The sequence below is a fragment of the Bradyrhizobium sp. Ai1a-2 genome, assembly GCF_000426245.1.
Classification (GTDB): domain Bacteria; phylum Pseudomonadota; class Alphaproteobacteria; order Rhizobiales; family Xanthobacteraceae; genus Bradyrhizobium.
In genome coordinates this window covers 56,470-101,637 of the sequence record NZ_AUEZ01000026.1, presented here as the reverse complement: position 1 = coordinate 101,637, position 45,168 = coordinate 56,470, and the positions used below count along the sequence as shown (strand labels likewise).

The 45,168-nt window shown below is 63.6% G+C and carries 39 protein-coding genes (1 of these 39 only partly in view); 24 read left to right on the top strand and 15 right to left on the bottom strand.

Annotated elements, in window-relative coordinates:
- Window positions 1–454: 454 nt before the first annotated feature.
- Window positions 455–1,156, bottom strand: a complete 702-nt coding sequence (locus K288_RS0118245) for an RNA pseudouridine synthase (RefSeq protein ID WP_027580859.1) — start codon at window positions 1,154–1,156, stop codon at window positions 455–457.
- Between the two features lie 48 nt (window positions 1,157–1,204).
- Here K288_RS0118245 and ftsY point away from each other — a divergent pair, with 48 nt between their 5' ends.
- Both ftsY and K288_RS0118235 read left to right on the top strand, forming a co-directional pair.
- Window positions 1,205–2,143 (top strand): signal recognition particle-docking protein FtsY, encoded by a 939-nt coding sequence (gene ftsY, locus K288_RS0118240; protein WP_027580858.1) that lies wholly within the window; start codon window positions 1,205–1,207, stop codon window positions 2,141–2,143.
- Window positions 2,143–2,745: a septation protein A gene (locus tag K288_RS0118235; protein ID WP_027580857.1), complete on the top strand. Its 603-nt coding sequence runs from the start codon at window positions 2,143–2,145 to the stop codon at window positions 2,743–2,745. Before ftsY ends, K288_RS0118235 begins: the two co-directional genes overlap by 1 nt.
- Before the next feature lie 60 nt (window positions 2,746–2,805).
- Here K288_RS0118235 and K288_RS0118230 read toward each other — a convergent pair whose 3' ends face one another.
- The 5 genes from K288_RS0118230 to ccmA all read right to left on the bottom strand — a co-directional run bounded on the left by K288_RS0118230 (window position 2,806) and on the right by ccmA (window position 5,775).
- The gene (locus tag K288_RS0118230; protein WP_027580856.1) at window positions 2,806–3,396 is read right to left on the bottom strand and encodes a DsbE family thiol:disulfide interchange protein; all 591 of its coding nucleotides are present in this window, start codon (window positions 3,394–3,396) and stop codon (window positions 2,806–2,808) included.
- Between the two features lie 125 nt (window positions 3,397–3,521).
- Window positions 3,522–3,704: a heme exporter protein CcmD gene (gene ccmD / locus K288_RS0118220; RefSeq protein WP_027580855.1), complete on the bottom strand. Its 183-nt coding sequence runs from the start codon at window positions 3,702–3,704 to the stop codon at window positions 3,522–3,524.
- Complete coding sequence (locus K288_RS0118215; protein ID WP_027580854.1) at window positions 3,701–4,435, bottom strand: heme ABC transporter permease; 735 nt, start codon at window positions 4,433–4,435, stop codon at window positions 3,701–3,703. The genes ccmD and K288_RS0118215 overlap by 4 nt, the downstream gene beginning before the upstream one ends.
- A 72-nt stretch (window positions 4,436–4,507) precedes the next feature.
- Window positions 4,508–5,176 carry a heme exporter protein CcmB gene (ccmB, locus tag K288_RS0118210; protein WP_027580853.1) on the bottom strand — a complete coding sequence of 223 codons (669 nt, stop codon included), beginning with the start codon at window positions 5,174–5,176 and terminating at the stop codon, window positions 4,508–4,510.
- Window positions 5,173–5,775 (bottom strand): heme ABC exporter ATP-binding protein CcmA, encoded by a 603-nt coding sequence (ccmA, locus tag K288_RS0118205; protein WP_027580852.1) that lies wholly within the window; start codon window positions 5,773–5,775, stop codon window positions 5,173–5,175. The genes ccmB and ccmA overlap by 4 nt, the downstream gene beginning before the upstream one ends.
- Before the next feature lie 228 nt (window positions 5,776–6,003).
- On the opposite strand from ccmA, the gene acnA reads away from it, so the two are divergent.
- From acnA to K288_RS0118190, 3 genes are all read left to right on the top strand, one after another.
- Window positions 6,004–8,724 carry an aconitate hydratase AcnA gene (acnA, locus tag K288_RS0118200; RefSeq protein ID WP_027580851.1) on the top strand — a complete coding sequence of 907 codons (2,721 nt, stop codon included), beginning with the start codon at window positions 6,004–6,006 and terminating at the stop codon, window positions 8,722–8,724.
- A gap of 160 nt (window positions 8,725–8,884) precedes the next feature.
- On the top strand, window positions 8,885–9,643 hold the full coding sequence (locus K288_RS0118195; protein WP_027580850.1) for a DUF1223 domain-containing protein: 759 nt from the start codon (window positions 8,885–8,887) through the stop codon (window positions 9,641–9,643).
- Between the two features lie 485 nt (window positions 9,644–10,128).
- Entirely contained in the window at window positions 10,129–10,500 is a 372-nt protein-coding gene (locus K288_RS0118190) for a DUF2794 domain-containing protein (protein ID WP_027580849.1), read from the top strand.
- A gap of 95 nt (window positions 10,501–10,595) precedes the next feature.
- Here the strand turns inward: K288_RS0118190 and K288_RS0118185 are convergent, their stop codons facing one another.
- From K288_RS0118185 to K288_RS0118170, 4 genes are all read right to left on the bottom strand, one after another.
- On the bottom strand, window positions 10,596–11,135 hold the full coding sequence (locus K288_RS0118185; protein ID WP_027580848.1) for a GNAT family N-acetyltransferase: 540 nt from the start codon (window positions 11,133–11,135) through the stop codon (window positions 10,596–10,598).
- Between the two features lie 200 nt (window positions 11,136–11,335).
- A complete protein-coding gene (locus tag K288_RS0118180) occupies window positions 11,336–12,127 on the bottom strand; it encodes a Bax inhibitor-1/YccA family protein (protein ID WP_027580847.1) in 792 nt (263 codons plus the stop codon).
- Window positions 12,128–12,364: 237 nt separating this feature from the next.
- Window positions 12,365–14,935, bottom strand: coding sequence for an ABC transporter permease (locus tag K288_RS0118175; protein ID WP_027580846.1), 2,571 nt, complete (start codon window positions 14,933–14,935; stop codon window positions 12,365–12,367).
- Window positions 14,932–15,648: an ABC transporter ATP-binding protein gene (locus tag K288_RS0118170; RefSeq protein WP_027580845.1), complete on the bottom strand. Its 717-nt coding sequence runs from the start codon at window positions 15,646–15,648 to the stop codon at window positions 14,932–14,934. Before K288_RS0118170 ends, K288_RS0118175 begins: the two co-directional genes overlap by 4 nt.
- 55 nt (window positions 15,649–15,703) lie before the next feature.
- On the opposite strand from K288_RS0118170, the gene K288_RS0118165 reads away from it, so the two are divergent.
- The 12 genes from K288_RS0118165 to K288_RS0118110 all read left to right on the top strand — a co-directional run bounded on the left by K288_RS0118165 (window position 15,704) and on the right by K288_RS0118110 (window position 29,756).
- Complete coding sequence (locus K288_RS0118165) at window positions 15,704–16,351, top strand: arylesterase (protein ID WP_027580844.1); 648 nt, start codon at window positions 15,704–15,706, stop codon at window positions 16,349–16,351.
- Window positions 16,352–16,526: 175 nt separating this feature from the next.
- A complete protein-coding gene (thpR, locus tag K288_RS0118160) occupies window positions 16,527–17,063 on the top strand; it encodes an RNA 2',3'-cyclic phosphodiesterase (protein WP_027580843.1) in 537 nt (178 codons plus the stop codon).
- A gap of 147 nt (window positions 17,064–17,210) precedes the next feature.
- Complete coding sequence (gene zapE, locus K288_RS0118155; RefSeq protein ID WP_027580842.1) at window positions 17,211–18,398, top strand: cell division protein ZapE; 1,188 nt, start codon at window positions 17,211–17,213, stop codon at window positions 18,396–18,398.
- A gap of 210 nt (window positions 18,399–18,608) precedes the next feature.
- Window positions 18,609–19,577, top strand: coding sequence for a malate dehydrogenase (gene mdh, locus K288_RS0118150; protein WP_027580841.1), 969 nt, complete (start codon window positions 18,609–18,611; stop codon window positions 19,575–19,577).
- A gap of 129 nt (window positions 19,578–19,706) precedes the next feature.
- A complete protein-coding gene (gene sucC / locus K288_RS0118145; protein WP_027580840.1) occupies window positions 19,707–20,903 on the top strand; it encodes an ADP-forming succinate--CoA ligase subunit beta in 1,197 nt (398 codons plus the stop codon).
- Between the two features lie 2 nt (window positions 20,904–20,905).
- Window positions 20,906–21,385 (top strand): DUF1579 family protein, encoded by a 480-nt coding sequence (locus tag K288_RS0118140; RefSeq protein ID WP_027580839.1) that lies wholly within the window; start codon window positions 20,906–20,908, stop codon window positions 21,383–21,385.
- Between the two features lie 92 nt (window positions 21,386–21,477).
- Window positions 21,478–22,362, top strand: a complete 885-nt coding sequence (gene sucD, locus K288_RS0118135; protein ID WP_027580838.1) for a succinate--CoA ligase subunit alpha — start codon at window positions 21,478–21,480, stop codon at window positions 22,360–22,362.
- A gap of 135 nt (window positions 22,363–22,497) precedes the next feature.
- Window positions 22,498–25,455: a 2-oxoglutarate dehydrogenase E1 component gene (locus K288_RS0118130; RefSeq protein WP_027580837.1), complete on the top strand. Its 2,958-nt coding sequence runs from the start codon at window positions 22,498–22,500 to the stop codon at window positions 25,453–25,455.
- Between the two features lie 176 nt (window positions 25,456–25,631).
- Window positions 25,632–26,897, top strand: coding sequence for a 2-oxoglutarate dehydrogenase complex dihydrolipoyllysine-residue succinyltransferase (gene odhB / locus K288_RS0118125; RefSeq protein WP_027580836.1), 1,266 nt, complete (start codon window positions 25,632–25,634; stop codon window positions 26,895–26,897).
- 71 nt (window positions 26,898–26,968) lie between these two features.
- Complete coding sequence (locus K288_RS0118120) at window positions 26,969–27,715, top strand: SDR family oxidoreductase (protein WP_027580835.1); 747 nt, start codon at window positions 26,969–26,971, stop codon at window positions 27,713–27,715.
- A 35-nt stretch (window positions 27,716–27,750) separates the two neighbouring features.
- Window positions 27,751–29,151, top strand: a complete 1,401-nt coding sequence (gene lpdA / locus K288_RS0118115; RefSeq protein WP_027580834.1) for a dihydrolipoyl dehydrogenase — start codon at window positions 27,751–27,753, stop codon at window positions 29,149–29,151.
- A 74-nt stretch (window positions 29,152–29,225) separates the two neighbouring features.
- Window positions 29,226–29,756 carry a hypothetical protein gene (locus K288_RS0118110; protein WP_027580833.1) on the top strand — a complete coding sequence of 177 codons (531 nt, stop codon included), beginning with the start codon at window positions 29,226–29,228 and terminating at the stop codon, window positions 29,754–29,756.
- Window positions 29,757–29,817: 61 nt separating this feature from the next.
- Here the strand turns inward: K288_RS0118110 and K288_RS0118105 are convergent, their stop codons facing one another.
- Window positions 29,818–30,408, bottom strand: a complete 591-nt coding sequence (locus tag K288_RS0118105; RefSeq protein WP_027580832.1) for a DUF4337 domain-containing protein — start codon at window positions 30,406–30,408, stop codon at window positions 29,818–29,820.
- Between the two features lie 145 nt (window positions 30,409–30,553).
- Entirely contained in the window at window positions 30,554–31,525 is a 972-nt protein-coding gene (locus K288_RS0118100) for a tyrosine recombinase XerC (protein WP_027580831.1), read from the bottom strand.
- 143 nt (window positions 31,526–31,668) lie between these two features.
- Between K288_RS0118100 and K288_RS0118095 the strand changes: the two genes are divergently transcribed.
- Entirely contained in the window at window positions 31,669–33,876 is a 2,208-nt protein-coding gene (locus tag K288_RS0118095; RefSeq protein ID WP_027580830.1) for a primosomal protein N', read from the top strand.
- Window positions 33,877–34,042: 166 nt separating this feature from the next.
- Here K288_RS0118095 and K288_RS0118090 read toward each other — a convergent pair whose 3' ends face one another.
- Window positions 34,043–34,552, bottom strand: a complete 510-nt coding sequence (locus tag K288_RS0118090; protein WP_027580829.1) for a septal ring lytic transglycosylase RlpA family protein — start codon at window positions 34,550–34,552, stop codon at window positions 34,043–34,045.
- 620 nt (window positions 34,553–35,172) lie between these two features.
- On the opposite strand from K288_RS0118090, the gene K288_RS0118080 reads away from it, so the two are divergent.
- From K288_RS0118080 to K288_RS0118060, 5 genes are all read left to right on the top strand, one after another.
- Complete coding sequence (locus K288_RS0118080; protein ID WP_027580827.1) at window positions 35,173–35,733, top strand: F0F1 ATP synthase subunit delta; 561 nt, start codon at window positions 35,173–35,175, stop codon at window positions 35,731–35,733.
- Window positions 35,733–37,262: a F0F1 ATP synthase subunit alpha gene (atpA, locus tag K288_RS0118075; protein ID WP_027580826.1), complete on the top strand. Its 1,530-nt coding sequence runs from the start codon at window positions 35,733–35,735 to the stop codon at window positions 37,260–37,262. The genes K288_RS0118080 and atpA overlap by 1 nt, the downstream gene beginning before the upstream one ends.
- 149 nt (window positions 37,263–37,411) lie before the next feature.
- Window positions 37,412–38,287, top strand: coding sequence for a F0F1 ATP synthase subunit gamma (locus K288_RS0118070; RefSeq protein WP_027580825.1), 876 nt, complete (start codon window positions 37,412–37,414; stop codon window positions 38,285–38,287).
- A 54-nt stretch (window positions 38,288–38,341) separates the two neighbouring features.
- Window positions 38,342–39,784 (top strand): F0F1 ATP synthase subunit beta, encoded by a 1,443-nt coding sequence (gene atpD / locus K288_RS0118065; RefSeq protein ID WP_027580824.1) that lies wholly within the window; start codon window positions 38,342–38,344, stop codon window positions 39,782–39,784.
- 119 nt (window positions 39,785–39,903) lie between these two features.
- The gene (locus K288_RS0118060; RefSeq protein ID WP_027580823.1) at window positions 39,904–40,311 is read left to right on the top strand and encodes a F0F1 ATP synthase subunit epsilon; all 408 of its coding nucleotides are present in this window, start codon (window positions 39,904–39,906) and stop codon (window positions 40,309–40,311) included.
- A gap of 324 nt (window positions 40,312–40,635) precedes the next feature.
- Here K288_RS0118060 and groL read toward each other — a convergent pair whose 3' ends face one another.
- Window positions 40,636–42,252 (bottom strand): chaperonin GroEL, encoded by a 1,617-nt coding sequence (gene groL / locus K288_RS0118055; protein ID WP_027580822.1) that lies wholly within the window; start codon window positions 42,250–42,252, stop codon window positions 40,636–40,638.
- A 373-nt stretch (window positions 42,253–42,625) separates the two neighbouring features.
- On the opposite strand from groL, the gene glgX reads away from it, so the two are divergent.
- Window positions 42,626–44,860, top strand: coding sequence for a glycogen debranching protein GlgX (glgX, locus tag K288_RS0118050; RefSeq protein WP_027580821.1), 2,235 nt, complete (start codon window positions 42,626–42,628; stop codon window positions 44,858–44,860).
- A 28-nt stretch (window positions 44,861–44,888) separates the two neighbouring features.
- On the opposite strand, the gene K288_RS0118045 is transcribed toward glgX, so the two are convergent.
- Window positions 44,889–45,168, bottom strand: partial view of an RNA pyrophosphohydrolase gene (locus K288_RS0118045; protein ID WP_027580820.1) — the 3' portion only. It continues 224 nt past the right edge of the window; the window shows 280 of its 504 coding nt (coding positions 225–504); its start codon lies beyond the right edge, outside the window — the gene reads right to left on this strand; it ends in the stop codon at window positions 44,889–44,891.

Genomic DNA, 45,168 nt, shown 5'->3' with positions numbered 1-45,168 from the left:
CTGCAAAGCCTGCCGTATCGTTATTGAAGCTCGCAAACCGATGCCCGGGTTCGATGCAGACATCGAGCCGGGCTTTCGAAACGTCCACTCCACAAATCGTCTTCTTCACGGTAACCTGCCTTGTCCATGCGATTGGAACTCAAGCGACTGTTCGGTCGTACGTGACATGGCAAAGATCCCAGAGCTCATCCACGGTTGTGGCCGGAGGGGTAACGGGCGACTTCGCCACGCGCCTTGGCCGGTGGCCACCGGCCAAGGCGCTAAGTCGCTTCCATCGCACAAATCGTGCCCGTGCAGATACAAGGGGTTGTCTCCGCGAGCACCGGTGTTCGTGGACAGAACCCCTCACCCTGGTGAGTTCGCTGCTGGCTGCGGAGCTGCCCTCTCCCACAAGGGGCGAGGGCGCATCAACTGGCGTCCGCTCTTTCTTCTCCCATGCGAGGAAGAAGGCAGCCTACGCCCCATTCCAGCCGCACGCCCTCAGCCGTTCATGCATGTGCTCGGGCGCCGGCGCGGTGACGCGCACCGGCTCCTTGTTCTTCGAAATCGGAATCACCAGTTCGCGCGAGTGCAGATGCAGGCGCGGTTCGCCGAAGCGCGGGCCGTTGCCGTAGATGTTGTCGCCGACGATCGGCCAGCCCATGGCGGAAGCGTGCACGCGCAATTGATGGGTGCGGCCGGTGACCGGTTCCATCGCAAGCCAGGCGAGACCGGCGCCGCGGCCGAGCACTTTCCAGTTTGTCACGGCCTTTTGACCTTCCGGGTCCGGCTTCTGCCACCAGCCGCGCTCCGCGTTCTTGCGGCCGAGCGAAAGCTCGATCGTGCCTTGCTCTTCGGCAGGCCCGCCTTCGACCACGGCCCAATATGTCTTTGAAATCTTGCCGTGCTTGAACAACAGGCCGAGCGAGGCGGTTGCTTTGCGATGTCGCCCAAGGACGAGGCAGCCCGACGTGTCCCGGTCCAGCCGATGGGCGAGTACCGGCGGTCGCGGTAGGCCGAAACGCAGCGCGTCGAACGAAGCTTCCAGGTTGGGGCCGCCTTTTGGGCCGCGATGCACCGGAATTCCGGCCGGTTTATCGATCACCAGCATCAGGCCGTCGCGATGGAGCACGCGGGCCTCGATTTCCGCCGGCGTCAATTGTGGAACATCGTTCACGCGTCGAGACTTTCGTTTGCGGGGCGAAACGGCTAACACACCCCTGCCATGAACGATACCACTGCACCCAAACTGAGCTGGTGGAAGCGGCTCTCCAACGGGCTGAAGCGGACCTCGAGTTCGATCGGCGCTGCCGTTGCGGGCCTCGTCACCAAGCGCAAGCTCGACCGCGCCATGCTCGATGATATCGAGGATGTGCTGCTGCGCGCCGATCTCGGTACCGACGTCGCCGTGCGCATCGCGGACGCCGTCGGCGCCGGACGTTACGACAAGGAGATCTCGGCCGACGAGGTCAAGGCCGTGGTCGCGACCGAGGTCGAGAAAGTGCTGGCGCCGGTGGCCAGGCCGCTCGAGATCGATGCGGCGAAGAAGCCATTCGTCGTCCTCGTCGTCGGGGTCAACGGCTCCGGCAAGACCACGACCATCGGCAAGCTCGCGGCCAAGTTTTCGGCCGAAGGCCGCAAGGTGATGCTGGCCGCCGGCGACACCTTCCGTGCCGCCGCGATCGAGCAGCTCAAGATCTGGGGCGAACGGACCAAATCGCCTGTCGTCGCGGGCGCACAGGGCTCGGATTCCGCAAGCCTCGCCTTCAATGCGCTGAGCACGGCCAAGGAGCAAAAGCTCGACGTGCTGCTGATCGATACCGCTGGCCGGCTGCAGAACAAGGCCGAATTGATGAACGAGCTCGAAAAGGTCGTGCGCGTGATCCGGAAGGTCGATGCCACGGCGCCGCATGCGGTGCTCCTGGTGCTTGACGCTACGGTGGGACAAAATGCGCTGTCGCAGGTCGAGGCTTTTCACCGTACTGCTGGCGTCACCGGCCTCGTGATGACGAAGCTCGACGGCACCGCGCGGGGCGGCATCCTGGTGGCGCTGTCGGAGAAGCATAAATTGCCGGTACATTTTGTCGGCGTCGGCGAAGGCGTGGACGATCTTGCCCCCTTCACCGCGCGCGATTTCGCCAGGGCAATCGCAGGGATCGAGTAATGGACAAGAAAGTACCGCATCCCCTGTTCAAGCTCGCGACCGAGCTTGGTCCGCTGCTCATCTTCTTCTTCGCCAATGCCAAGTCGAACCTGTTCATCGCCACCGGCGTATTCATGGTGGCGGTGGTGGCTGCGATGATCGCGTCCTACGTGGTGACGCGGCATGTGCCGCTGATGGCGATCGTCACGGCGGTGGTTGTTGTCGTGTTCGGGGCGCTGACGCTGATCCTGCACGATGAGACCTTCATCAAGATGAAGCCGACCATTGTCTACACGCTGTTCGCCGCTACCCTCGGCGGCGGCCTGCTGTTCGGCCGCTCCTTCATCGCGATCATGTTCGACCAGATGTTCAACCTCACCCCGCACGGCTGGCGCATCCTCACCTTCCGCTGGGCCTTGTGGTTCTTGGCGATGGCGGTCGTGAACGAGATCATCTGGCGCACCCAGAGCACCGATTTCTGGGTCACCTTCAAGGTATTCGGCATGGTGCCGCTGACGATGCTGTTTGCCGTGACCCAGATGCCGCTGATCAAGCGCTATCAGCTCGAGCCGGTCTCGCTGGAGCGCAGCGAGGCGGAGGCTGGGGATGTGAGCAAGGGGTAGTCTCTCTCCGCTCGTCATTCCGGGTTCACGCTGCGCGTGCCCCGGAATGACGGAGGGGCGCTACGTTCCCTTCAGCGCCTTCTCGATCTCGACCTTGAGCACGCTGTCGAAATTCTGCGGTGTCACCGGTCCGACCAGCTTGTAGACGATGGTGCCCTCGCGGCCGACGATGAAGGTCTCGGGCACGCCATAGACGCCCCATTCGATCGACGCGCGGCCGTTGGCGTCGACGCCGACGATGCCGAAGGGATTGCCGTAGCGGCCGAGGAAGCGGCGGGCGTTGTCAGGCGCATCCTTGAAGTTGATGCCGACGAGCTGCAGCCGGTTGTCCTTGGCCAGTTCGGTCAGGAGCGGCGCTTCGTCATGGCACGGCACGCACCAGGACGCCCAGACATTGACGAGGCTGACCTTGCCCTTGAAGGCGGCAGGATCGAGTCCGGGCACCTGCACGCCATCCCTGACCAGCCCCTCGAGCGCCGGCAACGCGGTCTGCGGCGCCGGCCGGCCGATCAGCGCCGATGGAATCTTCGAGGGATCGCCGCCATAGAGCCGCAGCAGAAACAGCGCCGCGAGGGCGGCAAAGACCACCAGCGGCAGCGCCACCAGCCAGCGCCGGCTCCGCGGCGCGGTTTCGGCAATCGGTTCGCTCATGAGATCATGATCCGATTGGATGGAATCGGATGCATGATCTCACCTCTTTGTTCGAGCATGATCTCCGCGCAAACGCTCGTGTTTGTCGCGAGGAAAAACCGGTTTCCACTTTTCCGGATCATGCTCTAGATCTCCGCCGCGCTGCGCCCGGAACGCCTGACGATGCCGCTGGCCTCGAGTTCGCGCAGCCGCGCCGTCTGCTGGCGATAGTCGAGAAAGATCCAGACGATCAGCAGCGCCACAACGGCCGTCACCAGCCCGTAGGACGTCACGATGAAGGAGGCGTAGGGGCCGAGCGCTGCCATCACGCCGCCCGCTGCTGGTTGGCCTGCATCATCTGCAGGCTGCGCACCCGGCGGCGCAGGATCTCGTTCCGCATCGCCGCCAGATGCAGCGTGATGAACAGAAGCGAGAATGCGATCGCCATTATCAGGAGCGGAATCAGGAAGGCGTTGTCCAGCGTCGGTCCGCCCATCCGGATCACGGATGCCGGCTGGTGCAGCGTGTTCCACCAGTCGACCGAGAATTTGATGATCGGGATATTGATCGCGCCGACCAGCGTCAGCACTGCGGCCGCACGCGCCGCGCGCGAGGGATCCTCCACCGCGCGCCACAGCGCAATCAGGCCGAGATACATCAAGAACAGGATCAGTACCGAGGTGAGCCGCGCGTCCCATTCCCAATAGGTGCCCCACATCGGCCGGCCCCATAGCGAGCCGGTGACCAGGGCAAGGAAGGTGAAGGCGGCGCCGATCGGGGCCGCGGCCTTGGCCGCGACGTCGGCGAGCGGATGCCGCCATACCAGAGTGCCCAGCGAGGCAATGCTCATGATGCCCCAGACGAACATCGACAGCCACGCGTTCGGCACGTGGATGAACATGATCTTGACTGTCGCACCCTGCTGGTAGTCGTCCGGCGCCATCGCGGACTGGTAGAGCCCGATCAGGAGCAGGATCACGGTTGCGCCGGCAAGCCACGGCAGCACCCGTGCGGTCAGCGCGAGGAATTTCGTGGGGTTGGCGAGGTCGATCAGGCTCATGGCTTTCTCTGATAGTCGCGGCCGGCGTCGCAGGCAATTGGCCCAAAACCTCTCGTGAAGAGTTGATTGAGCTCAATCCAGCCCGTGCCGCAGGCTGGCGGCTGCGGCAAAAGGCCCGACCACGAAACTCACCAGCGACAGCGCGCACAGGATCGAAAACGGGGTTCCGAACGACATCGGGCCCGTAATCGCGGCCTGCGAGGCCGCGACGCCGAAAATCAGCACCGGAATCGACAGCGGCAGCACCAGCACGGCCAGCAGCAGTCCGCCGCGGTGCAGCGTGACGGCAAGCGCGGCCCCGATCATGCCGGTGAAGGTGAGCGCCGGTGTTCCCGCCAGGAGCGTCAGCGCCACCGCCACGGTCGCGGTGCCGTCGAGATTGAGCAAAAGCCCGAGCGCGGGCGTCGCCACGATCAGCGGCAGCCCGGCGGCAAGCCAGTGCGCCAGCGCCTTTGCTGCGCAGGCGAGTTCCAGCGGCGTCCGGCTCATCACGATGAGATCGAGCGAGCCGTCCTCATGGTCGGCCGTGAACAGCCGGTCAAGGGTCAAAAGGCTCGCAAGCAACGCGCCGAGCCAGAGGATCGCGGGTCCCAGCCGCGAAAGCAGCGCCAAGTCCGGCCCGACCGCGAACGGCATCAGCACGGTGACGGTGAGGAAGAACAGCACGCCGATCAGTGCGCCGCCGCCGACGCGAAGCGCGATCCGGATATCGCGCCGAATCAGTGCCGATAGCGCGGTCATGGCGCCGCTCCCATCCGCATTTCCCTGACATCGATGCCGAGCGGGGTATGGGTGGCGGCGATCACAATGCCGCCGTTTGCCAGGTGGTCGCGCATCAAGCCTACGAAGAGGTCCTGGCCCTTGGTGTCGAGCGCGGAGGTCGGTTCGTCCAGCAGCCAGACCGGCCGCCGTGCGACCAGCAGCCGTGCGATCGACAGCCGTCGGCGCTGGCCTGCGGAGAGATAGGCCGCTGGCAGATGCGTAGCATGATCGAGACCCACCAAGGTGAGGCATCGGCCGGCGTCGTCCGCTTCGCCGCCGAGAAAATCCCGCCAGAAGGAAAGATTTTCGAGCACGCTCAGCGCCGGCTTGAGCGCGTCGCGATGGCCGAGATAGTGGGCCTGTTCGGCCACGGTCAGTTCAGCCTCCCCGCCATCGAGCGCGATCGAGCCGTCCGACGGCACCAGCAGGCCGGCGATCACGCGCAACAACGATGTCTTGCCCGAGCCGTTGGGGCCGGTGATGGCGAGCGCTTCGCCGGAAGACGCGGCAAAGCCGAGACCGGCAAACACTTCGCGGCCGCCGCGCACGCATCGCAAGTCTTTTCCCGAGAGCCGCATCATGCCCTTCACAGCCCTCTGAAAATCTTTCGCTAGCCGTTGAGAATTTTTGGGTGGCGCAACGCTGTGGCGCGCTCGTCGGTGTGGCGGCGCTTCTAGAAAGATTCTATAAGCCCCGGAACTTGATGCAGCACACCATCGGTCCCCGCAAGCTCGGAAGCCGACCTCGCCGCTGCCGGTATAAAGATACCCGCGATGGGTATAACGAAATAAGTGGGATTTCCTCGCATGACATCGCTCGACAGCTTCAAATGCCGCAAGACCCTGAAGGTCGGCGGCAAGACCTACGTCTATTACAGCCTGCCCGCGGCAGAGAAGAACGGTCTGAAGGGCATTTCGAAGCTGCCATACTCGATGAAGGTGCTGCTTGAAAACCTCATGCGCAACGAGGACGGCCGCACCGTCAAAAAGGAAGATATTGTCGCGGTCAGCAAATGGCTGAGGAAGCGCAAGCTCGAGCATGAAATTGCCTTCCGCCCGGCCCGCGTGCTGATGCAGGATTTCACGGGCGTTCCCGCCGTGGTCGATCTGGCGGCGATGCGCAACGCGATGCAGAATCTCGGCGGCGATGCGGAGAAGATCAACCCGCTGGTGCCGGTCGATCTCGTCATCGACCACTCCGTGATCGTCAACTTCTTCGGCGACAACAAGGCCTTCGCCAAGAACGTGGTCGAGGAATACAAGCAGAACCAGGAGCGCTACGAGTTCCTGAAATGGGGCCAGAAGGCGTTCTCGAACTTCTCGGTGGTGCCGCCCGGCACCGGCATCTGCCACCAGGTCAATCTCGAATATCTGGCCCAGACGGTATGGACCAAGAAGGAGAAGATGACTGTCGGCAAGAAGACCGGCACCTTCGAGGTCGCCTATCCCGATTCGCTTGTTGGCACTGATTCGCACACCACCATGGTCAACGGCCTTGCCGTGCTCGGCTGGGGCGTCGGCGGCATCGAGGCGGAAGCCTGCATGCTCGGCCAGCCCTTGTCGATGCTGCTGCCCGAAGTGGTCGGCTTCAAGCTCAAGGGCCAGCTCAAGGAGGGGGTCACCGCGACCGACCTGGTGCTGACGGTGACGCAGATGCTGCGCAAGCAGGGCGTGGTCGGCAAGTTCGTCGAATTCTTCGGGCCCGGCCTCGATTATCTCTCGGTGGCGGACAAGGCGACGATCGGCAACATGGCGCCGGAATATGGCGCGACCTGCGGCTTCTTCCCGGTGGACGCCGCGACCATCGATTATCTGAAGACCTCCGGCCGCAAGGCGGACCGCGTCGCGCTAGTGACTTCCTATGCCAAGGCACAGGGTCTGTTCCGCACGGCGAAATCGACAGACCCCGTGTTCACGGAAACGCTCACCCTGGACCTCAAGGACGTGGTGCCGTCGATGGCGGGTCCGAAGCGCCCCGAGGGCCGCGTTGCGCTGCCGACCGTCGCGACCGGTTTCGCGACCGCGCTGACCAGCGAATACAAGAAGGCCGATGATGCGGCGAAGCGCTATTCGGTCGAGGGCCGCAACTTCGATCTCGGCCATGGTGATGTCGTGATCGCGGCGATCACCTCCTGCACCAACACTTCGAACCCGAGCGTCCTGATCGGCGCCGGCCTGCTGGCGCGCAACGCGGTTGCCAAGGGCCTGAAGGCAAAGCCGTGGGTGAAGACCTCGCTCGCCCCGGGCAGCCAGGTCGTGGCGGAATATCTCGCCAATTCCGGCCTGCAGGCCGATCTCGACAAGGTCGGCTTCAACCTGGTCGGGTTCGGCTGCACAACCTGTATCGGCAATTCCGGTCCGCTGCCGGAAGAGATTTCGAAGTCGATCAACGACAACGGCATCGTTGCCGCTGCCGTGCTGTCGGGCAACCGCAACTTCGAGGGGCGCGTCAGCCCGGACGTGCAGGCGAACTATCTCGCTTCGCCGCCGCTGGTCGTGGCGCACGCGCTGGCAGGCACCGTGACCAAGGATCTCGCCATCGAGCCGATCGGCGAGGGCAAGGACGGCAAGCCGGTCTACCTGAAGGACATCTGGCCGACCGCGAAGGAAATCAACGCCTTCATGAAGAAGTTCGTCACCGCGTCGATCTTCAAGAAGAAATACGCCGACGTGTTCAAGGGCGACACCAACTGGCGCAAGATCAAGACGGTCGAGAGCGAGACCTATCGCTGGAACATGAGCTCGACCTATGTGCAGAACCCGCCTTATTTCGAAGGCATGAAGAAGGAGCCCGAGCCGATCACCGACATCGTCGAGGCGCGGATCCTCGCCATGTTCGGCGACAAGATCACGACCGACCACATCTCGCCGGCCGGCTCGATCAAGCTGACTTCGCCCGCCGGCAAATTCCTGAGCGAGCATCAGGTGCGGCCCGCCGACTTCAACCAGTACGGTACGCGGCGCGGCAACCATGAGGTCATGATGCGTGGCACCTTTGCCAACATCCGCATCAAGAACTTCATGCTCAAGGGCGCCGACGGCAACATTCCGGAAGGCGGAAACACCAAGCACTGGCCCGACGGCGAGCAGATGTCGATCTACGATGCCGCGATGAAGTACCAGGCCGAAGGCGTGCCGCTCGTCGTGTTCGCCGGCGCCGAGTACGGCAACGGCTCCTCGCGCGACTGGGCTGCCAAGGGCACCCGCCTGCTCGGTGTTCGTGCAGTGATCTGCCAGAGCTTTGAGCGCATCCATCGCTCCAACCTGGTCGGCATGGGTGTGCTGCCGCTCACCTTCGAGCCGGGCACGTCATGGCAGTCGCTCGGCATCAAGGGCGACGAGAAGGTCACGATTCGTGGCTTGCAGGGTGATCTGAAGCCGCGGCAGATGCTGACGGCAGACGTCACCTCCAGCGACGGTTCGGTGCAACATGTCCCGCTGCTTTGCCGCATCGATACGCTCGATGAGCTTGATTATTATCGCAACGGCGGCATCCTGCATTACGTGCTGCGCAAACTTGCAGCCTAACGCGGATTTGTGATCGGTGCCTCACCGCGACGTGAATGGCTAGAGAAATGCAGGCGGCCTATGAAAAGGCCGCCTTTCGCACATCAGGGGCGTGCTCGTCAGGATCGTCTCTCATGCCCCGTACAAGTACGGATGGAAATCATCACGATTGGTTCTCACTATGACAGCGATGATGGCTTATAATCGTCTTTCGCTTTGGTCCGGTGCACTCAGCGTTTGCGCCATTATCGCGATCATTCGACCTGCCCACGCCGATCCGCGTGCGGTCGTCGAACTCTTCACCTCTCAGGGTTGTTCGTCCTGCCCGCCCGCCGACAAGATCATCGGCGAGCTCGCCAAGGACCCTGAGGTTATCGCGCTCAGCATGCCGATCGACTATTGGGATTACCTAGGGTGGAAAGACACGCTGGCCGATTCGCGCTTCAGCGCGCGCCAGAAAGCCTATTCGCATGTGCGTGGCGACCGTGACGTCTATACACCCCAAGTTATCGTTAACGGATCGGCGAAGGTGATCGGCAGCGATCGCGCCGGCATCGAGACCGCGATCAAGGACACCGCGACCGAGGGCGTGATGTCGATACCGGTGACGATGTCACTGTCCGGCAAGCAGATCAACGTTTCGGTGGCAGCGAGCAGCGCGCCGCGCGCCCGCCATGGCGAAGTCTGGATCTGTTCGGTCTCAAAGGCGGTGCCGATCTCGATCGGGCGCGGCGAGAATCGCGGCCGCGAGATCACCTACCACAACGTGGTGCGTAATCTCCTGAAGGTCGGCGACTGGAATGGCAGCGCGGGAAGCTGGACCGTGCCGATCGAGAACATCACGCGCGAAGGCGTCGATGCCGCCGTTGTCTACGTCCAGGACGGCAGTCGCGACAAGCCGGGCCCGATGCTCGGCGCGGCCATGACGCCCCTGCGGTAAGGTCGAGCCTAAACCCAACTTTCGTCATTGCGGGGGCCCGCGCTCGACCCCGGAACCCACGCGATTGCTTCTGCATTGCGGGTTTCAAGCACGCTGATTGGCGAGCGCGGTGCTCTAGCCAGTACTGTACTGTTGGAATGATGCTTGGGGAGACCCCGAAAGGGCGAAACTCAAAAAGAAAAAGGACCAACTCACGTTGGCCCAGTCAAAAGGGAGTTAACTCCCCTGCGAACAGGCCCGGTCCCGACGGCCCCGGGGGGCTGGGGGCTGAGGAATCCGGAACCGAAAGAACCGGGCCAACGCAGGATTTTCTTTTCGCAGGGTAGCGGGGCGGGCGGTGGGCGGAAGTGGGGCAGCAATAAGATTCTTTCTAACGATACTGTGACTCCCGGAAAATCTTCCCATATGCCGCGCGGCCGGCCGCGAACCCTTGCGGTGCTGGCCGGTTAGCGCAATCATGTCACACGGATGACAGGAGGCGCTTGATGATATCGATATCGGAGGACACTGATCCAAGCGGGCTTCGCGCGGCGGCGCGACCCGCCGCTACCAGCCCGCTACAGAACCGCGTCACGTTCAATCGTCTCGAACTCAATCGGATCCTCAATCTCTATGGCCGCATGGTCGCCGACGGCGAGTGGCGCGATTACGCCATCGACTTCCTGAAGGATCGCGCCGTGTTCTCGGTGTTCCGCCGCGCCTCCGAAGTCCCGATCTACCGCATTGAGAAGGACCCGCGGCTCACTCGCAAGCAGGGCATGTACAGCGTGATCTCGGCGACCGGCCTGATCCTGCGCCGCGGCCATGAGCTGGAGCGCGTGCTGCTCGTGATCGACCGCAAGCTGGCGGTCGTGTAGCGACCTTTCAGTTCGTAGCCCGGATGGAGCGCAGCGCAATCCGGGACATCTCGCGTGGCGTGACCAGCCCCGGGTTGCGCTGCGCTCCACCCGGGCTACGAATCATCCTCAGCCGGCACCGTGGTCGCGCCGTCGCCGAGCGGGCGCTGCATCATCACCGTGTCGAGCCAGCGGCCGAACTTGAGGCCGACGCTGGGGTGGGTTCCGATCAGCGTGAAGCCGGTCTTGACGTGAACGCCGACGGAGCCGGCGTTGGCGGAATCGCCGATCACCGCGATCATCTGCCGGTAGCCGCGCGCCTCGCATTCGCTGATCAGCCGCTGCATCAGCTGCAGGCCGATGCCGCGGCGGTGGATCGACGGATCCAGATAGATCGAATTCTCCACCGTGAAGCGATAGGCCGGACGCGGGCGGTAGGCGCTCGCATAGGCGTAGCCGACCACGCGTCCGTCAAGGATGGCGACGAAATAGGGGAAGCCGCCATCCGTCAGCGCCCTGAAGCGGCGCGTCATCTCCGCCAGGTCGGGCGGGACCAGCTCGAACGTCGCTGTGCCGAAGCGCACGGCGTGCTCGTAAATCGTGGTGACGGAGGGAAGGTCGGCCTCGGTGGCGGGCCTGATCTCGGCGGCGGACATGACAGCAAGATAGCAGCGGGGTTCCGGAGAGCAACCGCTCTCGTTGTCCGTCATGGCCGTGCCTCACCCGGGCCATCCACGCCTTTCTCGCCAATGGTGGACGTGGATGCCCGGGACGAGCCCGGGCATGGTGCAGAGAGGACAAACGAAAAGCCCCGGCGGTGAGGCCGGGGCTTTGTTTGTCGGTTCTCCCGGAGCGCTTAGTCGCGCTGGCCGAGGAGCTGCAGGAGCAGCGTGAACAGGTTGATGAAGTTCAGGTAGAGCGAGAGTGCGCCGGTGATCGCCGCACGCTCGGCAATCGCGCCACCCTGCGAGGCGTAGCCGTAGATGTAGTCGTTCTTCAGCCGCTGGGTATCCCAGGCGGTGAGACCCGCGAACACCAGCACGCCGACCACCGAAACGATGAACTGCAGCGCCGAGCTCGCCAGGAACAGGTTGACCAGGCTCGCGATGATGATGCCGATCAGGCCCATGAACAGGAACGAGCCCATGCCGCTCATGTCACGCTTGGTGGTGTAGCCGTAGAGGCTGAGCGCACCGAAGGTCGCCGCGGTGATGAAGAACACCCGCACGATCGAGGTGTGCGTATACACCAGGAAGATCGACGACAGCGAGAGGCCCATCAGCGCCGAGAACACCCAGAACAGGAGCTGGGCAGTCGCGGGCTGCAGCCGGTTGATGCCGGCCGAGATCACGAACACCATCACCAGCGGCGCGAGGATGAACAGCCACTTCAGCGGGCTGACGAACATCGCATAGCCGAACTGCGTCAGGTAGGCGTTGCCGAACTTCGCAACGGCTGCGGACGGATCCGCCGTCACCGCCGCCATATAGACGCCGAGCGCGGCCAGGCCAGTGATCGCCAGGCCGATGGTCATGTAGTTGTAGATGCGCAGCATGTAGGCGCGCAGACCGGCGTCGACCGTCGCAGTGTCAATGCGACCGGCTGCCCGGCCGAAGGGAGAGGCATAGTTACGGTCTAGGTCCGACATTGTCGAATTCCCGTGGTTGTTCCGGTCGCAAGGGATTTGCGGCGCCGGTATAATCTATCTCAGATAGCGCGGCCTGCGGACATTAAAATCCGTGTCATCAAACCGCCCATCCGACCCAAGCTGTATGTGGGAAACTAACACAACCGCCGCAACCTTCCACGCGCGGCTGAATGTCGCTCTGGCCCCTGTTTCAAGGCAAAACCGGCATTAACCGAGGTCGTTCCCCGCTTCAAATTGTCACAAATTCCGCAACACTGCGGCAGGCTTCTGGTTCAGGGCCAACAATGTGCCGGCCAGTCCGAGCCCGACTGTGACGATCAGGGCCGCCACCACCACCGCAGCTGCGCTGCCGGCCTCCCAGACGAAACTCAGCGTCATCAGGCGGGTGACGATCAGCCAGGCGGCGATCGAACCGGCGAACACGCCGAACAGCGCGGTGGCAAAGCCGATCATCAGATATTCGAGCGCATAGGCGCCCAGCAGGCGGACGCGGGTGGCGCCGAGTGTCTTCAGGATCACCGCGTCATAGACGCGGTGGCGGTGGCCGGCGGCGAGCGCGCCACCCAGCACCAGGATGGCCGAGATCAGCGTCACCGCGCTGGCGCCGCGGATCGCCAGCACGAGATTGGTGACGACGCTGCCGATGGTCTCCAGCGCCTCGCGGACCCGGACGCTCGTCACCATCGGGAAAGCGTCGGCGACCTGCTTGATGATACGGGCGTCGTCGGACGGGGACGGATGCGCCTCGGTCAAGGTCGCCACGTGGCTGTGCGGCGCGCCCTTGAAGGCGTTCGGCGAAAACACCAGCACGAAATTGATGCCGAGCCCCTGCCAATCGATGTTGCGGAGATTGGCGATCTTCGCCGAAATATCGCGGCCGAGCACGTTGACGACGATCTCGTCGCCGATCTTGAGCCTCAGCCCGTCGGCGATCTTCTTCTCCATCGAGACTAGCGGCGGGCCATGATAGTCGGCGCCCCACCACTCGCCCTCGACGATCTTCGAGCCCTTGGGAACCTCCCCGGTGTAGGTCAGGCCGCGGTCGCTCTGAAGCACCCATTCGGCGTCGAGCGCCGGCTTCAGCTCGTCCGCCTTGACGCCGCGTGCCGCAACAATGCGTCCGCGCAGCATCGGCACGTCCTCGACCGTTCCGTCCGGCGTGGTCTCTTTGAGGAAAGCGCTGAACCGGTCGGCCTCGGTGGACGGAATATCGATGAAAAAGAACGAGGGCGCGCGGTCGGGCAGGGCGGCGAGGAACTGGCGGCGCAGATTGCCGTCGATCTGGGTGATGGTGACGAGTACTGCGAGCCCGAGGCCGAGCGAGAGCACCACCGACGGGGTCAGCGCGCCGGGCCGGTGGATGTTGGCGACCGCGAGTCGCACCATAGTGATCCGACTCCGCGGCAGCCTGCGCGCCAGCGCCATCAACCCGGCAGCGATCAAACGCAACAGCACGAAGACTGCGATGGAAGAGGCGACGAACACGGCGGCGACGCGCTTATCGTAGGAAAGTCCGATCGCAACGGCGATCAGCAGCGCGATCACCGCGGCCATCAGCGCCAGATAGCTCCAGCGCGGCCGATGCCATTCACTCGCGACCGTATCGCGGAACAGCGCGGCCACCGGCACGTCGTGCACCCGGCCGAGTGGCCACAGGCCGAACGCCAGCGCGGTCAGGAGACCGTAGACGAACGACAATGCGAGTTCATCGGGATGCAGCGCCGGGACCACCGGCAGCGGCAGCAGCTTCCCGAACACGCCGACGATGACGAAGGGCAGGGCGGCGCCGAGCGCAAGTCCGATCACCGAGCCGATGGTGGCGAGCACGATCACCTGGGTCAGATAGATCGTGAAGACGTCGCGGCCGGTGGCGCCGAGCGCCTTGAAGGATGCGATGACGTCGCGCCGGCGGTCGATATGACTCTTGACCGCGTTGGCGACGCCGACGCCGCCGACCAGCAGTGCAGCGAGGCCGACCAGGGTCAGGAACTGGGTGAAGCGGTTGATGTTGCGTTCGAGCTGCGGCGAGGCATTGTCGCGGCTGCGGATCTCCCAGCCGGCTTCGGGCAGCGCATTGCGTGCGCTATCCATGAAGGTGGTGGTCGCGCGGTCGTCATTCGCATTGGCCGGCAGCTTCACACGGTAGACCCAGCGCACCAGGCTGCCGGGCTGCAGCAACCCGGTTGCACGCAGGCCGGCCTCGCTGGCGAGGAAGCGGGGGCCAAGGCCAACACCGCCGACGAGCTTGTCCGGCTCGGACTCGATCACGCTGCGGACCTGGAACGTCGCGCCGCCGATGGTGACGTCGTCACCGAGCTTCAGGTCGAGCCGCGCCAGCAAGGTCGAATCGACGCCGGCGCCGAACACGCCGTCGCGCTCGGCGAGGAGGTCCGAGACCGGCATCTTCGGATTGAGCGTCAGTTCGCCGAGCAGGGGATACGACCCGTCGACGGCCTTGAGCTCGACCAGCGCCAGCGCGCCCGCCGGATTGCGCGCCATCGCGCGCAGAGTTGCCCCGACGGAGACGTCGCCATGCGTGCGCAGGAACGCGATTTCGGCCGGCTTGGCCTCGCGCTGCATCAGGGAAAAGCTGACGTCGCCGCCGAGCAGCGAACGGCCTTCGCGCGTAAGCCCCTCGCTCAGACTAGCCGCCACCGAGCCGACGCCGGCGATGGCCATCACGCCGAGCGCGATGCAGGCGATGAAGACATAGAAACCGCGCAGGCCGCCGCGCAGCTCGCGTAGCGCGTAGCGGAGCGCGAGCGATGGTGCACGGCTTGTCGTGACAGCCTCGACAGCAATGCTCATGCGGACTGTCCGTCGATCCGTCCCGAGCGCAGTCGCACCACGCGGTCGCAGCGTTGCGCCAGGGAAGAGTCGTGGGTGACGAGCACCAGCGTCATGCCGCGCTCGGCATGTTTGGTGAACAGCAGGTCGACGATCTGCTTTCCGGTCGTCTCATCGAGGTTGCCGGTCGGCTCGTCCGCGACCAGGATCGCGGGATCGGGCGCCAGCGCACGCGCGAGCGCCACGCGCTGTTGCTCGCCGCCGGAGAGCTGCGTCGGATAGTGGTGCAGCCGGTGGCCGAGGCCGACCGATGTCAGTTCCGTGGCGGCGCGTTCGGCTGCGTCGGGATTGCCGGCGAGTTCGAGCGGCACCGCGACATTTTCGAGCGCCGTCATGGTAGGGATCAGGTGGAACGACTGAAAGACGATGCCGACCTGGCGGCCGCGGAAACGCGCCAGTGCGTCCTCATCCAGCGTATTGAACGGCGTGCCGTTGACCACTACCTCGCCGCTGTCAGGACGTTCCAATCCCGCCATCACCATCAACAGGGTCGACTTGCCTGAGCCTGACGGCCCGATCAGTCCGATCGCTTCCCCCGATGCCACACGAAGGCTGATATCTTTCAGGATATGAACGCGGGCCGCACCGGAGCCGAGCGAGAGGTTGACGTTGGAAATGGAAATGGTGTCCGACGCGGCGTCGGAAAGCGAAGAGGGTTCGATGAGACTGTCCATGGCTCGGTCATATGGCACTTCCGCCGCACGGGTCGAGGGCCGGATTGCGACATTCGTGCACATACTTTTGTTGATTGTGACCTTGATGACAGCAGCCACCGCCTATGCGCAGGGGCCATCGGCAGGAGCGGCCAAACCGGTCAAGATGGTGGTGGTGGGCGACTCCTTGAGCGCCGGACTTGGCCTTCCGGCCAACGCCTCGTTCCCCGCGAAACTGCAAAAAGCCTTGGAAGCCAAAGGGATAAAGGTCGATATGATCAACGCCGGGGTGTCCGGCGACACCGCCTCCGGCGGCCGCGAGCGGCTCGACTGGTCGGTGCCCGAGGGAACCGATGCCGTCATCCTCGAACTCGGCGCCAACGACGCGCTGCGCGGCGTCGATCCGGCGGTGACCCGTGCAGCTCTCACCGACATTCTGTCGCGGCTGAAGGCGCGCGGAGTGGCGGTGCTCATCTGCGGCATGGTTGCGCCCCCCAACTACGGCACCGACTACGCGGCGCGCTTCAATGCGATCTATCCCGAGCTTTCGAAATCCTTCGGTGTGCCGCTCTACCCGTTCTTTCTTGACGGTGTCGCGGCGGACGCCAAGCTCAACCAGGCCGACGGCATGCACCCCACCGCCGACGGCATCGACATCATCGTGAAAAATATCCTGCCCACCGTGGAGGCATTCGTTGGCACGATCTCCGGGCAGCGGAGTTGAAAAACAGGCAGTGGACAAGCCTGGCTTGCGGTTTTTCCGTAGGTTTACGAGCTGTTAATGTCGCGTGCTTCGCAGAGTCATATAAGTCGGCTAGAAATAATCACCGGTGATTCGCTGCCGGGCTATTCTCAGCGAGGGCTCTTCGAGCTCACGCTACCGCATCGAGGATCTTGCGATGCCGCGTCTGTTCACTGGACTGGAAATCCCGGCCGAGATCGGCCAGACCCTTTCCGGCTTGCGTGGCGGCCTACCCGGCGCACGCTGGATCGATCCCGAAAATTACCACGTCACCTTGCGCTTCATCGGCGATATCGACGGCGCCTACGCCAACGATATCGCGTCGATGCTGCTGCGGATCAACCGCAAGCCGTTCGAGGTCAAGCTGCAGGGGCTATCGAGCTTCGGCGGACGCAAGCCGCGTGCGGTGGTTGCCTCTGTCGAGCCGAGCAAGCCGCTGATCGAGCTGCAGGCCGAGCTTGAGCGGTTGATGCAGCGTATCGGACTCGATCCGGAAGGGCGCAAGTTCACACCGCATGTCACGCTGGCGCGGTTGCATGACGCTTCGAGTCGGGACGTTGCCGATTATCTCTCGGTGCGCGGCTACTTCCCGAGCCGCACCTTCCTGGCGTCGCGCTTCGTGCTGTTCTCCTCGCGCGCCTCGACCGGCGGCGGACCGTATGTGATCGAGGATTCATACGCGCTGAGCGCGTGAACGCCTCCCGCTTCAGGTCAGGGCGGCGATGGCGACATGGGGACGCCCCGGGGCCAATCACCGGGGCATGACCGCCGTTAGAATTTGTCATAGCCCCGGCCCCATTCACGGCTTGCAATTTTCTGTCCCATAGGGCCGTAAGAGGGCATGCTCTCCACCTCGCCGAGTTCCTTCCGCGCGCATTATCAGGCTCTCGTTGATTCCGGGGCAATCGAAGCCGATCCGGAACAGGCCCGCGTCGCCGACGCCTTCGGCGCGCTCGAGGACCGTCTTGCAAGCTACAAGCCCTCGCGCAAGCAGGGCCTGCTCGGCCGGCTGTTCGGCGGCGACAAGAACGAACCACCGCGTGGGCTCTATGTCCATGGCGAGGTCGGCCGCGGCAAGACCATGCTGATGGACCTGTTCTTCCAGCAGTGTCCGATCGAGCACAAGCGCCGTGCCCATTTTCACGAGTTCATGGCGGAAGCGCATGAGCGAATTTTCGGCTATCGGCAGCAGATCGCGCGCGGCGAGATCGGCGATACCGACGTGATCGCGCTGACCGCGCAGGCGATCTTCGATGAAGCCTGGCTGCTCTGCTTCGACGAATTCCACGTCACCGACATTGCGGATGCGATGATCCTGGGGCGGCTGTTCGCCAAACTGTTCGAACTCGGCACCGTCGTGGTCGCGACCTCCAACGTCGCGCCGGAAGATCTCTACAAAGGCGGGCTCAACCGCGCGCTGTTTCTGCCCTTCATCGCGCAGATCTCCGACCATATGGATGTGCTGCAGCTCGATGCGCGCACCGATTTCCGCCTGGAAAAACTAGCCGGCGCGAAGATGTGGCTGGTGCCCGTCGATGAGGAGGCGGAGGCCGCGCTGAATACGGCCTGGGCCAGGATGACCGGCAAAGCGCCCTGCAAGCCGCGCGAAATTCCGATCAAGGGACGCATCCTGCACGTGCCCTGCTCGTCGCACGGCGTCGCGCGGTTCAGTTTTGCCGAGATTTGCGAGGAGCCGCTGGCGGCCTCCGACTATCTGAGGCTCGCGCACGATTATCACACCATTCTGATCGATCGGATCCCGGTGATGGATCTGGCCGATCGGAACGCCGCCAAGCGCTTCATCTCGCTGATCGATACGCTCTATGACAATGCCGTGAAGCTGATGGCCTCCGCCCAAGCGAACCCGGTGTCGCTTTACCTTGCGACCGAGGGTGTCGAGGCCAATGAATTCAAGCGCACGTCCTCGCGCCTGATCGAAATGAGCTCCGCCTCCTATCTGGCGCTTCCACACGGGAAGCGAAAGGATTCCACCGCCAGCGGCTCGAGCACGGGGCTGGTCGAAACGTAGAGTCCCACGCACTCATTCCGGGGCGCGCGTTCGCGCGACCGGGGTGGCGACGGCCTGGAACGACAGTCGTGCTGGTATGCCTCTGATCAGGATGCGGAGCCGGCCCGACAAATGGGCATGGCCGCGACTTGAATGGATCATTCGAAAGGGATAACCAGCGAGCCAGTCTGCTATCCATCCTCCTCTTTGTGCTCAAAGGACAGATTTCCCATGGCGCGCGACAAGATTGCTTTGATTGGCTCCGGCCAGATCGGCGGAACGCTGGCTCACATGATCGGCCTGAAAGAGCTTGGCGACGTCGTGCTGTTCGACATCGCCGAGGGCGTGCCGCAGGGCAAGGCGCTTGATATCGCGCAGTCCTCGCCGGTCGACGGCTTCGATTCCAGTCTGGTCGGCGCCAATTCCTACGAGGCGCTCGATGGCGCCAAAGTCTGCATCGTCACCGCCGGCGTGCCGCGCAAGCCCGGCATGAGCCGCGATGATCTGTTGAGCATCAATCTGAAAGTGATGGAGCAGGTCGGTGCGGGCATCAAGAAGTATGCCCCCGATGCCTTCGTCATCTGCATCACCAACCCGCTCGACGCCATGGTCTGGGCGCTGCAGAAGGCCTCCGGCATGCCGAGCAAGAAGGTCGTCGGCATGGCCGGCGTGCTCGATTCCGCGCGCTTCCGCTATTTCCTCGCCGATGAGTTCAACGTCTCGGTCGAGGACGTCACCGCCTTCGTGCTTGGCGGTCATGGCGACACCATGGTGCCGCTGACGCGCTACTCGACCGTCGCCGGCATCCCTCTGCCCGATCTGGTCAAGATGGGCTGGACCTCGCAGGCGCGCATCGACGAGATCGTCGACCGGACCCGCAATGGCGGCGCCGAGATCGTCAACCTCCTAAAGACCGGCTCGGCCTTCTACGCGCCGGCGGCGTCCGCGATCGCGATGGCCGAGAGCTATCTGAAGGACAAGAAGCGCGTGCTGCCCTGCGCCGCCTACCTCAACGGGGAATACGGCGTGAAGGACATGTATGTCGGCGTGCCCGTGGTGATCGGCTCCAAGGGCGTCGAGCGCGTGGTCGAGATCGAACTGGCCGGCAAGGACCGCGAGGCCTTCGACAAGTCGGTCGGCGCGGTGCAGGGTCTGGTCGACGCCTGCAAGAAGATCGCGCCCGATCTGCTCGGTCATTGATTTCGTTCAGTCTTCGGCCCCGATCGGGGCCGAAAGCATTTTCCAGGTTGCAGTTCTCTTGGTATGTGGTATGCCAACTACCAAGGTGAACTGTAGAACTCGCCGTACAAGGTTTTGGGGAGCGTCCCGATGAATATCCACGAGTATCAGGCCAAGGCACTGCTGCACGAATTCGGCGTGCCGATCTCGCGCGGCGTACCCGTGCTCAAGCCTGAAGATGCTGAGGTGGCGGCCAAGACGCTTCCCGGCCCGATCTGGGTGGTGAAGAGCCAGATCCATGCAGGCGGCCGCGGCAAGGGCAAGTTCAAGGAAGCCTCCGCCGGCGACAAGGGCGGCGTGCGGATCGCCAAGTCGGTGGCTGAAGTCGCCGCATTCGCCAAGCAGATGCTCGGCGCCACGCTGGTGACGGTGCAGACCGGGGTGCATGGCAAGCAGGTCAATCGCCTCTACATCGAGGAAGGCTCCGACATCGACAAGGAGTTCTATCTCTCGATCCTCGTCAACCGCGAGACTTCTGAAGTCTCGTTCGTGGTCTCGACCGAAGGCGGCGTCAACATCGAGGACGTCGCGCACTCCACGCCGGAAAAGATCGTCACCTTCTCCGTCGATCCGGCCACCGGCATCATGCCGCATCACGGCCGCACCGTCGCCAAGGCGCTGAACCTTTCCGGCGATCTCGCCAAGCAGGCCGAGAAGCTCGTGAGCCAGCTTTATGCCGCCTTCACCGCCAAGGACATGGCGATGCTGGAGATCAATCCGCTCGTCGTCACCAAGCAGGAACAGCTCCGCGTGCTGGATGCCAAGGTGGCGTTCGACGACAACGCCATGTTCCGCCATCCCGAGGTCGCCGCGCTGCGCGACGAGACCGAGGAGGATGCCAAGGAGATCGAGGCATCGAAATACGACCTCAACTATGTCGCGCTCGACGGCACCATCGGCTGCATGGTCAACGGCGCCGGGCTTGCCATGGCGACGATGGACATCATCAAGCTCTACGGCATGGAGCCCGCGAACTTCCTCGACGTCGGCGGCGGTGCTAGTGTCGAAAAGGTGGCCGCAGCGTTCAAGATCATCACCGCCGATCCCAACGTGAAGGGCATCCTGGTCAACATCTTCGGCGGCATCATGAAGTGCGATGTGATCGCCGAGGGTGTCGTCGCGGCGGTCAAGCAGGTCGGCCTGAAGGTGCCGCTGGTGGTGCGGCTCGAAGGCACCAATGTCGAGCAGGGCAAAAAGATCATCAACAACAGTGGCCTCAATGTCGTGCCCGCTGATAATCTCGATGACGCAGCGCAGAAGATCGTGAATGCCGTCAAGGGAGGCTAGCAATGGCGCAGGACCATCTTGCCGCACCGTCACCGCTTCCGGAGCACAAGAAGCTCGGAGTATTTGCGGGTGAATGGGCCGGCGAGGAGGTGGTCTATCCGTCGCGCTGGAACCCGGGCGGTCCAGCCACCTCGCACGTGGTGGCGCGCATCGATCTCAACGGCTTCTACCTGATCCAGGACTCGCGGCAGATGCGCGACGGCACGGAGATATTCGCCACCCATGCCCTGTTCACCTACGACCGCGACGACCGGCTCTACAAATTGTTCTGGCACGATTCGCTCGGCTACTATCCGCCGTCGCCGGCGTCCGGAAGCTGGGTCGGCAAGACCCTGACGCTGGTACGCGGCTCGCTGCGCGGCAATGCGCGTCACCTCTACGAGGTCGTCGACGACAACAGCTACACCATGAAGATCCAGTTCTCGCCCGACGCGGAAGGATGGGCCGACGTGCTCACCGGCGTGTATCGGCGTGTCCACTAAGCATGATCCGGAAAACAGGGGTGCCGGTTTTCCACGAGGATCATGCTCACAAGTAAACCTGTCACCGGCGTTTCGCGAAAGCATCTGAAGACATGTCCATCCTGATCGACAAGAACACCAAGGTCATCTGCCAGGGTTTCACCGGCAAGAACGGCACCTTCCATTCGGAAGCGGCGATCGCATACGGGACCAAGATGGTCGGCGGCACCTCGCCCGGCAAAGGCGGCTCGACCCATTTGGGCCTGCCGGTGTTCGACACGGTGCGCGAGGCGCGCGAGAAGACCGGCGCGGATGCGTCGGTGATCTATGTGCCGCCGCCGGGCGCGGCGGACGCGATCTGCGAGGCGATCGATGCGGAAATCCCGCTGATCGTCTGCATCACCGAAGGCATCCCGGTGCTGGACATGGTGCGCGTCAAGCGCTCGCTGTCGGGATCGAAGTCGCGGCTGATCGGGCCGAACTGCCCGGGCGTCATGACCGCCGGCGAATGCAAGATCGGCATCATGCCGGCCAATATCTTCCGGCCCGGCAGCGTCGGGATCGTTTCGCGCTCGGGCACGTTGACCTACGAGGCCGTGTTCCAGACCTCGCAGGAGGGACTCGGCCAGACCACGGCCGTCGGCATCGGCGGCGACCCGGTCAAGGGCACCGAGTTCATCGATGTACTGGAAATGTTCCTGAAGGACGAGGCGACCAAGTCGATCATCATGATCGGCGAGATCGGCGGCTCGGCCGAAGAGGATGCCGCCCAGTTCATCAAGGACGAGGCCAAGCGGGGCCGCAAGAAGCCGATGGTCGGCTTCATCGCCGGCGTCACGGCCCCTCCCGGCCGCCGCATGGGTCATGCGGGTGCGATCATCTCCGGTGGCAAGGGCGACGCCGGTTCCAAGACGGCCGCCATGGAATCGGCCGGAATTACCGTTTCTCCATCGCCTGCACGGCTCGGGCATACCCTTGCTGCAAAATTGAAGTCCTGATTCAGTCCTTGGTTCTTTTCGGCGCGAAGTTTAGGATTAGATAGGGTAAACCATCCTATCTCAGCCAGCCGGCCTTCCGGGCCGGCTGCTTGCGCCATCGCTTGCGCGCGAACCGAAAATCACCAGGACGCTATCATGTCTCGCCAGGACGCGAACGCCGCTTTTGCCCTCTCCTCCTTTTTGCAGGGCACCAACGCCACCTACATTGACGACCTCTATGCCCGCTACGAGCAGGACCCGGCATCGGTCGACGCCGACTGGCAGGAATTTTTCAAGAGCCTGAAGGACACCCCCGCGGACGTCCAGAAGAACGCGGAAGGGCCGTCCTGGAGCCGTTCCAACTGGCCGGTGACGCCGCGTGACGACCTGACCTCGGCGCTCGACGGCAACTGGGCGCAGGTCGAGAAGGCGGTCGGCAACAAGATCGCCGCCAAGGCACAGGCCAAGGGCGCCGAGCTTTCGCCCGCTGACGTCAACCAGGCGACCCGCGATTCGGTCCGCGCGCTGATGTTGATCCGCGCCTACCGTATGCGCGGTCATTTCCACGCCAAGCTGGACCCCCTCGGCATCGAGGCGCCGCGCGATCGCGAAGAGCTCGATCCGCGCACCTACGGGTTCACTGAAGCCGATTTCGACCGCAAAATCTTCCTCGACCACGTGCTCGGGCTCGAATACGGCACGTTGCGCGAAATCGTTGCGATCTGCGAGCGCACCTACTGCCAGACGCTCGGCGTCGAATTCATGCACATCTCCAATGCCGCGCAGAAGGCCTGGATCCAGGAGCGCATCGAAGGCCCGGACAAGGAGATCAGCTTCACCCGCGAGGGTCGCCGCGCGATCCTGAACAAGCTGATCGAGGCCGAAGGCTTCGAGAAGTTCTGCGACCTCAAGTTCACCGGCACCAAGCGCTTCGGTCTTGATGGCGCTGAAGCGCTGATCCCTGCGCTGGAGCAGATCATCAAGCGCGGCGGCAATCTCGGCGTGAAGGAGATCGTCGTCGGCATGCCGCATCGCGGCCGCCTCAACGTGCTGACCCAGGTGATGGGTAAGCCGCACCGCGCGCTGTTCCACGAATTCAAGGGCGGTTCAGCTAATCCCGACGCGGTCGAAGGCTCCGGCGACGTGAAGTACCACCTCGGTGCTTCCTCGGACCGCGAGTTCGACGGCAACAGCATCCATCTGTCGCTGACCGCCAACCCCTCGCATCTCGAGATCGTCGACCCCGTTGTGCTCGGCAAGGTGCGCGCCAAGCAGGACCAGCATGGCGATCCGCCTGACATGCGCATTTCGGTGCTGCCGCTCTTGATGCATGGCGACGCGGCGTTCGCCGGCCAGGGCGTGGTGGCGGAATGCTTCAGCCTGTCCGACCTCAAGGGTTATCGCACCGGCGGCTCGCTGCATTTCATCGTCAACAACCAGATCGGCTTCACCACCTATCCGCGCTACTCGCGCTCCTCGCCCTATCCGTCCGACGTGGCGAAGATGATCGACGCGCCGATCTTCCACGTGAACGGCGACGATCCGGAAGCGGTGGTGTTCGCAGCCAAGGTCGCGATCGAGTTCCGGCAGAAGTTCCACAAGCCCGTAGTCATCGACATGTTCTGCTACCGCAGGCATGGCCACAACGAGGGCGACGAGCCGGCCTTCACCCAGCCGGTGATGTACAAGAAGATCGCTTCGCATCTGTCTACGCTGGAGATCTATGCCAGGCGGCTGGTCGGCGAAGGCGTCGTCACCGAGGGCGAGGTCGAGAAGGCCAAGGCCGACTGGCGCGCCCGGCTCGATGCCGAGTTCGAGGCCGGCGCCAGCTACAAGCCGAACAAGGCCGACTGGCTCGACGGCAAATGGGCCGGCTTCAAGATCGCGGACCAGGAAGAGGACGCGCGCCGTGGCGTTACTGGCGTCGACGTCGCCGTGCTCAAGGATATCGGCCGCAAGATCACCAAGGTGCCGGATGGCTTCCGCGTCCACCGCACCATCCAGCGCTTCCTCGATAACCGCGCGAAGGCAATCGACGGCGGTGTCGGCATCGACTGGGCGACCGGCGAGGCGCTGGCGTTCTGCTCGCTGCTGGAGGAAGGCCACCACGTCCGCCTGTCCGGCCAGGACTCCGAGCGCGGCACGTTCTCGCAGCGCCACTCGGTCTTGATCGACCAGGAGGACGAGAGCCGTTACACGCCATTCAACCATCTCGGCGGCGACCAGGGCCACTACGAGGTCATCAACTCGCTGCTGTCGGAAGAAGCGGTGCTCGGCTTCGAATACGGCTACTCGCTCGCCGAGCCGAATGCGCTGGCGGTCTGGGAAGCGCAGTTCGGCGACTTCGCCAACGGCGCACAGGTGGTGTTTGACCAGTTCATCTCGTCGGGTGAACGCAAGTGGCTGCGCATGTCCGGCCTCGTCTGCATGCTGCCGCACGGCTATGAAGGGCAGGGGCCCGAGCATTCCTCGGCCCGTCTCGAGCGCTACCTGCAGATGTGCGCCGAGGACAACATGCAGGTGGTCTACCCGACCACGCCGGCCAACCATTTCCACGTGCTGCGGCGGCAGCTGCACCGCGAGATCCGCAAGCCGTTGATCATGATGACGCCGAAGTCGCTGCTGCGGCACAAGCGCGCCGTCTCGCGGCTCGAGGAACTGGCCAAGGGGACGACCTTCCACCGCATCCTCTACGATGACGCGCAGATGCTGCCGGACGAGAAGATCAAGCTGCAGCCGGACGCCAACATCCGCCGCGTCATCCTGTGCTCGGGCAAGGTCTATTACGACCTTTACGAAGAGCGCGAGAAGCGCGGCATCGACGACGTCTATCTGCTGCGCATCGAGCAGCTCTACCCGGTGCCGCTGAAGGCGCTGGTGCAGGAGCTCGGCCGCTTCAAGGGCGCCGAGGTGGTGTGGTGCCAGGAAGAGCCGCGCAACATGGGTGCCTGGCACTTCATCGAGCCTTATCTCGAGTGGGTGCTGAACCAGATCCACGCGCCGAACAGGCGTCCGCGCTACGCCGGCCGCGCGGCCGCTGCAGCGACCGCCACGGGCTTGATGTCGAAGCATCTTGCGCAGCTCAAGGCGTTCCTGGACGAGGCGCTGAACTAACATTCAATCCGTCATGCCCCGCGAAAGCGGGGCATCCAGTAACCAGCGCCGCCGGTGCTTGATTGCAGCCGCTGCGGGGCCACTGGATCCTCAGCCCCGGTGCGCAATCGCGCACAAGGCGGAGGATGGCCACCAGAGTTTATGACCGCACAGGTTGTTTTAAGGAAACGAGACCCATGACTGAAATCCGCGTTCCGACGCTAGGCGAATCCGTGACCGAGGCCACCATCGGCCGCTGGTTCAAGAAGGCCGGCGATGCCGTTGCCGTCGACGAACCCTTGGTCGAGCTCGAGACCGACAAGGTCACGATCGAGGTGCCGGCGCCTTCCGCTGGCACGCTGGGCGAGATCATCGCCAAGGACGGCGAGACCGTCGCGGTCGGTGCGCTGCTCGGCCAGATCAATGATGGCGCCGCAGGCGTTGCGGCCAAGCCGGCCGCTGCACCGGCACCGGCCAAGCCCGCGGCTGCGCCGCCGCCTCCGGCTGCCGCCGCGCCGGCACCTGCACCTGCGCCATCAGCGCCGAAGACACTCCCTGCCGATACGCCGCTGGCGCCATCGGTGCGCAAGCTCTCGGTTGAAAGCGGGATCGACGCCACCACCGTGCCGGGCTCCGGAAAGGATGGCCGCGTCACCAAGGGCGATATGCTGGCGGCGATCGAGCGGGCGGCTTCCGCGCCGACGCCGGTCAATCAGCCAGCGGCCTCCGTGCAGGTGCGTGCGCCGTCACCGGCGGATGATGCCGCGCGCGAAGAGCGCGTGAAGATGACGCGGCTGCGCCAGACCATCGCGCGGCGGCTGAAGGATGTGCAGAACACGGCGGCGATGCTGACGACCTTCAACGAGGTCGACATGAGCCACATCATGGCGCTGCGCGCCCAGTACAAGGACGTGTTCGAGAAGAAGCACGGCGTCAAGCTGGGCTTCATGGGCTTCTTCACCAAGGCCTGCGTGCAGGCATTGAAGGAGATCCCGGCCGCGAACGCCGAGATCGACGGCACCGACCTGATCTACAAGAATTACTACCATGTCGGCATCGCCGTCGGCACCGACAAGGGCCTGGTCGTGCCCGTCGTGCGCGACTGCGACTACAAGTCGATCGCGGAGATCGAGAAATCGATCGCCGATTTCGGCCGCAGGGCGCGTGACGGCCAGCTCAAGATCGAGGAGATGCAGGGCGGCACCTTCACCATCACCAATGGCGGCATCTATGGCTCGCTGATGTCGACGCCGATCCTGAACGCGCCGCAGTCCGGCATTCTCGGCATGCACAAGATCCAGGACCGCCCGGTGGTGGTCGGAGGCAAGGTCGAGATCCGTCCGATGATGTATCTGGCGCTGTCCTACGATCACCGCGTGATCGACGGCAAGGAAGCCGTGACCTTCCTGGTCCGCGTCAAGGAAAGCCTGGAAGATCCGGCGCGGCTGGTGCTGGACCTCTGATCTTGCTTTCGCACGGCGGCTGACTCTGTTCGGCCGCCGAGACCGTGTTGCGTAAATATTTAGGGGCGAATGTGACGGATAAGGTCGTTGTCATCACCGGCGGCAGCCGCGGCATCGGCCGCGCCACCGCCATCGCCGCGGCGGCGCGAGGCTTTCGCGTTGTTGTCGGCTACGCCAGCAACCAGGCGGCTGCCGACGAAGTCGTCTCCGCGATCGAGGCCAGCAATGGCAAGGCGATCGCGGTGAAATGCGATGTCGGCAGCGAGGCCGATATCCTCGCGCTGTTCAAGGCAGCCGACGAATTCGGCACGCTGGGGGCGCTCGTCAACAATGCCGGCATCGTTGGCCCCTCGACGCGGGTCGAAGATATGTCAGCCGAGCGCATTCAGCGCATGATGGCGGTCAACGTCACCGGCAGCATGCTGTGCGCGCGCGAGGCGGTGAAGCGGATGTCGACGCGCAACGGCGGCAAGGGCGGCGTCATCGTCAATCTCTCGTCGGTCGCGGCCAAGCTCGGCTCGCCCAACACCTATGTCGACTATGCCGCGTCGAAAGGCGCGATCGATTCCTTCACCATCGGCCTCGGCTATGAGGTCGCGGACGAAGGCATTCGCGTCGCCGCGATCCGGCCGGGCCTGATCGATACCGACATTCATGCCTCCGGCGGCGAACCCGATCGCGCCCATCGCCTCGCTCACATGGTGCCGATGAAGCGCGTCGGCACCGCAGAGGAAATCGCCAACGCCATCGTCTGGCTGATGTCGGACGATGCGTCATATGTGACAAGCGCCATCCTTGATGTCTCAGGCGGCCGCTAATACCTGTCACGAACTTCAGCAGCAGGATTTTTGAAATGGCCTCTTATGATCTCGTCGTCATCGGTACCGGGCCCGGTGGATATGTCTGCGCGGTGCGCGCGGCGCAACTTGGCATGAAGGTCGCTGTGGTCGAGAAGAACCCGACGCTCGGCGGCACCTGTCTCAACGTCGGCTGCATGCCGTCGAAGGCGCTGTTGCACGCGTCCGAGATGTTCGAGGAAGCCGGGCATTCCTTCGCCAAGATGGGCGTCAGCGTATCGGCGCCGAAACTCGATCTGCCCTCGATGATGAACTTCAAGCAGCAGGGCATCGACGGCAACGTCAAGGGCGTCGACTTCCTGATGAAGAAGAACAAGATCGATGTGCTGAAGGGCACTGGCAAGATCCTTGGCGCGGGCAAGGTCGAGGTTTCCGCCAACGGCAGCACGCAGACGGTCGAGACCAAGAACATCGTGATAGCCACCGGCTCCGATATCGCGCGGCTGAAGGGCATAGAGATCGACGAGAAGCGCATCGTCTCGTCAACCGGCGCGCTATCGCTCGAGAAGGTGCCGGAGCGGCTCTTGATCATCGGAGCCGGCGTGATCGGGCTCGAGCTTGGCTCGGTGTGGAGGCGCCTCGGCGCGGAGGTCATGGTGGTCGAGTTCCTCGACCGCATCCTGCCCGGTATGGACGGTGAGATCGCCAAGCAATTCCAGCGTCTCCTCGAAAAGCAGGGCTTTGCGTTCAAGCTCGGCACCAAGGTGACCGCCGTGGATACCTCGGGCAAGACGCTGTTGGCCAAGGTCGAACCCGCCGCGGGCGGGCCTTCGGAAACGATCGAAGCCGACGTGGTGCTGGTCTCGATCGGCCGCGTGCCCTACACCGACGGCCTCGGCCTGAAGGAAGCGGGCGTTGCGCTCGACAATCGCGGCCGCGTGCAGATCGACCCGCATTTCGCGACCACCGTGAAAGGCATCTATGCGATCGGCGACGTCGTTGCCGGGCCGATGCTGGCGCACAAGGCCGAAGATGAAGGCGTGGCGGTTGCCGAGATCATCGCGGGCCAGGCCGGCCACGTGAATTACGACGTTATCCCAGCCGTCGTGTATACCACGCCGGAAGTCTCTTCGGTCGGCAAGACCGAGGAAGAGCTCAAGCAGGCCGGCATTGCCTACACCGTCGGTAAATTCCCGTTCACCGCCAACGGCCGCTCCAAGGTGAATCAAACCACGGAAGGATTCGTCAAGGTTCTCGCGGATGCGAAGACCGATCGGGTGCTCGGCGCGCACATCATCGGCCGTGAGGCTGGTGAAATGATCCATGAAGCCGCGGTTCTCATGGAATTCGGTGGTTCCGCCGAGGATCTGGCCCGCACCTGCCACGCCCATCCGACCCGCTCCGAAGCGATCAAGGAAGCCGCGCTTGCGGTCGGCAAGCGGGCCATCCATATGTGATCGACGCCCGGCCCGAGCAGGGTCCGTAAAGGACTATGCTCGAAGGTAAATTCTGGCCGGGGTCGAGACAACAGATGCTGCGCCGCCTGCTTCAGCCTTTCTGGATCCTGCTCGCGATCATCTTCCTGATCGAGGCGTGGCTTTGGGACCATCTCGAGCCGATCGTGGCGCGCGTGGTGGCGCTGATTCCGCTACGCGCCTTCAAGCAGTGGCTAGCCGATCGGGTCGATTCGCTGTCGCCGGCTATGACGCTGATCGTGTTCATCGTGCCGGTGATCCCGCTGTTTCCGCTGAAGCTGGTCGGCCTTTGGCTGCTCACCCATGAGCATTGGATGAGCGCGATCGGCACCATCCTGTTCGCGAAATTTCTCGGCGTCGGCGTTACCGCTTTCATCTTCGACGTGACCCGGCCGAAGCTTCTGGAGATGCCCTGGTTCGAGGCGCTCTATGAATTCGTACTGAGGATGCGGGCGAAAGCAGCCGCGCTGGTCGATCCGATCAAGCAGCGTATCCTCGAGATACTGCGCGGCGATGGCAACGGCTGGTCGGCGCGAACGTTCCGGCTGATCGCGCGCTTTCGCAAGAGCGTGCACCAGGCGCGGTGATCTCTTACTTCACCCCTCCCGCAAGCGGGAGGGGGGAGCACAGCGGCCTCTATTGATCAAATCAATGCAGGTGCAGCACATGCGGCGCGTACAGGCCGAACGCGGTCACGACGATTCCCGCGAGCGTCAGCAGGCCTGAGACCCAGGCCAGCGCGAGGATGCCGGTGATGATGGTCGCCGACGCCAGCACGATCGCGATCTGGAAGGCCGCCGAGGCGATCTCGAAGTGGTGGTATTTTGCCGTTGCCTCGTCGCGCTCATGCTCGGCATGTTTGGCGCGCGCGGCGAGTTGCTCGGTGCCTTCGCCGGTTTCGGGCTCGGAGCGATAGCGCGCCGCCGTCTTCTGCCAATCCTCGATCTGCTTCTGAATGGCCGCCCTGGCGGCGTCGTCTGTCGCGGTGGCAAGGGTCAGCTTGCCCTGCTCGGCGGCCGTCTGCACCGCGGTGCGGCGGATGCTCTTGGCCTGGAAGAACGCCCACAGGTTCGACGCTTCGACGTTCTTGCTGATCGATTCGGTCTGCGCCCCCTTGCCGAGGGTCTCCGAGAGCGCCAGGAACAGCGCGATCACGGCAATCAACAGCGCGATCTTCTTGTTCGAGCCGGAAGCATGCTCGGCGTGTTCCGCATGCTCCATACTTTCGTGTGCGCTCATGATTCCCCTCTCCGATAGGTCCCGCCGTCACGATTGCCGAAACGACAACGCTTACGCAAGTGCCAAGCGGATGTGACGCGAGCGTGTCAGGATGAACACAGCATCGCCCCTCGCATGAGGAAAACGCGTCAAGACGGAAGCGGAATTAGCTCCGCGGATGCGCGGAGCGATAGACCTCAAGCAGCCGCTCCGAATCGATACCGGTATAGATCTGCGTGGTCGACAGCGAGGCGTGGCCGAGCAATTCCTGGATCGCGCGCAAATCGCCGCCGCGGCTGAGCAGATGTGTTGCGAACGAATGCCGGAGTGCATGCGGGGTGGCACTGTCGGGCAGGCCGAGCGCGCCGCGTAGCCGCTCCATGGCAAGCTGGATGATGCGCGGGCTCAAGGGCCCGCCGCGCGCGCCGACGAACATCGGCCCTGCGGGCGGTAGCGGATGCGGGCAGATCGCCGCGTAGTCGGCAATGAGCTGTAACACGTTTTGCAGCACCGGCACCATGCGGGTCTTGTTGCCCTTGCCGGTCACGACCAGCACGTCGCCTGTGCCGGGCTTCGGCACGTCGCGACGTTTCAAGCCGAGCGCCTCGGAGATGCGCAGGCCCGAGCCATACAGCAGTGCCATCACGGCGGCGTCGCGCACCAGCACCCAGGTCTCCCGGGCCTCGCCGGCGCGCTCGTCGGCGTCGGCAAAGCGTTTTGCCGCCGCCACATGGATGGGCTTCGGCAGGCTCTTTGCAACCTTGGGCGCGCGAATCGCGGAGAGCGCGCCGACCTTGCCCTTGCCCTCGCGTTCGAGGAATCGGCCGAACGAGCGCAGGCCCGCCAAGGCCCGCATCAGCGAACGGCCGGCGACATCGTCAGCGCGGCGCATCGCCATGAACGCCCTGATATCGCTGGCCTCCAGCGCCGCAAACCCCTGCAGCGTCACCTGCGTGCCCCAGTGCTGGGCGAGAAAAGCGAGGCATTGCCGGACGTCGCGGGCATAGGCCTCCAGCGTTTTCGGTGACAATCGCCGTTCGGCGCGCAGATGCGATAGCCAGTGCGCCATCTCCTGCGCGATGGTTTTGTCGGCGCAGTCGAGTTCGATCAAGGGAACGGCGGGAAGTGCTTTGGCCATGGACCTGTCTTATGGACCTGTCTTGACGGACTAGCCTTGGAGGCGATGGTTTAAGCCATTATATCGCATCGCTTTCGTTTACCGTTCGCTAACTTGCGACGACCGCTCTAACCTCCGAGCCACCGGAACTCTTGATTCCCCGAATGGACACCGCGCGCAGCCACGCTCCCTCTTTCACGCCGACCTCCATGGTCGATGTGCTGGTCCCGGTCGCGCTCGACCAGACCTATTCCTATCGCGTGCCCCGCGGCATGGATTTGAAGGCCGGCGATGTCGTCGCGGTACCGCTCGGTCCGCGCGAAGTGATGGCGGTGGTGTGGGCGGAAAACGCAAAGCCCGATCCGCGGCTGCATAACCGGCTGAAGGATGTCAGCGAGAAGCTCGACGTTCCGCCGCTGAAACCGGAGCTGCGCGCGCTCGTCGATTGGGTTGCGAACTACACGCTGTCCGCCCGCGGCATGGTGCTGCGGATGACGCTGCGCATGGGCGAAAATCTCGGCCCGGAGCGGATGCGTCTGGGCGTGCGCCTGGTCGGAGAGCCGCCGCGGCGAATGACGCCGGCACGGCGGCGGGTGATCGAGGTGCTCGAAGACCGCCTGTTGCATGGCAAGACGGAAGCAGCGAAAGAGGCCGGCGTGAGCAGTGGTGTGATCGACGGCCTCGTCGACGAGGGTACGCTGGCGATCGAGGCGATGCCGCCGCCGGCAGCGCCGCCCGCGCCCGATCCGGACTACGCCCAGCCCGAATTCTCGCACCAGCAACGCGCTGCCGTCGATGCGATGCGGACGCTGGCCGCAAGCGGCAGTTTTCATGTGGCCCTGCTCGATGGCGTCACGGGATCCGGCAAGACCGAGGTCTATTTCGAGGCAATCGCCGAAAACATCCGTCGTAACAGGCAGTCGTTGATCTTGATGCCGGAGATCGCGCTGACCGGCCAGTTCCTCGATCGCTTCGCGCAGCGCTTTGGCGTGCGTCCGCTGGAATGGCATTCCGAGCTGTCGCCGCGCACCCGCGCCCGCAATTGGGCGGCGATCTCGGGCGGCGAGGCGCCGGTGGTGGTCGGTGCGCGCTCGGCGCTGTTCCTGCCCTATGCCGATCTCGGACTCATCATCGTCGATGAGGAGCACGACCAGGCCTACAAGCAGGACGACGGCGCGCATTACCATGCCCGCGACATGGCCGTAGTGCGCGCGCACATCGCCAAAATCCCGATCGTGCTGGCCTCCGCCACGCCGTCGATCGAGAGCGAGGTCAATGCGCGCAAGGGACGCTATCAGCGCATCGCGCTGCCCTCGCGTTTCGGCGGTCAGCACATGCCGCAGATCGAGGCCATTGACCTGCGGCGCGAGCCGCCTGCGCGTGGCCGCTTCATCTCGCCGCGGCTCGCCGAGCAGATCCGCTACGCGGTGGAACGGCGCGAGCAGGCGCTGTTGTTCCTCAATCGCCGCGGTTATGCGCCGCTGACCCTGTGCCGCGCCTGCGGACACCGTTTTGCCTGCACCATCTGCGACGCGTGGCTGGTCGATCACCGCTTCCGCCAGCGTCTGGTTTGCCATCACTGCGGCTTCTCGATGCCGCGCCCGAACATCTGCCCGCATTGCGCGGCGGAGGAATCGCTGATCGCGGTCGGTCCCGGCGTCGAGCGGCTGCAGGAAGAGGCCGCGGCGCTGTTTCCCGGCGCGCGCACCATGGTGCTCTCCAGCGACCTCATCACCTCGATCGAGACCATGCGCAGCGAGCTCAACGAGATCGCGGAGGGCCGTGTCGACATTATTATCGGCACGCAGCTTGTGGCGAAAGGCCACAACTTCCCGCGCCTCAACCTGGTCGGCGTCGTCGACGCCGATCTCGGCCTCGGCAATGGCGATCCGCGCGCCGCCGAGCGCACGTTCCAGCTCTTGAACCAGGTGATCGGGCGCGCCGGCCGCGACCAGGGCCGCGGCGTCGGATACCTGCAGACCCATCAGCCCGAACATCCCGTGATGAAGGCGCTGGTCGCCAACGACCGTGAGGCGTTCTACGCCAGCGAGATCGAGTCGCGCGAGCGCACCGGCTATCCGCCGTTCGGGCGATTGGCGAGCCTGATCATCTCGGCGGGTGACCGGCCCACCGCGGAGGGCTTTGCGCGCAAGCTGGCCTCGGTCGCGCCGCTTGATGAGCGTATCCAGGTGCTCGGCCCGGCCGAGGCGCCGCTTGCGGTCATCAAGGGCCGCTATCGCTTCCGCCTGCTGGTGAAGTCGCTGCGCTCGGTCGATCTGTCGCAATACTTGCGCGAATGGCTGGTGGCCGGGCCGAAGACCACGGGTAACCTCAAGCTCGAGGTCGACGTCGATCCGCAGAGCTTTTTGTGAAGTTCGTCCCAGAGCCGTCATTGCGAGCCGCGACGACGGAGGAGCATGAAAAAGCCTGCCGTCATTTCTGACGGCAGGCTCTGATCGGCCCACGGAAGGTTCCGCGGCCGCTACTCTACGCTACGCTTACCGAAACTGGTCGGAAACGGTGCCTGAAGGGACGCCTTTAAGAGACGACCTCGGCGGTGACGCGGCCGACGCCGGAACCGGTCAGGCCGATGGCACGGGCGGCGCCCGTGGAGAGATCGAGCACGCGGCCGCGGATGAACGGGCCACGGTCATTGATGGTGACGATGACGCTGCGGCCGCCATGGGTCACGCGCAGCTTGGTGCCAAACGGCAGGCTGCGGTGGGCGGCGGTCATGGCGTTCTGGTTGAAGCGCTGACCGGACGCGGTGCGGCTGCCGGATTCGTTGCCGTAAAAGGACGCAACGCCCGAGAAGCTGCGCCCGCCGGTGCTGGGCATAAGCGCCGCATTGGCATCGCGCAAGGACGCGCCTTCGGTCGCGGCGCGGGCATGGTGATGATGGTGGTGATAGCGATGATGGTGGTGCCGGGATTTAGCCGACGCTTCGCTGACGCCGCCACCAACCAGGAATGTTGCGGCGACGACAGCCAGCGCCGCGCGCGACGACCGGGTTGCGTTGCCCCGTGTCGACTTCTTGTATTTCAGCATTCAAGACCCTCAAGCAGTATTGCCACACATGCGGCAAGTGGAACCCCCGTCCCTCGTTGACGAGAGGCCGTGTGATTTCGCAATGAGGCATGAATTTGGCAGTAAATTCAGAATGTATCAGGCTGAAATATCTTGTTACTGCCAATGCCCTGTCTGACACCTCCCACTGGTCTTCGGGTTTAACCATTTATTAACCTACTGAATACTTGCGAATACTGTAGTTTCACGTTTCAGTAAGATTTCAGCAAGTAATCACGAAATGGAGAGCATGCCGCCGTTTTGTTCCGTCGCGGGAACTCCAGGTCGGCTTGCGTTTGCCAATGGAACGATCGGCAGCCTTCCGGTCGGAAGGTCAAAATTCCTGCGCGCAGAATTTCACTCGGCGAGGCTCTCGCGGCGCTTCGTTGCAGCCGTGCGACATGGCATCACCTACATGTGACGTCGTGTTGCACCTGCGCGCCTGCCATGCTAGCAAAGCCGCGATTTTAACGATCCCGGCACTCCGCGTGTCGGTCGAAAATCGAAGTCCCGCTTGAATTCCAAGGGCTTGGATCGCTAGGCGCCGCTCCAGCGGCGACGGTTTTTCCCTTGCGAATTTGACAGCTAAAAAGAGCACGTCTGTGGCTGCTGAAGATCCGTCCGTTTCGGGAGTTGCCGGTCGTTATGCGACCGCTTTGTTTGAACTGGCTCGCGACGAAAAGTCCGTCGATGCCGTGAAGTCCGACCTCGATAGATTCGATGTCCTTCTGAATGAAAGCGCCGATCTGAAGCGCCTCGTCCGCAGCCCGGTGTTTTCCGCCGATGCGCAGCTGAGGGCGGTCTCGGCGGTGCTCGACAAGGCCGGCATTTCCGGCACCACCGCCAAGTTCCTGAAAGTGCTCACCGCCAATCGCCGCTTGTTTGCGGTCGCGGACGTGATTCGCGCCTACAACGCGCTGGTGGCGAAGTTCAAGGGCGAGGCGACCGCCGAGGTCACTGTCGCGGAAGCGCTCACTGACAAGAATCTCGACGCGCTGAAGGCCGCACTGAAGTCGGTGACGGGCAAGGACGTCGCGCTCAACGTGAAGATCGATCCCTCCATCATCGGCGGCCTTGTGGTCAAGGTCGGCAGTCGCATGGTGGATAGTTCGCTTCGCACCAAACTCAATTCGATCAAGCACGCGATGAAAGAGGCAGGCTGATGGACATCCGCGCCGCGGAAATTTCCGCGATCCTCAAGGACCAGATCAAGAATTTCGGCCAGGAGGCCGAGGTCACCGAAGTTGGCCAGGTGCTGTCGGTCGGTGACGGCATCGCCCGCGTCTATGGGCTGGACAACGTCCAGGCCGGTGAAATGGTCGAGTTCGAGAACGGCACCCGCGGTATGGCGCTGAACCTCGAAAACGACAACGTCGGCATCGTGATCTTCGGCGCCGACCGCGAGATCAAGGAAGGCCAGACCGTCAAGCGCACCCGCGCCATCGTCGACACGCCGGTCGGCAAAGGCCTGCTCGGCCGCGTCGTCGACGCGCTCGGCAACCCGATCGACGGCAAGGGTCCGATCCAGGCTGACAAGCGCATGCGCGTTGACGTGAAGGCGCCGGGCATCATTCCGCGCAAGTCGGTGAACGAGCCGATGGCGACCGGCCTGAAGGCGATCGATGCGCTGATCCCGATCGGCCGCGGCCAGCGCGAGCTGATCATCGGCGACCGCCAGACCGGCAAGACCGCGATCGCGCTCGATACCATCCTCAATCAGAAGCCGCTCAACGCCCAGCCGGACGAGAGCATCAAGCTGTATTGCGTCTACGTCGCGGTCGGCCAGAAGCGTTCCACCGTCGCGCAGTTCGTGAAGGTGCTCGAAGAGCAGGGCGCGCTGGAATATTCGATCGTGGTTGCGGCCACTGCATCGGACCCGGCGCCGATGCAGTACATCGCGCCGTTCACCGGCTGCACGATGGGCGAATATTTCCGCGACAACGGCATGCACGCGGTCATCATCTATGACGACTTGTCGAAGCAGGCCGTCGCCTATCGCCAGATGTCGCTGCTGCTGCGCCGCCCGCCGGGCCGCGAAGCCTATCCGGGCGACGTGTTCTATCTGCACTCCCGCCTGCTCGAGCGCGCCGCCAAGCTCAACAAGGAGCATGGCTTGGGCTCGCTGACCGCGTTGCCGGTGATCGAAACCCAGGCCAACGACGTGTCGGCCTACATCCCGACCAACGTGATCTCGATTACCGACGGCCAGATCTTCCTGGAAACCGACCTGTTCTTCCAGGGCATCCGCCCGGCGGTGAACGTCGGTCTGTCGGTGTCGCGCGTCGGATCGTCGGCGCAGACCAAGGCGATGAAGAAGGTCGCCGGCAAGATCAAGGGCGAGCTCGCGCAGTACCGTGAAATGGCGGCGTTCGCGCAGTTCGGCTCCGACCTCGACGCTTCGACCCAGCGCCTGCTCAATCGCGGCTCGCGCCTGACCGAGCTGTTGAAGCAGCCGCAGTTCTCGCCGTTGAAGATGGAAGAGCAGGTCTGCGTGATCTGGGCCGGCACCAACGGCTATCTCGATCCGCTGCCGATCAACAAGGTGCGCGCCTTCGAGGACGGCCTGCTGTCGCTGCTGCGCGGCAAGAACGCCGACCTCCTCGACGCCATCCGCGACAGCCGCGATCTCAACGACGACGTTGCCGCCAAGCTGAAGGCCGTGGTCGAAGGTTTCGCCAAGACTTTCGCATAAGAAAGCCGTCATTGCCGGGCTTGTCCCGGCCATCCACGCGTTACCGCGTGCAGGACGAAGACGTGGATGCCCGGGGCAAGCCCGGGCATGACGACAGGGATAGGCTAACGGCTTGATCCAAGGGATCGAACCGTCGGGGTGAACGAAGAATGGCGTCACTTAAAGACATGCGGGTTCGCATCGCCTCGACCAAGGCGACGCAGAAGATCACCAAGGCGATGCAGATGGTGGCGGCGTCCAGATTGCGCCGAGCCCAGACCGCAGCCGAGGCGGCGCGGCCCTATGCCGACAAGATGAGTGCGGTGATCTCCAATATCGCCAGCGCCGCTGCGGGCTCGCCCGGCGCGCCGGCGCTGCTGGCCGGTACCGGCAAGGATCAGGTGCATCTGCTGCTGGTTTGTACCGGCGAGCGCGGCCTGTCCGGCGCCTTCAATTCGTCGATCGTACGTCTGGCGCGCGAGCGCGCACTGGCGCTGACCGGGCAGGGCAAGGAAGTGAAATTCTTCTGCGTCGGCCGCAAAGGCTATGAGCAGCTTCGCCGCCTGTTCGACAAGCAGATCGTCGAGCATCTCGATCTGCGCAGCGTTCGTCAGCTCGGCTTCGTTAACGCCGAGGATATCGCCAAGAAAGTGCTGGCGCGCTTTGATGCCGGCGAGTTCGATGTCTGCACGTTGTTCTACGCGCAGTTCAAGTCGGTGATTGCCCAAATCCCGACCGCGCAGCAGATCATTCCGCTGGCCGTGGAAGAAAAGGCGGCGAACGCGCCGTCGACGTCCTACGAATACGAGCCGGAGGAGGACGAACTCCTCTCCGGCCTGTTGCCGCGCAATGTAGCGGTGCAGATCTTCCGCGCGCTGCTGGAAAACAACGCCTCTTTCTATGGCGCGCAGATGAGTTCGATGGACAACGCCACCCGCAACGCCGGTGAAATGATCCGCAAGCAAACCCAGACCTATAACCGAACCCGTCAAGCCCAGATCACCAAGGAGCTGATCGAGATCATCTCCGGCGCCGAGGCGGTCTGACGCACGAACCAAACGACGGTCGTTCAAGTCCAGAATTTCGAAGGAGAGCTATTCATGGCTACAGCAGCTAACCAGATCGGTCGCGTCACCCAGGTCATGGGCGCCGTCGTCGACGTGCAGTTCGAGGGCCACCTGCCGGCCATTCTCAATTCGCTGGAAACCAAGAACGGCAACATCCGCCTGGTGCTCGAAGTTGCCCAGCATCTCGGCGAGTCCACTGTGCGCACGATCGCGATGGATGTGACCGAAGGTCTGGTGCGCGGCCAGGAAGTCACCGATACCGGCGAGCCGATCCGGGTGCCGGTCGGCGTCGGCACGCTCGGCCGCATCATCAATGTCATCGGCGAGCCGATCGACGAGGCCGGTCCGATCAAGGCCGAAGGCCTGCGCGCGATCCACCAGGAAGCGCCGACCTATACCGACCAGTCCACCGAGGCGGAGATTCTCGTCACCGGCATCAAGGTCGTCGATTTGCTCGCGCCTTACGCCAAGGGCGGCAAGATCGGCCTGTTCGGCGGCGCCGGCGTCGGCAAGACGGTGCTGATTCAGGAACTGATCAATAACGTCGCGAAGGCGCACGGCGGTTACTCGGTGTTCGCGGGCGTCGGCGAGCGCACGCGCGAAGGCAACGACCTCTATCACGAGTTCATCGAGTCCAAGGTCAACGCGGACCCGCGCAATCCCGATCCGAGCGTGCAGTCGAAATGCGCGCTGGTGTTCGGCCAGATGAACGAACCGCCAGGCGCACGCGCGCGCGTCGGCCTCACCGGCCTTACCGTGGCCGAACACTTCCGCGACCAGGGTCAGGACGTGCTGTTCTTCGTCGACAACATCTTCCGCTTCACGCAGGCCGGCTCCGAAGTGTCGGCGCTGCTCGGCCGCATCCCGTCGGCGGTGGGTTACCAGCCGACGCTTGCGACCGACATGGGCGCGCTGCAGGAGCGTATCACCACCACCCAGAAGGGCTCGATCACTTCGGTGCAGGCGATCTACGTGCCGGCCGACGACTTGACCGACCCGGCGCCGGCAACCTCGTTCGCCCACTTGGACGCCACCACCGTGCTGTCGCGCGCGATCTCGGAAAAGGGCATCTATCCGGCGGTGGACCCGCTCGACTCGACCTCGCGCATGCTGTCGCCGCTGGTCGTCGGCGAGGAGCATTACAACACCGCGCGCATGGTGCAGCAGGTGCTGCAGCGTTATAAGTCGCTGCAGGACATCATCGCCATCCTCGGCATGGACGAGCTTTCGGAAGAGGACAAGCTGACGGTGGCCCGCGCCCGCAAGATCGAGCGTTTCCTGTCGCAGCCCTTCCATGTCGCCGAAGTCTTCACTGGTTCGCCGGGCAAGTTCGTCGAGCTCGCCGACACCATCAAGGGCTTCCGCGGCCTGTGCGAAGGCAAGTACGACCACCTGCCGGAGGCTGCCTTCTACATGGTCGGCACCATCGAAGAGGCGGTCGAGAAGGGCAAGAAGCTGGCTGCCGAAGCAGCTTAAGCTAGCGAATAGCGAAATAGGGAGTGGCGAGTAGAAAACATTGACGAGTGCCATTCGCTACTCGCCATTCGCTATTCGCCTCTCATCTTCTGATGTCAATCTGAACCACGGGCTCCTCCATGGCCACCTTCCACTTCGATCTCGTCTCCCCCGAAGCGCTCGCTTTCTCCGGCGAGGTCGATCAGGTCGATGTCCCCGGCGTGGAAGGTGATTTCGGCGTGCTCGCCGGTCACGCACCGGTGGTCGCGGCGGTCCGTCCGGGCATCCTGACGATCACGACCGGCGGCACGCATCAGAAGATGGTGGTGCTCGGCGGTCTGGCCGAGATCTCCGACAATCGCCTGACCGTGCTCGCTGACGTCGCGACGTCGATCCAGGAAGTCGATCGCGCCCAGTTCCGGGAAACCATCGCCGAGATGGAAGAGAATCTCAAAGAGAAGCAGGGCTCGGAGCTCGACCGCGAGATCGAGCGGCTCGACCACTTCAAGAGCATCGAGCACATCCTCAACGCGACGGCTATGCACTAGGCCCCGGTGCACAGCGCCGGGGCCGAACAAAAATCCTGAACGACCCGGCGTCCGTCACATCGTGGCGGGCGAGAGTTTCCCGATCGCCGAATTAAGCATTGCCTCGCCTTAACGGCGCTTCGTCCTGTCAGGCTGAATCTTCACCTCGCCCGCTTGCGGGAGAGGTCGGCGCCTAGCGCCGGGTGAGGGTTCTCTCCACTCGGGGAAGCCCCAATGCGGAGGCACCCCCACCCCAGCCCTCCCCCGCAAGCGCCCCGCAAGCGGGAGAGGGAGCGCAGCTTCACCCGGGGGGCTACCTTCGACCTGATCGGCGATTGCTCTAGTCTAGAAGTCCATCGGCGGCGTCGTGGACTCGGATTTCTTCGGCTTGTCGGCTACCAACGCTTCCGTCGTGATCAGCAGCGAGGCAACCGATGCTGCGTCCTGCAATGCGGTGCGAACCACCTTCGCCGGATCGATCACGCCGGCGCGGGCCAGGTCCTCGTACTCGCCGGTCGCGGCGTTGAAGCCCCAATTATAGTCGCCGCGCTCAAGGAGCTTGCCGACCACCAGCGAACCGTCCTCGCCGGCGTTCTCGACGATCTGGCGCGCCGGTATCTGTAAGGCGCGACGCACGATTTCGACGCCGGCCTTCTGGTCGGCATTGGTAGTCTTGATCCTGTCCAGCGCTTTCACGGCGCGCAGCAGCGCCACGCCGCCGCCGGGAAGGATGCCTTCCTCGACCGCCGCGCGGGTGGCGTGCAATGCGTCCTCGACTCTGTCCTTGCGTTCCTTCACCTCGATCTCGGTCGCGCCGCCGACCCGGATCACGGCGACGCCGCCGGCGAGCTTGGCAAGCCGCTCCTCCAACTTCTCGCGATCATAGTCGGAGGTCGTTTCCTCGATCTGCACCTTGATCTGGGCGGCGCGCGCTTCGATGTCCTTCTTGGCGCCGGAGCCATCGACGATGGTCGTACTCTCCTTCTCGATGGCGACCCTCTTGGCGCGGCCGAGCATGTTCAACGTGACATTCTCGAGCTTGATGCCGAGATCCTCCGAAATCGCGGTGCCGCCGGTGAGGATGGCGATATCCTCGAGCATCGCTTTGCGGCGATCGCCGAAACCCGGCGCCTTCACCGCGGCGACCTTCAAGCCGCCGCGCAGCTTGTTGACGACGAGCGTCGCCAGCGCCTCGCCCTCGATGTCTTCGGCGATAATGAGCAGCGGCTTGCCGGATTGCACCACCGCTTCCAGCAGCGGCAACATCGATTGCAACGTGGTCAGCTTCTGCTCGTGAGTCAGGATATAGGGCTCTTCGAGCTCGACCTTCATCTTCTCGGCATTGGTGACGAAATAGGGCGAAACATAACCGCGGTCGAACTGCATGCCCTCGACCACTTCCAGCTCGGTGTTGAGGCTCTTTGCCTCCTCGACCGTGATCACGCCCTCATTGCCGACCTTCTGCATGGCATCGGCAAGGAAGCGGCCGATCTCGCCGTCTCCGTTGGCGGAGATGGTGCCGACCTGGGCGATCTCATCGTTGGAGGTGATCTTCCTGGCATGGGCCTTGAGGTCGGCGACGATCGCTTCGACCGCGAGGTCGATGCCGCGCTTCAGGTCCATTGGGTTCATGCCGGCGGCGACCGACTTGGCGCCCTCCCTGACGATCGCCTGTGCGAGCACAGTCGCGGTGGTGGTGCCGTCACCCGCGATGTCGCTGGTTTTGGACGCGACTTCCCGCACCATCTGCGCGCCCATGTTCTCGAACCTGTCCTCAAGCTCGATTTCCTTGGCGACGGTGACGCCATCCTTGGTGATGCGCGGTGCCCCGAAGGATTTTTCCAGCACGACGTTGCGGCCCTTCGGCCCGAGCGTCACTTTGACTGCATTCGCCAGCAGATCTACGCCACGCAGCATGCGCTCACGGGCTTCGGTTGAGAACTTCACGTCTTTCGCGGCCATGACGTTTCCTCCTCTCCCCTTGATGGATCAACTGCGTTCTATCGTCCTTGTTTGAGCATGGTCGTTTTCGGAAAGCGGTATCGATTTTTTCCGGATCCTACTCTAAGCGGCCTTCCCCGAGGCCTCGGTTGTCCGCCTAGGCCGACAGGATTGATCTCCTCCATGATGTCACAGGACCGGGGGCCTCGGAACCGGCCCCGGGGGCAAATCGAACTAAAAACGTAGAATTGCGCTCCAACAGGGCGAGACGGGATTTTTTTGCCGCGATGCAGGGCCGCTCGGCTAGGTGTAGAGTCGCCCCGAAGGCGCAGCGCCGACCAGGGGAACGATGGTGAGGCGCAGGCGTTCATCAAACTGAAGGGCAGCCTCTCCAATGGATAAATCAGCCGCAGGTCGTGAGCTCGCGCAGGCGGCGCAGTTGCTGCGGCGCTCGGCCGTTCGCGAAGGCAGGCCGTTTCCCTTGGGTGCCACCTGGGACGGTCTCGGCGTCAACTTCGCGCTGTTTTCAGCGCACGCCACCAAAGTGGAGCTGTGTCTGTTCGATGACGCCGGCCAGACCGAGGTCGAGCGGATCGAGCTTCCCGAATATACCGACGAAGTCTGGCATGGCTACCTGCCGACCGGGCGTCCAGGATTGGTTTATGCCTATCGCGTCCATGGTCCCTATGAACCGGACGCAGGCCATCGCTTCAATCCCAACAAGCTGGTGATCGACCCCTACGCCCGGCAATTGGTCGGGCAGTTGCAATGGGGTCCCGAGCTGTTCGGCTACAAGATCGGCGATCCCGACAAGGACAAGTCGTTTGATGACCGCGACAATGTTCATCTGGTGCAGAAGTGCCGGGTGATCGATCCCGCTTTTACATGGGGCCGTGACCGCAAGCCCGCGACACCGTGGGAGCGCACCATCATCTACGAGATGCATGTGAAGGGCTTCACCAAGCTGCATCCACTGGTGCCGGAGGCCGATCGCGGTACGTTCGCGGGCCTCGCCTGCCCGAACGTATCAGCGTATCTGCGCTCGCTCGGCGTCACCAGCGCAGAGCTGTTGCCGATCCACGCTTTCGTCGACGACAGCTATCTGGTCGACAAAGGCCTGCGCAATTATTGGGGCTACAACTCGCTCGCCTTCTTCGCACCGGATCCGCGCTATCTGCGGACCGGCTTGGCGACCGAGTTCAAGGAGATGATCAACCAGTTCCATGCCCACGGCATCGAGGTGATCCTCGACGTGGTTTACAACCACACGGCGGAAGGCAACGAGCTCGGGCCGACGCTATCCTTCAAGGGCATCGACAATGCGAGCTACTATCGGCTGCTGCCCGACCAGAAGCGCTACTATATCAACGATACCGGCACCGGAAACACCGTCAACCTGTCGCACCAGCGCGTGCTGCAGATGGTCGCCGACTCCTTGCGTTACTGGGCAACGGAGATGCGCGTCGACGGCTTCCGTTTCGATCTTGCCACTATTCTCGCGCGCGAACCCTACGGCTTCGATGAGGGCGGCAGCTTCCTCGATGCCTGTCGGCAGGACCCGGTGCTCTCCAACGTCAAGCTGATTGCGGAGCCATGGGACATCGGCCCGGGCGGCTACCAGGTCGGTCAGTTCGCGCCGGGCTGGGCGGAATGGAACGACAAATTTCGCGATACGGTGCGAAGCTTCTGGAAGGGGGATGCCGGGCAGGTCGCTGATTTCGTCAAGCGCATTACCGGCTCGGGAGACCTGTTCAACAAGCGCGGCCGCAAACCGTGGGCGAGCGTCAACTTCGTCACCGCCCATGACGGCTTCACCCTCAACGATCTCGTCTCCTACAACGAGAAGCACAACGAGGCCAATGGCGAGAACAACCGGGACGGCCATTCCAACAATTACTCGTGGAATCACGGCGTCGAAGGTCCGACACAGGATGCGGAGATTGTCGCGTTGCGCGAGCGGCAGAAGCGCAATTTCCTTGCCACGATGATCGTGTCGCACGGCACGCCGATGCTGCTCGCTGGCGATGAATTCGGTCACAGCCAGAAAGGCAACAACAACGCCTATGCGCAGGACAACGAGACCGCCTGGCTCGATTGGATGAAGATATCGCCCGAAGGGCGCGCCTTGCGCGAATTCACGCGAAAGCTGATCGCGATGCGCAAGGCGTTTCCGATCCTTTATCGGAGCCGCTTCCTTGTCGGCACCCACAATGAAGAGCTTGACGTCAAGGACGTGACCTGGCTCGCCCCGTCGGGCGAGGAGATGACCGTCGAGCAGTGGCAGGACGGCAATGTGCGCTGCTTCGGGATGCTGCTTGATGGTCGCGCCCAGGAGACCGGCATCAAGCGTCGCGGATCGGACGCGACCCTGCTGTTGATCTATAACGCCCATTATGACGTGGTGAATTTTACGCTGCCGCAGGTCCCGGACGGACACCATTGGCAGGGGCTGATCGACACCAACCAGCCGGAAGGGCAACTGCCGACTTTTCCGTTCGGCCACGTCTATGCCGTGACCGGACGCTCGATGCTGGCGTTCGGCCTCGCGAGCGAAGACAGCGCCATGCTCCGTTTGCGGCACGGCATGGGCAGCATCCTCGATGTCGCCGAGCTGCCGCTATCGGAGTAGAGCGTTCACCGCGTTCTGCAATCCGGCTTCAGCGCGCTTGCGCAAAGGCGGCGAAGCTGCGGGCGACATGTCGGTACACTTCGCGGCGGAACGGCACGACGAGATCGGCGACGTTTTCGAGCCGCTCCCAGCGCCAGGCATCGAATTCGGCCGGCTGTTCGTTGCGCGGTGTCAGCGGGTCGATCTCCTCGTCGCGCCCGGTGAATCGCAGCGCGAACCATTTTTGCCGTTGTCCGTGGAATTTGCCGAGACGATGCGGTGGCCCGTTGTAAGGAGGGAATTCGTAAGTGACCCAGTCGGTCTCGCCG

Coding starts and splice junctions, on each gene's coding strand:
- ftsY (WP_027580858.1), top strand. CDS start 1,205: ATGAACGATACCACTGCACCCAAACTGAGCTGGTGGAAGCGGCTCTCC.
- K288_RS0118235 (WP_027580857.1), top strand. CDS start 2,143: ATGGACAAGAAAGTACCGCATCCCCTGTTCAAGCTCGCGACCGAGCTT.
- K288_RS0118230 (WP_027580856.1), bottom strand. CDS start 3,396: ATGAGCGAACCGATTGCCGAAACCGCGCCGCGGAGCCGGCGCTGGCTG.
- K288_RS0118215 (WP_027580854.1), bottom strand. CDS start 4,435: ATGAGCCTGATCGACCTCGCCAACCCCACGAAATTCCTCGCGCTGACC.
- ccmB (WP_027580853.1), bottom strand. CDS start 5,176: ATGACCGCGCTATCGGCACTGATTCGGCGCGATATCCGGATCGCGCTT.
- ccmA (WP_027580852.1), bottom strand. CDS start 5,775: ATGCGGCTCTCGGGAAAAGACTTGCGATGCGTGCGCGGCGGCCGCGAA.
- acnA (WP_027580851.1), top strand. CDS start 6,004: ATGACATCGCTCGACAGCTTCAAATGCCGCAAGACCCTGAAGGTCGGC.
- K288_RS0118195 (WP_027580850.1), top strand. CDS start 8,885: ATGACAGCGATGATGGCTTATAATCGTCTTTCGCTTTGGTCCGGTGCA.
- K288_RS0118190 (WP_027580849.1), top strand. CDS start 10,129: ATGATATCGATATCGGAGGACACTGATCCAAGCGGGCTTCGCGCGGCG.
- K288_RS0118185 (WP_027580848.1), bottom strand. CDS start 11,135: ATGTCCGCCGCCGAGATCAGGCCCGCCACCGAGGCCGACCTTCCCTCC.
- K288_RS0118180 (WP_027580847.1), bottom strand. CDS start 12,127: ATGTCGGACCTAGACCGTAACTATGCCTCTCCCTTCGGCCGGGCAGCC.
- K288_RS0118175 (WP_027580846.1), bottom strand. CDS start 14,935: ATGAGCATTGCTGTCGAGGCTGTCACGACAAGCCGTGCACCATCGCTC.
- K288_RS0118170 (WP_027580845.1), bottom strand. CDS start 15,648: ATGGACAGTCTCATCGAACCCTCTTCGCTTTCCGACGCCGCGTCGGAC.
- thpR (WP_027580843.1), top strand. CDS start 16,527: ATGCCGCGTCTGTTCACTGGACTGGAAATCCCGGCCGAGATCGGCCAG.
- zapE (WP_027580842.1), top strand. CDS start 17,211: ATGCTCTCCACCTCGCCGAGTTCCTTCCGCGCGCATTATCAGGCTCTC.
- mdh (WP_027580841.1), top strand. CDS start 18,609: ATGGCGCGCGACAAGATTGCTTTGATTGGCTCCGGCCAGATCGGCGGA.
- sucC (WP_027580840.1), top strand. CDS start 19,707: ATGAATATCCACGAGTATCAGGCCAAGGCACTGCTGCACGAATTCGGC.
- K288_RS0118140 (WP_027580839.1), top strand. CDS start 20,906: ATGGCGCAGGACCATCTTGCCGCACCGTCACCGCTTCCGGAGCACAAG.
- sucD (WP_027580838.1), top strand. CDS start 21,478: ATGTCCATCCTGATCGACAAGAACACCAAGGTCATCTGCCAGGGTTTC.
- K288_RS0118130 (WP_027580837.1), top strand. CDS start 22,498: ATGTCTCGCCAGGACGCGAACGCCGCTTTTGCCCTCTCCTCCTTTTTG.
- odhB (WP_027580836.1), top strand. CDS start 25,632: ATGACTGAAATCCGCGTTCCGACGCTAGGCGAATCCGTGACCGAGGCC.
- lpdA (WP_027580834.1), top strand. CDS start 27,751: ATGGCCTCTTATGATCTCGTCGTCATCGGTACCGGGCCCGGTGGATAT.
- K288_RS0118110 (WP_027580833.1), top strand. CDS start 29,226: ATGCTGCGCCGCCTGCTTCAGCCTTTCTGGATCCTGCTCGCGATCATC.
- K288_RS0118105 (WP_027580832.1), bottom strand. CDS start 30,408: ATGAGCGCACACGAAAGTATGGAGCATGCGGAACACGCCGAGCATGCT.
- K288_RS0118100 (WP_027580831.1), bottom strand. CDS start 31,525: ATGGCCAAAGCACTTCCCGCCGTTCCCTTGATCGAACTCGACTGCGCC.
- K288_RS0118095 (WP_027580830.1), top strand. CDS start 31,669: ATGGACACCGCGCGCAGCCACGCTCCCTCTTTCACGCCGACCTCCATG.
- K288_RS0118090 (WP_027580829.1), bottom strand. CDS start 34,552: ATGCTGAAATACAAGAAGTCGACACGGGGCAACGCAACCCGGTCGTCG.
- atpA (WP_027580826.1), top strand. CDS start 35,733: ATGGACATCCGCGCCGCGGAAATTTCCGCGATCCTCAAGGACCAGATC.
- K288_RS0118070 (WP_027580825.1), top strand. CDS start 37,412: ATGGCGTCACTTAAAGACATGCGGGTTCGCATCGCCTCGACCAAGGCG.
- atpD (WP_027580824.1), top strand. CDS start 38,342: ATGGCTACAGCAGCTAACCAGATCGGTCGCGTCACCCAGGTCATGGGC.
- K288_RS0118060 (WP_027580823.1), top strand. CDS start 39,904: ATGGCCACCTTCCACTTCGATCTCGTCTCCCCCGAAGCGCTCGCTTTC.
- groL (WP_027580822.1), bottom strand. CDS start 42,252: ATGGCCGCGAAAGACGTGAAGTTCTCAACCGAAGCCCGTGAGCGCATG.
- glgX (WP_027580821.1), top strand. CDS start 42,626: ATGGATAAATCAGCCGCAGGTCGTGAGCTCGCGCAGGCGGCGCAGTTG.